53 protein-coding genes, 4 tRNA genes and 1 riboswitch are annotated in these 57,671 nt (G+C 36.5%); of the genes, 34 read left to right on the top strand and 23 right to left on the bottom strand.

Annotated features, from left to right (window positions below; translation table 11 throughout):
* The first annotated feature begins 7 nt into the window (after positions 1–7).
* From DEU39_RS15495 to DEU39_RS15565, 15 genes are all read left to right on the top strand, one after another.
* On the top strand, positions 8–904 hold the full coding sequence (locus DEU39_RS15495) for a cation diffusion facilitator family transporter (protein ID WP_120232556.1): 897 nt from the start codon (positions 8–10) through the stop codon (positions 902–904).
* 17 nt (positions 905–921) lie between these two features.
* Entirely contained in the window at positions 922–1,341 is a 420-nt protein-coding gene (locus DEU39_RS15500) for a Fur family transcriptional regulator (protein ID WP_002983024.1), read from the top strand.
* Positions 1,342–1,719: 378 nt separating this feature from the next.
* Positions 1,720–3,369, top strand: a complete 1,650-nt coding sequence (locus tag DEU39_RS15505; RefSeq protein WP_410493220.1) for a heavy metal translocating P-type ATPase — start codon at positions 1,720–1,722, stop codon at positions 3,367–3,369.
* Between the two features lie 405 nt (positions 3,370–3,774).
* A complete protein-coding gene (locus tag DEU39_RS15510; RefSeq protein WP_062673489.1) occupies positions 3,775–4,137 on the top strand; it encodes a hypothetical protein in 363 nt (120 codons plus the stop codon).
* A gap of 211 nt (positions 4,138–4,348) precedes the next feature.
* Positions 4,349–4,624 carry a YHS domain-containing protein gene (locus DEU39_RS24445; protein ID WP_062673491.1) on the top strand — a complete coding sequence of 92 codons (276 nt, stop codon included), beginning with the start codon at positions 4,349–4,351 and terminating at the stop codon, positions 4,622–4,624.
* Positions 4,611–5,288: an SCO family protein gene (locus DEU39_RS15520; RefSeq protein WP_120232654.1), complete on the top strand. Its 678-nt coding sequence runs from the start codon at positions 4,611–4,613 to the stop codon at positions 5,286–5,288. The genes DEU39_RS24445 and DEU39_RS15520 overlap by 14 nt, the downstream gene beginning before the upstream one ends.
* A 182-nt stretch (positions 5,289–5,470) precedes the next feature.
* The gene (locus DEU39_RS15525; RefSeq protein WP_120232558.1) at positions 5,471–6,145 is read left to right on the top strand and encodes a superoxide dismutase; all 675 of its coding nucleotides are present in this window, start codon (positions 5,471–5,473) and stop codon (positions 6,143–6,145) included.
* Between the two features lie 4 nt (positions 6,146–6,149).
* Entirely contained in the window at positions 6,150–6,518 is a 369-nt protein-coding gene (locus DEU39_RS15530; RefSeq protein ID WP_065119602.1) for a hypothetical protein, read from the top strand.
* Positions 6,519–6,718: 200 nt separating this feature from the next.
* On the top strand, positions 6,719–7,549 hold the full coding sequence (locus DEU39_RS15535; RefSeq protein ID WP_120232559.1) for an MbnP family protein: 831 nt from the start codon (positions 6,719–6,721) through the stop codon (positions 7,547–7,549).
* Positions 7,542–8,591: a cytochrome-c peroxidase gene (locus DEU39_RS15540; protein ID WP_120232560.1), complete on the top strand. Its 1,050-nt coding sequence runs from the start codon at positions 7,542–7,544 to the stop codon at positions 8,589–8,591. Before DEU39_RS15535 ends, DEU39_RS15540 begins: the two co-directional genes overlap by 8 nt.
* Positions 8,592–8,603: 12 nt before the next feature.
* A complete protein-coding gene (locus DEU39_RS15545) occupies positions 8,604–9,551 on the top strand; it encodes a transporter (RefSeq protein ID WP_120232561.1) in 948 nt (315 codons plus the stop codon).
* A gap of 91 nt (positions 9,552–9,642) precedes the next feature.
* Positions 9,643–9,828: riboswitch (cobalamin riboswitch) on the top strand.
* A gap of 109 nt (positions 9,829–9,937) precedes the next feature.
* On the top strand, positions 9,938–11,971 hold the full coding sequence (locus DEU39_RS15550) for a TonB-dependent receptor plug domain-containing protein (protein WP_120232562.1): 2,034 nt from the start codon (positions 9,938–9,940) through the stop codon (positions 11,969–11,971).
* Positions 11,968–13,101 carry a YncE family protein gene (locus tag DEU39_RS15555; protein ID WP_120232563.1) on the top strand — a complete coding sequence of 378 codons (1,134 nt, stop codon included), beginning with the start codon at positions 11,968–11,970 and terminating at the stop codon, positions 13,099–13,101. The genes DEU39_RS15550 and DEU39_RS15555 overlap by 4 nt, the downstream gene beginning before the upstream one ends.
* Positions 13,102–13,115: 14 nt before the next feature.
* Entirely contained in the window at positions 13,116–14,309 is a 1,194-nt protein-coding gene (locus DEU39_RS15560) for a cell surface protein (protein ID WP_120232564.1), read from the top strand.
* A gap of 28 nt (positions 14,310–14,337) precedes the next feature.
* Positions 14,338–16,596, top strand: a complete 2,259-nt coding sequence (locus DEU39_RS15565; RefSeq protein WP_120232565.1) for a DUF5074 domain-containing protein — start codon at positions 14,338–14,340, stop codon at positions 16,594–16,596.
* Positions 16,597–16,761: 165 nt separating this feature from the next.
* Here DEU39_RS15565 and DEU39_RS15570 read toward each other — a convergent pair whose 3' ends face one another.
* The 10 genes from DEU39_RS15570 to DEU39_RS15620 all read right to left on the bottom strand — a co-directional run bounded on the left by DEU39_RS15570 (position 16,762) and on the right by DEU39_RS15620 (position 24,216).
* Positions 16,762–17,550, bottom strand: a complete 789-nt coding sequence (locus DEU39_RS15570) for a T9SS type A sorting domain-containing protein (protein WP_082798770.1) — start codon at positions 17,548–17,550, stop codon at positions 16,762–16,764.
* A 224-nt stretch (positions 17,551–17,774) separates the two neighbouring features.
* The gene (locus tag DEU39_RS15575) at positions 17,775–18,548 is read right to left on the bottom strand and encodes a T9SS type A sorting domain-containing protein (RefSeq protein WP_120232566.1); all 774 of its coding nucleotides are present in this window, start codon (positions 18,546–18,548) and stop codon (positions 17,775–17,777) included.
* 297 nt (positions 18,549–18,845) lie between these two features.
* Positions 18,846–18,917 (bottom strand) — tRNA-Glu (locus tag DEU39_RS15580).
* Between the two features lie 64 nt (positions 18,918–18,981).
* A tRNA-Glu gene (locus DEU39_RS15585) sits at positions 18,982–19,053 on the bottom strand.
* Between the two features lie 82 nt (positions 19,054–19,135).
* Positions 19,136–19,207: transfer RNA gene (locus DEU39_RS15590), tRNA-Glu, on the bottom strand.
* A 10-nt stretch (positions 19,208–19,217) separates the two neighbouring features.
* Entirely contained in the window at positions 19,218–19,472 is a 255-nt protein-coding gene (rpsT, locus tag DEU39_RS15595) for a 30S ribosomal protein S20 (protein ID WP_002983073.1), read from the bottom strand.
* 66 nt (positions 19,473–19,538) lie between these two features.
* A complete protein-coding gene (locus tag DEU39_RS15600; protein WP_034694584.1) occupies positions 19,539–19,859 on the bottom strand; it encodes a hypothetical protein in 321 nt (106 codons plus the stop codon).
* Between the two features lie 447 nt (positions 19,860–20,306).
* Entirely contained in the window at positions 20,307–22,358 is a 2,052-nt protein-coding gene (locus DEU39_RS15610) for a DNA/RNA non-specific endonuclease (RefSeq protein WP_120232567.1), read from the bottom strand.
* A 436-nt stretch (positions 22,359–22,794) separates the two neighbouring features.
* Positions 22,795–22,869 (bottom strand) — tRNA-Glu (locus DEU39_RS15615).
* Between the two features lie 60 nt (positions 22,870–22,929).
* Positions 22,930–24,216: an N-acetylmuramoyl-L-alanine amidase gene (locus DEU39_RS15620; protein ID WP_183037428.1), complete on the bottom strand. Its 1,287-nt coding sequence runs from the start codon at positions 24,214–24,216 to the stop codon at positions 22,930–22,932.
* Positions 24,217–24,269: 53 nt separating this feature from the next.
* Here DEU39_RS15620 and DEU39_RS15625 point away from each other — a divergent pair, with 53 nt between their 5' ends.
* The 3 genes from DEU39_RS15625 (at position 24,270) to DEU39_RS15635 (ending at position 27,835) form a co-directional block, all read left to right on the top strand.
* Complete coding sequence (locus DEU39_RS15625) at positions 24,270–26,855, top strand: putative LPS assembly protein LptD (RefSeq protein WP_062673519.1); 2,586 nt, start codon at positions 24,270–24,272, stop codon at positions 26,853–26,855.
* A gap of 144 nt (positions 26,856–26,999) precedes the next feature.
* Positions 27,000–27,380: a RidA family protein gene (locus DEU39_RS15630; protein ID WP_034694591.1), complete on the top strand. Its 381-nt coding sequence runs from the start codon at positions 27,000–27,002 to the stop codon at positions 27,378–27,380.
* A complete protein-coding gene (locus tag DEU39_RS15635) occupies positions 27,380–27,835 on the top strand; it encodes a hypothetical protein (protein WP_120232568.1) in 456 nt (151 codons plus the stop codon). The genes DEU39_RS15630 and DEU39_RS15635 overlap by 1 nt, the downstream gene beginning before the upstream one ends.
* Positions 27,836–27,900: 65 nt before the next feature.
* Here the strand turns inward: DEU39_RS15635 and DEU39_RS15640 are convergent, their stop codons facing one another.
* Positions 27,901–28,470 (bottom strand): GNAT family N-acetyltransferase, encoded by a 570-nt coding sequence (locus DEU39_RS15640; RefSeq protein WP_120232569.1) that lies wholly within the window; start codon positions 28,468–28,470, stop codon positions 27,901–27,903.
* Between the two features lie 165 nt (positions 28,471–28,635).
* The gene (locus DEU39_RS15645; protein WP_062673528.1) at positions 28,636–30,162 is read right to left on the bottom strand and encodes a trypsin-like peptidase domain-containing protein; all 1,527 of its coding nucleotides are present in this window, start codon (positions 30,160–30,162) and stop codon (positions 28,636–28,638) included.
* Between the two features lie 340 nt (positions 30,163–30,502).
* Here DEU39_RS15645 and DEU39_RS15650 point away from each other — a divergent pair, with 340 nt between their 5' ends.
* Genes DEU39_RS15650 through DEU39_RS15665 form a run of 4 tightly spaced genes read left to right on the top strand, consistent with a single transcriptional unit; the run spans position 30,503 to position 33,978 of the window.
* Complete coding sequence (locus DEU39_RS15650) at positions 30,503–31,864, top strand: rhodanese-related sulfurtransferase (protein WP_120232570.1); 1,362 nt, start codon at positions 30,503–30,505, stop codon at positions 31,862–31,864.
* Positions 31,865–31,922: 58 nt separating this feature from the next.
* Positions 31,923–33,167 carry a peptidase U32 family protein gene (locus DEU39_RS15655; protein ID WP_120232571.1) on the top strand — a complete coding sequence of 415 codons (1,245 nt, stop codon included), beginning with the start codon at positions 31,923–31,925 and terminating at the stop codon, positions 33,165–33,167.
* Complete coding sequence (locus DEU39_RS15660) at positions 33,167–33,397, top strand: ferredoxin (protein WP_062673534.1); 231 nt, start codon at positions 33,167–33,169, stop codon at positions 33,395–33,397. The genes DEU39_RS15655 and DEU39_RS15660 overlap by 1 nt, the downstream gene beginning before the upstream one ends.
* A gap of 5 nt (positions 33,398–33,402) precedes the next feature.
* Positions 33,403–33,978 (top strand): 5-formyltetrahydrofolate cyclo-ligase, encoded by a 576-nt coding sequence (locus DEU39_RS15665; protein ID WP_120232572.1) that lies wholly within the window; start codon positions 33,403–33,405, stop codon positions 33,976–33,978.
* Here DEU39_RS15665 and DEU39_RS15670 read toward each other — a convergent pair.
* Positions 33,927–34,508 (bottom strand): hypothetical protein, encoded by a 582-nt coding sequence (locus DEU39_RS15670; protein WP_062673539.1) that lies wholly within the window; start codon positions 34,506–34,508, stop codon positions 33,927–33,929. The two genes, DEU39_RS15665 and DEU39_RS15670, sit on opposite strands and share 52 nt — an antisense overlap.
* Positions 34,492–35,673: a hypothetical protein gene (locus DEU39_RS15675; RefSeq protein ID WP_120232573.1), complete on the bottom strand. Its 1,182-nt coding sequence runs from the start codon at positions 35,671–35,673 to the stop codon at positions 34,492–34,494. The genes DEU39_RS15670 and DEU39_RS15675 overlap by 17 nt, the downstream gene beginning before the upstream one ends.
* Positions 35,674–35,856: 183 nt before the next feature.
* On the opposite strand from DEU39_RS15675, the gene DEU39_RS15680 reads away from it, so the two are divergent.
* On the top strand, positions 35,857–36,186 hold the full coding sequence (locus DEU39_RS15680) for a hypothetical protein (protein ID WP_034694620.1): 330 nt from the start codon (positions 35,857–35,859) through the stop codon (positions 36,184–36,186).
* A 122-nt stretch (positions 36,187–36,308) separates the two neighbouring features.
* On the opposite strand, the gene DEU39_RS15685 is transcribed toward DEU39_RS15680, so the two are convergent.
* The 4 genes from DEU39_RS15685 to rmuC all read right to left on the bottom strand — a co-directional run bounded on the left by DEU39_RS15685 (position 36,309) and on the right by rmuC (position 40,335).
* Positions 36,309–37,076, bottom strand: a complete 768-nt coding sequence (locus DEU39_RS15685; RefSeq protein WP_120232574.1) for a TrmH family RNA methyltransferase — start codon at positions 37,074–37,076, stop codon at positions 36,309–36,311.
* A gap of 20 nt (positions 37,077–37,096) precedes the next feature.
* Positions 37,097–37,888 (bottom strand): CPBP family intramembrane glutamic endopeptidase, encoded by a 792-nt coding sequence (locus DEU39_RS15690; RefSeq protein WP_120232575.1) that lies wholly within the window; start codon positions 37,886–37,888, stop codon positions 37,097–37,099.
* Positions 37,889–37,978: 90 nt separating this feature from the next.
* A complete protein-coding gene (locus DEU39_RS15695; RefSeq protein ID WP_120232576.1) occupies positions 37,979–38,818 on the bottom strand; it encodes a LytTR family DNA-binding domain-containing protein in 840 nt (279 codons plus the stop codon).
* 11 nt (positions 38,819–38,829) lie between these two features.
* A complete protein-coding gene (rmuC, locus tag DEU39_RS15700; protein WP_120232577.1) occupies positions 38,830–40,335 on the bottom strand; it encodes a DNA recombination protein RmuC in 1,506 nt (501 codons plus the stop codon).
* 220 nt (positions 40,336–40,555) lie between these two features.
* Here rmuC and DEU39_RS15705 point away from each other — a divergent pair, with 220 nt between their 5' ends.
* The 5 genes from DEU39_RS15705 to DEU39_RS15725 all read left to right on the top strand — a co-directional run bounded on the left by DEU39_RS15705 (position 40,556) and on the right by DEU39_RS15725 (position 48,235).
* A complete protein-coding gene (locus tag DEU39_RS15705) occupies positions 40,556–41,230 on the top strand; it encodes a response regulator transcription factor (protein WP_062673551.1) in 675 nt (224 codons plus the stop codon).
* 2 nt (positions 41,231–41,232) lie between these two features.
* Positions 41,233–42,597, top strand: coding sequence for a sensor histidine kinase (locus DEU39_RS15710; protein ID WP_120232578.1), 1,365 nt, complete (start codon positions 41,233–41,235; stop codon positions 42,595–42,597).
* A 146-nt stretch (positions 42,598–42,743) separates the two neighbouring features.
* Positions 42,744–44,018, top strand: coding sequence for a TolC family protein (locus tag DEU39_RS15715; RefSeq protein ID WP_120232579.1), 1,275 nt, complete (start codon positions 42,744–42,746; stop codon positions 44,016–44,018).
* 3 nt (positions 44,019–44,021) lie between these two features.
* On the top strand, positions 44,022–45,137 hold the full coding sequence (locus DEU39_RS15720) for an efflux RND transporter periplasmic adaptor subunit (protein ID WP_062673564.1): 1,116 nt from the start codon (positions 44,022–44,024) through the stop codon (positions 45,135–45,137).
* Complete coding sequence (locus tag DEU39_RS15725) at positions 45,137–48,235, top strand: efflux RND transporter permease subunit (RefSeq protein WP_120232580.1); 3,099 nt, start codon at positions 45,137–45,139, stop codon at positions 48,233–48,235. Before DEU39_RS15720 ends, DEU39_RS15725 begins: the two co-directional genes overlap by 1 nt.
* Before the next feature lie 59 nt (positions 48,236–48,294).
* On the opposite strand, the gene DEU39_RS15730 is transcribed toward DEU39_RS15725, so the two are convergent.
* Both DEU39_RS15730 and DEU39_RS15735 read right to left on the bottom strand, forming a co-directional pair.
* Positions 48,295–49,050, bottom strand: coding sequence for a DUF5995 family protein (locus DEU39_RS15730; protein WP_120232581.1), 756 nt, complete (start codon positions 49,048–49,050; stop codon positions 48,295–48,297).
* A gap of 72 nt (positions 49,051–49,122) precedes the next feature.
* Entirely contained in the window at positions 49,123–49,377 is a 255-nt protein-coding gene (locus DEU39_RS15735) for a hypothetical protein (protein WP_062673570.1), read from the bottom strand.
* A gap of 318 nt (positions 49,378–49,695) precedes the next feature.
* On the opposite strand from DEU39_RS15735, the gene DEU39_RS15740 reads away from it, so the two are divergent.
* The gene (locus DEU39_RS15740) at positions 49,696–51,096 is read left to right on the top strand and encodes an MAC/perforin domain-containing protein (RefSeq protein WP_062673572.1); all 1,401 of its coding nucleotides are present in this window, start codon (positions 49,696–49,698) and stop codon (positions 51,094–51,096) included.
* Between the two features lie 190 nt (positions 51,097–51,286).
* Positions 51,287–51,454 (top strand): bacteriocin-like protein, encoded by a 168-nt coding sequence (locus DEU39_RS24450; protein WP_157885768.1) that lies wholly within the window; start codon positions 51,287–51,289, stop codon positions 51,452–51,454.
* A 34-nt stretch (positions 51,455–51,488) separates the two neighbouring features.
* On the opposite strand, the gene DEU39_RS15745 is transcribed toward DEU39_RS24450, so the two are convergent.
* The 3 genes from DEU39_RS15745 to DEU39_RS15755 all read right to left on the bottom strand — a co-directional run bounded on the left by DEU39_RS15745 (position 51,489) and on the right by DEU39_RS15755 (position 53,837).
* Complete coding sequence (locus tag DEU39_RS15745) at positions 51,489–51,959, bottom strand: YciI family protein (RefSeq protein WP_120232582.1); 471 nt, start codon at positions 51,957–51,959, stop codon at positions 51,489–51,491.
* A gap of 127 nt (positions 51,960–52,086) precedes the next feature.
* Complete coding sequence (gene pncB / locus DEU39_RS15750; RefSeq protein WP_062673575.1) at positions 52,087–53,265, bottom strand: nicotinate phosphoribosyltransferase; 1,179 nt, start codon at positions 53,263–53,265, stop codon at positions 52,087–52,089.
* Positions 53,266–53,360: 95 nt separating this feature from the next.
* Positions 53,361–53,837: a Dps family protein gene (locus DEU39_RS15755; RefSeq protein ID WP_062673577.1), complete on the bottom strand. Its 477-nt coding sequence runs from the start codon at positions 53,835–53,837 to the stop codon at positions 53,361–53,363.
* A gap of 434 nt (positions 53,838–54,271) precedes the next feature.
* On the opposite strand from DEU39_RS15755, the gene rpsL reads away from it, so the two are divergent.
* The 4 genes from rpsL to rpsJ are packed head-to-tail and all read left to right on the top strand — an operon-like array spanning position 54,272 to position 57,631.
* A complete protein-coding gene (gene rpsL, locus DEU39_RS15760; RefSeq protein WP_002983146.1) occupies positions 54,272–54,685 on the top strand; it encodes a 30S ribosomal protein S12 in 414 nt (137 codons plus the stop codon).
* Between the two features lie 23 nt (positions 54,686–54,708).
* A complete protein-coding gene (rpsG, locus tag DEU39_RS15765; protein WP_062673583.1) occupies positions 54,709–55,185 on the top strand; it encodes a 30S ribosomal protein S7 in 477 nt (158 codons plus the stop codon).
* Positions 55,186–55,191: 6 nt separating this feature from the next.
* On the top strand, positions 55,192–57,309 hold the full coding sequence (gene fusA, locus DEU39_RS15770) for an elongation factor G (RefSeq protein WP_120232583.1): 2,118 nt from the start codon (positions 55,192–55,194) through the stop codon (positions 57,307–57,309).
* 16 nt (positions 57,310–57,325) lie between these two features.
* The gene (gene rpsJ / locus DEU39_RS15775; RefSeq protein WP_002661363.1) at positions 57,326–57,631 is read left to right on the top strand and encodes a 30S ribosomal protein S10; all 306 of its coding nucleotides are present in this window, start codon (positions 57,326–57,328) and stop codon (positions 57,629–57,631) included.
* Positions 57,632–57,671: the final 40 nt, after the last annotated feature.

Here is a 57,671-nt window from a genome sequence, read left to right on the forward strand (position 1 = left end):
ACACAATATGGAAAGTAAACCAACACAAACCGTTTCTGCAGGAAGCAGACATAAAAAGAACCTTCTGATTGTTCTCTGCCTTAGCGGAACCTATCTCATTGCTGAGGTAATAGGAGGAATCATTACCAACAGTCTTGCATTGTTGGCTGATGCAGCTCATATGCTGACCGACGTGGTAGGATTATTGCTGGCATATATTGCCATTAAAATAGGAGAAAGAAAAGCAGATCCTTCCAGAACATATGGTTATTATCGGACAGAAATATTAGCAGCCGTAATCAATGCAGTGGTGTTATTGGCCATTTCGATCTATGTTTTGTTTGAAGCCTATCAGCGTTTTCAGAATCCGCCGGAAGTACAAAGTAAATCAATGCTGATTGTAGCCGGAATCGGATTGATCGTTAATATTGTCGGAATGATGATTCTCAGAAAAGATTCAGAAGGTAGTCTCAATATGAAAGGTGCATACTTTGAAGTACTTTCAGACATGCTTACTTCAGTAGGAGTAATGATAGCCGGAGTAATTATGCTGACAACAGGCTGGTATTATGCCGACCCGTTAATCTCAGCTGCCATCGGATTATTAATCTTTCCAAGAACATGGAGGCTGTTGAAAGAAGCCATTAATGTTTTGCTGGAAGGAACACCTAAAGATGTGGATATTCATGCACTTCGCCAATCATTGGAGAGCACTCCCGGAGTGAAAGATGTTCATGATCTGCATGTCTGGTCGCTAACATCCAGTGTCAATGCGATGAGCGCGCATGTTGTAAAAGAGAATGGATATTCCCAGAATCAATTATTAAAAACATTGACAGATACTACGGTTAGTAACTTTAAAATCAGTCATACCACTTTTCAGATTGAAGAAGAAGGCTATGAAGAAACTGAAGCCCATCTGTAACCATTTAAAAGCTTACAATGAAAAAAGATATAGAACACAAACTCATTGATAAAAATACCAAACCCACCAGTATGAGGATTTTGGTATATGATTTTTTAAGTTCTCAGGAAGCTGCTTTATCCCTTTCTGAAATAGAAAATCATTTTGATAATGCTGATAGAATTACCATCTACAGAACCTTGAAAACCTTTGAAGAAAAAGGAATTGTTCACAGCATTCAGGAAAATACAACCACAAAATACAAACTCTGCGAAGACGATTGTGATGAAAAAACACACAAAGACTGGCATCTGCATTTTTACTGTAAAATATGCAAGCAGACTACCTGCAAAGAAGATATTTCTTTCCCTGAAAATATCCAGACCAATTTCAGGATTGACGAAATAAGACTCTTTGCCAAAGGAATCTGCGAAAACTGTCTTGAAAGTTTGCAATAGCATTGCATCAGTCTCATCTTTACATTTGTATAAAAATATTCAGTTATGGAAAAATGCTGTAGTACAACCCCGGAAAAACCAGATACAAAAGGACACAAACATAACCATGCAGAAGGAGACGGACATGACCATGACGGACATGATCACTCTCATGACTCCGGAGGTCAGACGGTCTTTCAGATGTTTGTGCCGGCCATTATATCCTTTATCATCTTATTATTGGGAATTGCCTTTGATAACTATATAAAACCTGCATGGTTTACAGGCTGGGTACGGTTAGTATGGTTCCTGGCAGCTTATATTCCTGTAGGATTTCCGGTATTGAAAGATGCTTATAAAAGTATCATTAAGGGAGATGTGTTTTCAGAATTCTTTCTGATGAGCATTGCAACCATTGGTGCTTTTGCCATCGGAGAATATCCTGAAGGAGTAGCAGTAATGCTTTTTTATGCGGTAGGAGAAGTATTTCAGTCTATGGCGGTTACCAGAGCCAAAGGAAATATAAAAGCATTATTGGATCAGCGTCCTGATGAGGTAACGGTTATGGAAAATAATCAGCCCAAGACTATGAAGGCTAAAGAAGCTAAAATTGGAGACGTCATACAGCTGAAACCCGGTGAAAAACTGGCGCTGGATGGGGAATTGCTTTCAGATTCGGCTTCATTCAACACGGCAGCTTTAACGGGAGAAAGTAAACCCGATACCAAAAATAAAGGAGAAATAGTCCTTGCCGGAATGATCAATATGAACAGTATTGCTCTGGTAAAAGTAAATACCGCATATGAAGACAGTAAACTGAGTAAAATCCTGGAATTGGTTCAGAATGCTACGGCCCAAAAAGCCCCTACAGAATTGTTCATCAGAAAATTTGCGAAAGTATACACGCCCATCGTGGTATTTCTTGCCGTTGGAATTTGTTTACTGCCCTATTTCTTTGTGAGCGATTATCAGTTTAGAGACTGGCTGTACAGAGCATTGATATTCCTTGTGATTTCCTGTCCTTGTGCCCTTGTTATTTCCATTCCATTAGGATATTTCGGAGGAATTGGTGCTGCTAGCCGAAACGGAATCTTATTCAAAGGAAGTAATTTCCTGGACAGTATTGCAGAGATTCAGAATGTGGTAATGGATAAAACAGGAACCATGACGGAAGGCGTATTCAAAGTTCAGGAAGTAAGTATGAGCCCTGAATTTAATAAAGAAGAAATTCTTCAGCTGGTTAATGTTCTTGAAAGTAAAAGTACCCATCCGGTGGCAACAGCAATTCACAATTATGTTGGAGAAATCAATCACAGCATTCCTTTGGAAAATGTAGAAGAGATAGCTGGTCACGGATTGAAAGCGATTATTAACGGAAAAGAACTTCTGGTTGGGAACTTTAAGCTGATGGATAAGTTCAACATTCGTTATGATCTTAACCACTCCAATATTGTATATACGGTAATTGCGGTGGCTTATGATAAAAAGTTTGCAGGTTATATCACTATTGCAGACAGCATCAAAGAAGATGCTAAGGAAACCGTAGACAAGCTGCATAAAATGAATGTGAAGGCAACAATGCTGAGCGGTGATAAAAGTACCGTTGTGAAATATGTAGCAGATCAACTGGGTATCGACAATGCATTCGGGGACCTGTTACCTGAAGATAAAGTAAACAAGGTTAAAGAAATTAAAGCCAGAAACCAGACGGTAGCTTTCGTAGGAGACGGAGTGAATGATGCGCCTGTAGTGGCTTTAAGCGATGTAGGAATTGCGATGGGAGGCTTGGGAAGTGATGCCACCATTGAAACTGCAGATGTAGTAATTCAGGATGATAAACCAAGTAAGATCCCAATGGCCATCAATATCGGAAAACAAACTAAAAAGATCGTTTGGCAGAATATTGTCCTTGCCTTTGCTGTAAAAGCTGTTGTTCTCATCCTGGGAGCCGGTGGATTAGCAACCATGTGGGAAGCTGTGTTTGCCGATGTAGGAGTAGCATTGCTGGCTATTTTAAATGCGGTGAGAATCCAAAGAATGAAATTTTAACAAGCAAATAATAAACACAACTCAATTATATTCAATAAAAGCTCTGCTGAATCTCAGTAGGGCTTTTGTTTTTAAACTTTATCGGAGATAAAATCCTTGCGTCTTAAAACAGTAAGCATTTTAAAAAGAACTTGAGACTTGGCGATTTCCAACAAAACAAAGAATATAAAAAAGCTCTGCCAAAAACATCAGCAAAGCTTTTATCAACAAGATTAAATTGTATATAAAGAACTAAATTTTTATTTAGGTCTAAAGTCTTACTCAAAGTTCGGGATAAAATTATTCCGGTGACAGGCACAGTTTTGTGATTTTTATAGGTAACAGTAGATAAGCATAATGACATTCATCATAAATCTGTTATAAAACAGTTTTGAAGTAGTATATTTGTAACAGAGAACAAAATCGTTGAGGTTATTCATTTCCATATTCATCATTTTTACCGTTGCATTACGTCCTGTTTTGCCATTGGTAAATTATGCCGTGAATTATGATTATATTGTGAAAAACCTTTGTGAGAAGAGAAATGTACCACAGTCAACCTGTAAAGGAAAATGCTACGTGGAAAAAGAGCTGGCTAAAACAGAAAAACAGTCCAATAGCTCCCAAACCATAAAGATTGCTGGATTAGATGTTTTTATTTCTCACGATATCCTTTCCTTCTCCGCTCATTTGAATTCGGAATCACTTTCTGAAATTCCCGATTCAAGTTATTTTAATTCTCATTCTTCAGAATACTTTTCAAGGATTTTCCATCCTCCGTTGGTTTAATTTTTATTATAAACTATATTTTTAGTTTGTAAGATGGAAGTTTATAAAGCTTTCATTAGTAAACCATTAAAGATGCATTCTATAATTCAAATGAACCATTGTAAGCAATAAGAAATACATCAGTTCTTCTTGAGAATTGTTGTGCTTTTTTCAGACTTGTATATGGTATCATAACTTTATTTAACATTATTAATTTCAATTTAACATTAAAATGAAATCTCCTATAATTTTGACTGCCTTGCTGTCAGTATCATTACTGTCGTGTGCCAAGGAAACTCCTCAGGTAAAGCATGCAAGCCACATGGACTCCTCGGGGAAGAAAATAGAAAATGTACAGGTAGTGAACGAAGAAGATCCTGTCTGCCACATGAAAACTGCCGGATCTATAAAAGATACTGCTGTGTATAAAAATAAAACGTACGGTTTTTGCAGTGTCTCCTGCAAAGGTGAATTCAAAAAAAGTCCTGAAAGATATGCCCAAAAATAAAAAGACCAAAAATAAAAGTAAAGTGATCATACCCATTGCGGTATTTGCATTGCTTTTCCTGGGAATAGGTGTGGGAATGGGGTATTTTAAAAAGAACCTTTATACTGTGATGAAAGTTCCGGACTTTGAACTGACAGATCAGAACAGTAAAAAAGTTACCAATAAAGATATGCTGGGAAAAGTATATCTCGTAGAATTTTTCTTCAGCAAATGTCCTACGATATGCCCGGTGATGAATACCAATATGAAGGCCATCCAAAACCAGATTAATGATCCCAACTTCGGCATTATCTCCATCAGTATTGATCCGGAAAATGATACGCCTGAAGCTTTGAAAGAACATGCGCAAAGAATTGGTGCAAAATCTCCGAACTGGCATTTCCTGACCGGAGACCGTACCTATATTGGAAAACTTGCGGATCAGTTTAATATCTACGTAGGTGATAAAGAAGATGAAGGAGAAAGCCTGAACCACAGCGGAATGATTGCGCTGGTAGATCAGGAAGGAAATATCCGTTGCAGATACAACAAGGAAAATATGCCTATTCTGTATTACTCAGGACTGAATTATGGAGATCCGGAAGGTAAAACACCAATGCTGACAGGAAAATATCACCCGGACAGAGAAATTCTGATTGAGGATATTAAAAAATTATTGAAATAGAGAGGAAGGGAGCCGGAAGCTGGAAGTTATTCCAGACGATGAAGCTCTAGCAGTTTTTTGAGATGGCTGTAAAAGGAAATAGAAGTTGAAGAAGTTAGGCTATAACATCAATTACTTCCAGCATCGATCACCCATCCTCCCGCTTAAAAAGAAAACATTGTTCAACCATAAACAAAAAAATTATGAAGATTTTGAAAATAGCTGCTCTAACTGCAGTTTTCGCGGCCCAATTTACAATGGCTCAGTTTAAGCAGACGCCTCTCCCTTATGCTTATAATGCTTTGGAAGGAAATATTGATGCCCAAACGATGGAAATTCATTATTCAAAACATGGAGCAGCGTATGCTGCTAACTTGAATAAAGCTATTGCTGGAACTCCACAGGAAAAAGAAACTTTGTTTCAGATTCTTTCCAATGTTTCAAAATTGCCTGCTGCTGTAAGAAATAACGCAGGAGGACACTACAACCACGAATTGTTCTGGACGGTTCTTACACCTCAGAAAAATACACAGCCTTCAGCAAAATTAGCAAAAGCTATCACTGAAACTTTCGGAAGTATGGATGCTTTTAAGGAAAAAATGTCTAAGGCAGGTGCAGACCGTTTTGGTTCAGGATGGGCCTGGCTTTCTGTAGGGAAAGATGGAAAACTGTTTGTTTCCTCTACTCCTAATCAGGACAATCCTTTGATGGATGTTGTAGAAGAAAAAGGAACTCCAATCTTCGGAATTGATGTATGGGAGCATGCTTATTATTTAAAATATCAGAATAAAAGAGCAGATTATCTTACCGCGATCTGGAATGTTACCAACTGGAAAGAAATCAGCAGAAGATATGATGAAGCGATAAGCAAGAAATAATCTGATGAAAATATTGTACAGCATACTTTTTACCTTCTATATGGTGCTAAGACCTTTAGTGCCCGTGGTAGAGTATGCTGTAAATTATGATTATATCGTTAAAGTTCTCTGTATCAATAAAACCAGACCGGAGGTTCACTGTAACGGAAAATGTTACCTGAGTAAAGAGCTCGCCAAAGCCAATGATTCAGAATCTTCACCTTTTCAAAAAATAAAAAACTCAGGACAGAAAATTCTTGATACCTATATTCTTCCTGAAACTACAACGGTCAACACTACGGAAAGACGTCAGTTTTTCAGTTTCAATTTCACTTACGAAACAGCTTATTCTTTTCTGTTTCTTACCCATATTTTCAAACCACCGGTTTTTTAAGTTAAACTATCACTATTCAACCAAAAAAGTCACAAAAGCTTACTCAATTAAAAATCAAAGATTTTTAAAAAGTTTAAGTGCTCTTCTGAACATAATACGTATCACTTAATAAACTTAAGTGTAAGAACTTTTGTGCTTTTTGTGGTAAAAAAACAATGCTGTTACAGCCATTCAAATTAATTTAACTTAAAAAATCAACAATGAAAATTTCTCAATTTTTATCGCTATTCTTTATTGCCTTTACTGTATTCTCTTTTACAGCCTGCGAAAGCAGCAGGGATGATGAGAACTCACAGGATACTACGCCTGGAAAACTTCAGATCAAATTTGAAAACGGATTTAACAATGTAGGAGATATCGTATTGAATCAAACGGTTCAGACTTCTTCCAATGGTCAGAAACATAATTTTTCTGCTTTGAAATACGTCATCAGTAATATTGCATTGATAGACGAAAACGGAAACGAATTTAAATACAACGAAAATAATCCTGACAAAGGAGCTTTTATCGTAGATCAGGCAGATGCGGTAGCCGGAATTGTTTATCTTAATCTGGATGGCGTTCCGAAAAACAATTACAAAAAAATAAGATTTGGATTAGGTGTGAGTCAAAAAGCGTATTTGCTGGGACAGGACGGACAGGCTGAATTCTGGACAAAAGCCAAGCAGAAGGGAATGTCCTGGTCATGGGCTGCCGGTTATGTATTTGTAAAACTGGAAGGGAAATACGGTACAGATTCTCCTTCAAAAGAATTTATGAATCACACAGGAAATATGGGAAATACTGCAGCCAACAATACTCCTGATCTTTATCGCGAAATTACACTGAATCTTCCGACAACAGCAAGGGTAACGGCAAAAATTCGTCCTTCTGTCCATATTCTGGCAGACCTGAACCAATTTTTGAGCGGAGATAGGACACTTACACTTAGCACAGCCAATGATATGCTGATGGGTTCAAACCAGCACCTGGTAGATGTTACCAACAATCTTACAAAAATGTTTAAAGTAGACCACGTTCACAATGATTAATTTTTTTGTTAAAACGATACTGGTTCTGCTTGTATTTGTATTGAGTTGCATTTCATGTTCTGATGAGGTGATTCAGCCATTGGAAAAAGATGAAGCCTACAATCTTGAGTTTCCTTCTTATTTTCCGGAAATGACTTTTGATACATCCATTAATCCGGTGACCAAAAATGGAGTGGAGCTAGGACGAAAATTATTCTATGAAGGTAGACTTTCAAGAAATAATACCATTTCATGCGGTTTTTGCCATATTCAGGAAAATGCTTTTACCCATCATGGTCATACGGTGAGCCATGGGGTAGACGACAGAATCGGAATCAGGAATGCACCGCCCATTCAGAATATGGCTTTTTTGAAAAGATATATGTGGGACGGAGTGATTCACAATCTGAATGAGCAGCCTATCAGCCCGATTACTGACGTCAATGAAATGGACAGCTCCATACCGGAAGCTATTTCGAAAATAAAAGATGACCATAAGTATAAAAAACTGTTCAGAGAAGCTTATGGAGACGAAACCATTACCGGAGAAAGAATTTTAAAAGCATTATCACAGTTTATGGCTTCTTTAATTTCTGCAGATTCAAAATATGACAGATTCAGACAGGGAAAAGAACAATTGACTTCAATAGAATCCCAGGGAATGACTTTGTTCGGGCAGAAATGTGCTTCCTGTCATAGCGGAGAGCTGTTTACGGATGAGAGTTTCAGAAATACCGGAATGTATTACAATACAGAATTCAAGGATGCAGGAAGATACAGAGTGAGCCTGAATCAGGTAGATTGGATGAAATTCCGTGTTCCGAGTCTGAGAAATGTAGAATATACCGCACCTTATATGCATGACGGAAGGTTTTATACATTAGATGCGGTTCTTAATTTCTATTCGGATCAGGTAGAAGATAATGTCAATCTTGATCCTCAACTTAAACAGAATGGTCACATAGGAATTGCCATGAACAGTCAGGAAAAACAATCCATCATTGCGTTCCTGAAAACATTATCAGATAAAAGTTTTATATCCAATCCAAAATTTGCAGAATAATTTATAAAAAACATGAAGAAGATTATATTGATAGTAAGTTTGATCGTGTTTAGTCAGTATCAGGCAAAAACCATCAGAGACAGTGCTTATGTTGCTCCCGAAACGCTTAACAGATTCGATTTTGATGATGATTGTGATGCCTGTGGCTGTGCAGCAGGAAATGGATCTTCCGGCTTTGAATCTTTGCTGAATCCACAGTTTATCGGAATCAAATACTTTGCACAGCATTACAAAGCCAAGGAAAACTTATTTGTAAAAGACCTCACGCAGGATCAGTATTTCAATACGTTGCAGCTGTGGGGGAAGATTCCACTGACTAAAAAACTAAGTGTTTATGCAAGTCTGCCCTTCCATTTCCATGAAAAGAAAACGATGCAGGGAGATATCAGAATCAATGGAATAGGAGATTTAAACCTGATGGGAATTTACCAGCTGATGAGCTCTAAAGATAATTTCCATCATCTGAGCGGAGGTTTGGGCTTGAAAATTCCACTCGGGAAGTTTGATGAAAAAGGGGCATCCGGTGTCAACCCAAGCTTTCAGCTGGGAACCGGAAGCTGGGATTATCAGGCCGCTTTGAATTATAAGTTTCAGAAAAATAAAGTAGCTGTACTGGTCAATACAGATTACACCATTAAAACAGAGAACAGGAAAAATTACCGTTTTGGAAACCAATGGAACTATGCAGCAACAGGTTTTTATCAGGTTGCAGGAAATGAAAAGTCCATTTTTTCTGTAAAAACAGGGGTTCAGGGTGAAGTCTACGCTCAGAACAAACAGTTTGATGAGGCACTGCCGAATACTGCTGGTAGTGCTTTGTACGGAAAACTGGGATTTGAAGCCTCTTACAAAAAGCTGAGCCTGGGAAGTGAAATCATGCTTCCCATGTACACGCATCTGGCGGGAGGAGATATTGAAGCTCAATCAAGATTCAGTATTTTTCTGAATATTGGAATTTAAAGCGACACCCCCAATAAATGATGTTAAAGCTCCTTCGGGAGCTTTAATTGTTTATAAATCATGATTTTAGTTGGGGATTAGGAATAATTATTTATCTTTGCCGGAATTTGGTGAGCCGTAAAAAGCTCTTAAAAGGGAATCCGGTGAAAATCCGGGACAGACCCGCTGCTGTAAGCTCCGCACCAAAGTTTTTGAAGAATATATCCACTGTTTTTTAATGGGAAGGATTTCAAAAATGGAGTAAGTCAGAAGACCTGCCAGAAAAATAATCGTTTGACGCTTTCGTGGAATAAAGCTTAGGACATCAATGATTCTGTGCAGTGACTGCTGTGCTTTGTCGTTGTATTCTTATATCCATTAGCGTCTTCATTACCCTAAATGAGCTAATGGCGGCAAAACTAACTACTTCTGCAATTCATAAAGCTGTTTTCACACTACTGGTGATCACATCTCAACTTTTGTCTTCCCAAACCAGGAAGAAAGACAGTCTTCAGGAAGAGACCATTAAAGGAATCAATCTTTACAAAAAGAATTTTAAAGAAATCCTTCCTGCACAAACCCTACAGGGCGAGCAGCTGGAAAGACTGAACAGCCATTCCGTTGCAGATGCTTTACGATATTTTTCTGGTGTTCAGATCAAAGATTATGGAGGATTGGGTGGTTTGAAAACCATTAATATCCGAAGTATGGGAAGCCAGCATGTAGGGGTTTTCTATGATGGAATTCAACTGGGGAATGCCCAAAACGGACTGGTAGACTTGGGAAGATATTCTTTGGACGATCTGGAAGAAATATCATTGTACAATGGTCAGAAAAGTGAGATCTTCCAGCCAGCAAAGGACTTCGGCTCTTCAGGATCTATCTATTTACAGCCTAAAACTCCTGTATTTAAAGGGAATAGGAAAACCAATCTTGTTATAAGAGCAAAAAGTGCATCTATTGATCTTTTTAATCCTTCATTCCGATTGGAACAGAAGATTTCAGACATGGTTTCTGCCAGCTTCAGTGGAGAGTTTATGCAGAGTGACGGAATTTACAGATTTCGGTATGCGAAAAAATATCCAGACGGGCAGCAGGCCTATGATACCATTGCAAAGAGACAGGATTCAGATATTCAGGCAAAACGTTTTGAAACTTCTTTAAACGGAACTTTAAATAACGGAAGCTGGAATATCCGTGGCTACGGTTATATTTCAAACCGCGGAATGCCGGCTCCTATTGTGAACGGACGTTTCGGAGGAAGAGGAGCGAGACTTTCCGATGAGAATTATTTTGTACAGGCCAATCTGAGAAAAAAGCTGTTTCCGAAATTTGAAACGCAGCTGAAAGCAAAATTTGCTTACGATTATACTCATTTCATGGATACGGTTCGTTCGCAGTCTATTATTTATACCGATAATACTTACATCCAAAGGGAACTTTATCTTTCTTCATCCAATATTTATTCAATTACTCCCAATTGGGATGTCAGCCTGAGTGGAGATTTTCAATACAATAATCTGGATGCTAATCTGGATAACTTTTCTTATCCTACCCGTTACACTACATTGGTAGCATTGGCAACAACCTATCAGTGGAACAGATTCAAAATCCTGGGAAGCCTTTTAGGAACTTTTACTTTTGAAGAAGTAAGAAAAAATAAAAGGCCCGGAGATGCCAGAGAGTGGACACCTGCCGTATTTATGAGCTATCAGCCGGAAATCATTCCGGAACTTACTCTAAGAGCTTTCTATAAAAGAATTTTCCGACTTCCAACCTTCAATGATCTGTATTATACCAACATCGGAAATACCTACCTGAAACCGGAATTCACCAATCAGTATGATCTAGGATTTACCTATCAGAAGAATTATACCAACCGTCTCTTTAAAACCTTTTACGCTAAAGTAGACGGCTACTACAACAAAGTACAGGATAAGATTGTAGCTGCACCTAACGGAAGCATGTTCCGCTGGCTGATGATGAACCTTGGAATGGTTGAAATCATAGGAGCTGATGTGAATGTACAGACTGAATTTCAGCTGGGAAAAGTAACTCTTAGACCATTGCTTTCCTACACTTACCAAAGTGCCAGAGATATGAGTGATCAGGAAGATACTTTCTACCGCAATCAGATTCCTTATACACCATGGCACAGCGGATCTTTCAGCCTGATGGCAGATTATAAAGACTGGAGTTTCAATTACAGTGCCATGTACGTAGGAGAAAGATATGATGTGAATCAGGACAATATTCAATACAATTACGTACAGCCCTGGTATACTCATGATCTGTCTGTTCAGAAAAAATTCAACTGGGCGAATCATCAGTTTAAAGTAAGCCTTGAAATGAATAATATTTTCAATCAATACTATGATGTGGTCATTAATTATCCGATGCCCGGAAGAAACTTTAAACTTATTCTAAACTTCACCCTATGAGAAAACTAAACTTTTATTTTTTATTTCTTGTATTAGCTTTTCTTACTTCATGCCGTACAGATGAAATTATTGTCCGTCAGGAAGTGGTAGAAGGGCTTCCTTCAGAAAATACAGCAATAAAAGGCTTCTATATGCTCAATGAAGGGAACATGGGGAGTAATAAATGTACCCTTGATTTTTTTGATTACACCAAAGGAACCTATTACCGGAATATCTACGCAGAAATCAATCCCAATGTCGTAAAAGAGTTGGGGGATGTAGGAAATGATATCAAAGTTTATGGAAGCAAGCTCTATATCGTTGTCAATGTTTCCAATAAAATTGAAGTTCTTGATGCCAAAACGGCCAAACGTATTACCTCTATTCCATTACAAAACTGCCGATACCTTGCTTTCAAAAACGGAAAAGCTTATGCCAGCAGCTACGCCGGACCTGTAGCGATTAACCCGAAAGCACCGAAGGGGAAAGTAGTGGAAATTGATACGGCTTCTCTTTCCATCCAGCGTGAGGTAGTGGTAGGATATCAGCCGGAAGAAATGGAAATTGTGGGTAATCAGTTGTTTGTTGCCAATTCCGGAGGATATAAAGCTCCCGATTATGACAATACTGTTTCGGTAATTGATCTGAATACTTTTACCGAACTCAAAAAAATAAATGTTGCCATCAATCTTCATCACATTAAAAAAGATAATTACGGTGATCTCTATGTAACCTCAAGAGGAGATTATTATAATGTTCCTTCCAGTCTTTATCTCATAGATGCAGCCACGGGAACAGTCAAGAAAGATTTTCATCTCTCCGTGAGTGAAATGACAATCGTAAATGATAAACTCTATTTCTATGGAAATGAATTCAATTACAACACCCACAGCTATAAAAAGACATTTGGAATCATTGATGTAAAAACAGAACAGATCATTGCCAACAGAATTTTTGACAAAGAATATGAAGATGCCATTAAAACCCCTTACGGCATTGCCGTAAATCCCATCACAGAAGATATCTACATGACAGATGCCAGAAATTATGTATCCATGGGATTTTTGTATTGCTTTGATAAAAACGGACACTTTAAATGGAAAACGGAAGGGGGAAATATCCCTGCCCACTTCGCTTTTTTATACAAATAACCAAACTTTAAAAAATGAACAGAAATAGCTTTACTTATTTGAAAATCGGATTTCTATCCTGCTTCCTTGTAGGAGTGATAGCCTGTAAACATGATGATGAAAATGAATTTACATTTAATGGACTTGATGATTCCTATACCATTGAACGTTTAAAGGTTTTGAGTATTCCTACCAATGCTTCAGGATCGGTTACATGGAGTATTAATGACTCTATTATCTCTCAGAATTCAGAACTTGAATTCATCAGTCCTACTGCAGATGCTTATCCTTTGACTTTGAAGATTAACAATAAAGGAAACGAGCAGGTTTTTCATTCTAAAATAATCGTTACCAAAGAAAAAACACCTTACAGTAAATATATTTCTAAAGTATTGGAGTTCCGTCCTGCCGTAGGGCAGTTCATGAACGAAATTCCGGAATATCTACCAGGAAATACTACCGCGAATATGCTTCAGAAAGCCAACGAATCGTTGGTAGGAGGTAATTCCACCATGATCAGTCTTGGTGGCTATGGCGGATATGTAGTGTTTGGTTTTGATCATACGATTCCTAATCTGAATGGACGTGATTTTAAAGTACTGGGAAATGCATTCTTTGGAAATGATGCTGCGGATCAACGTTCAGGATCTTGTGAACCGGGAATTATTATGGTGGCCTACGACAGAAATAAAAATGGAAAACCGGATAATGATGAATGGTATGAAATTGCTGGCAGTGAATATTTCAAAAATGCTACAGTGAAAGACTACAGCATAACCTATCATAAACCTAACGAAAATAAAACACCTGTACCCGGAACTGAATTCTGGCAGACCGACGTGGAATATATAAAATGGAGTGACAATCTGGGGAATCAGGGCTTTAAAACAAAAAATACGTTCCATGCGCAAAGCTATTATCCTTTATGGTTTACCGAAAGTTCTTACGGGTTTTCTGGAACAAGACTGGCAAATAATTTCTACGATCAGAACGGGGACGGATCCTATTGGGTAGGAAAATCATATGAGTTCGGATATGCAGACAATGCTCCGAATAATGATGAAGCCTCCAATATCGATATTTCCTGGGCGGTAGACAGAAGTGGGAAATACGTGAAACTTCCGGGAGTAGACTTTATGAAAATATATACGGGAGTTAATCAGGAAGCAGGATGGCTGGGAGAAGTTTCTACAGAAGTGGCAGGAGCTTACGATTTACATTTCAAATAATAATACAATCTATTTAAATTAATAAAAAATGAAAAAGTTTTATCTTTTTATGATGCTTTTTCTGTTCGCATGCGTATCGAATGCACAGATAAAAGTTCAGGGTGTACCCAGAAATGATATTTCAGGGATCAGCAAGCTTAATACCACTACCATTAGTTTTTCTGATATTCAGTATTGGGTAGGATCAGGAACCAATCAGGCTGCTTTTGTAGTACAGTGGAATGACAGTAAGAATCCTGATGCCATGGTTTGGGGATTCAAATGGAACGGGAATGCTACTGGAGAAGATATGCTGAAAGCTATTGCTAAAGCAGATCATAGATTATACACTTTGTTGTATCAGGGAACACAGTTTGGATCAGCAGTTGGAGGAATTGGATTTGATCTGAACGGTCAGGGAACTAATGCACTGATCAAAAGCGGAAATACCACTTATCCTTTATATCCGGTAAATGGTTTTGTGAATACAACTGCTTATGATTTTGATAGCTACACGATTGTAGATGCGGCTAATGATCACTGGCAGTCCGGATGGACGGTTAACGGGTATTGGTCATATTGGGTAAAGAATCCTGCAGATGCTGATTTCGGGTATTCCAGTGTTGGAGCTTCTTCACGTGTATTGGAAAACGGTTCCTGGGATGTCTGGAATTTCAACGTAGGATTTAATCAAACTCCGGTTTCTTCCACTATTACTCCTGTTTCTCCGTATGTTGCTTCCAATAACTTTACCAATGGATATTTCATGGTAAATGAAGAATGGTACGGACACACCAACGGTTCCGTAAACTTCATTGATAATAACGGTCAGATTAATTACCGTGTCTACAGTAATGCAAACAATAATCAGGCTTTCGGTGCAACTACACAATACGGAACGATCTATGGTGATAAATTCTATTTCGTTTCAAAACAAGCTGCTGATGGAGGAGATACTCAATATACTCCTGGAGGTAGATTGGTCGTAGCCAATGCGCAGACCATGCAGAAACTTGCCGGTTTCAATAATATCGGAGGTGGTGATGGTAGATCATTTGTCGGAGTAAATGAACATAAAGGATATATCGGAACTTCCACTGGAATTGTTACTTTTAATATTGATAATTTACAGGTAGGTTCTCTAATTACCGGTACAGGTGGAAACGGGCAGATCGGAAATATGATCCGTACTTCACAATATGTTTTTGCTGTGAAGCAAGGAGTAGGAATTTTAGTGATTAATCCTAATACTGATACGATTGTGAGTACTGTTGCCGGAGGTTTCTATTCAGTTGCTCAGGCTAAAGACGGAAGCGTATGGGGAATTCAGGATCAGAAGCTGATCAGCATCAATCCTACCACTTTTGCAACACAAGCTTACAATATCCCAACTACAAAGTATATCGGAGACTGGGGCGCATGGAATGCCGGAAGATTCACAGCAAGTAATAAAGAGAATGCTTTATACTGGATCAATTCAATAAGCAGCTGGAGCTCAGGAACACAGATCGTAAGATTCGATGTAACAACGAAAACATTTAATGAAAATTTTGCTGCCATTCCTGGACAAACAGGTCAGTTTAAACAAATTCCGTACGGAGCAGCTCTTCGTGTAAACCCTGTTACCGGAGAATTGGTTCTGAATACCACAGAAAGCGGATATGGTGCACACTACCAGAAAAACTGGATTCATACGTATGATATGACCGGTTCGCTTATCAATACAAAAACACTTAATGACTATTATTGGTTCCCTTCATTGACGGTATTTACCAACAATTCAGTTCCTGTTGTTAGTAGTGTTTTCCCTTCACAGGTTACTGCCGGAAACACAACAACAATTGATCTGAAAGCAATCGTTTCTGATGCTGATAATTTGGCTGTGTCAGTAGTAAAGTCAATCAAATCAAACAGCAATCCTACAACAGTTTCTGCTGTAATTAATGATAATGATGAGCTGGTTTTGACGCCGCTTGTTTCAGGCACATCTGACATTGTGATCAGTTTTAACTCAAATGGTAAGCTTGTGGAAAAAACACTTACAGTAAACAGTACAGCTTCCACTTTGGCAACCGCTGAGGTGAAGAAACTTGAATTTGGTATTTATCCAAATCCGGTTACTGATATTCTTACTATTAAAACCCAGGAGAAAATCCAAAATGTTTCTATTTATGATGCATCAGGAAGAATTGTTAATGCTCAGTTGAACAACGGACAGATCAATGTAAGCGCACTTCCAAAAGGTATTTATATTTTAAAAGCTACGACGGATAAAGCCGTTTATCAGCAAAAATTAATTAAAAACTAATAAGAGTTTAGATCGTAATCTTGTTAAATAAACCTCTGGTCAATGTTGATCAGAGGTTTTTATTTGTCCTTCAGTATGATTTTATATGGGATAGGTTCATTAATGGGATATAAAAACCCGGCAAGCTTGGAAAGCTTGCCGGGTTCGTTCTCTTATGTATCTTTTTTATTTGATAATCACTTTTTTAGAGTATGTTTTTCCTTCTTTTGTCTGAAGTTTCATAATATATACTCCCTGTGGTTGTTTGGTTTCAAAAGAATTGGATGTCAGTTTAGAACGGAATACTTCTTTTCCTGAAGTATTGGTAAGAGTAACCTCTGAACCTTCAGCAGAAACATTTTTATCCAGAGTAAACTGTCCATCCTTGCTATGAGCCATGAAATTGATGAAAGGATCTTTGTATTGGTAAGCATAGTATACTCTAAGCTCTCCACCAATATTCAATAATCCTGAGTTAACATTAATTTTGATACGGTCAAAAGGAATGTTCATGGTCATCTCAATTTCACCTTTGCTAGGATCGCCCGCTCCAAGATTGATCAGTTTTGTAGCAAGACTTGTGTAATCATTATTGGAAACATCTCCATTAAATGTTTCAATAGATACTCCGCCCAATAGCTGTGCAGATAGAGGAGTTCCATTTGAACCTATCGCAAGAACAAGTTTATTGGTATTGTTCGCAATATTGGTTGTAGGGAAAATCAATGTCTGTTCTGTTCTTGCAAGAAGACCCACTGAAACCTGTAAAGTAGAGTAGTCATTCTCGTTGCTTCCTACAGCATTTTGAGGATTTAATACACCACAACCCAGGCATACTCCAAGAACCTGATTGGTTTGGCTGCTTGCATAAGTTTTTACAATTTGTGCAGAAGACATTGCGCTTGTTAAAAATAGGAATGATGCCAGGATTGCAGCTTTCATTGTGCGTTGGCCAAATAATAAATAAGTTTTCATATGTAGAAAAATTTTGGGTTTTAGCTTTTTTGTAAATTTATAAATAAAATGATTATGTTGATTATTTTATTTCATAATTATGTGATTTGTTAATAATTTATTGATATTTGTAATTATGGATTTAATTTTATTTACTAATTACAGGTTGTATTTGTCTGAGAATGAATTAAAAAAATACGGCAGCTTTAAAAGTCTACCGTATTTCTTGTATCGCTTATTGAATATTATTTGATTAAAATTTTTCTGGAATACGTTTTCCCTTCTTTGGTTTGTATATTCATAATATAAACACCCTCCGGTTGTTTTGACTCAAATGTATTTGATCTCAATGTGGAACGGAATACTTCTTTTCCCGAAGTGTTGAACAAAGTAATTTCTGAACCGTCTAGAGGAACATTCCCGCCAAGAATAATCTGGCCGTTTCGACTATGAGCCATAATGTTCATTAAGGGATCCTGGTAAGCGTAATAGATTCTGAAGCCACCACCAAGGCTGAGAACGCCACCTGTTAATCCGATTCTTATCCCATCATAAGGTTTTGTAGGTTTGAATTCTACCGTACCTCTGTTAGGAGTTGCACCCAGTTTAAGAAGACTTACATCAATTGTTCTTCGGTCGTCATTAGAAGTGCCTCCATTCATGGTTTCAAGCGTTACTCCGCTTAATAACTGTACTGATAATGGGATATTATCTGTTCCGATTCCTACTACCAGCCTAGTATCTGATCTCAGATCTGGGAAAATCAACGTTTGCTGGATTCCTCCCAATAGTACTGTGCCCAATACCATTGTTGAATAGTCGTCTTCATTGTCTCCTACTGCATTAAGCGGATTATCTATACGACATCCAAGGCAGGCTACACCGAATACCCCTGAGCTTTGTGCATGGGCATAAATTCTGTTTTGTGCCAATGACATGGCGCTGGCAGAAAATAAAAATAAAGCCATCAATCCGGCTTTTAAAGAAGAAGAACTTCCCGAAAATAAATTGAATTTCATGTTATATATTTTAGAATGAATAGTTTTATTCAAATTTAAGGATTAATGAAAGAAGTATGAAATAATATTTCCATTATTGGTGATATTTTTAATAAAATTTAATATACTTCACTGGCTGTGATGAATGACATAAGAAGTTTTGTCGGTGAGATATGTTGACTGAAAAAAACGTTTTCGCTCGATAGAGTAGCTGTAATAACTATAGAAAGCTTAAACCTGTTGATTCTTTTGGGAAGAATTTGCTGAAATAGTAATGTATATAGAAACGAAAAAAGGACTTTCGAAAAAGTCCTTTTGTAGCCCGTAGGGGAATCGAACCCCTCTTACCAGAATGAAAATCTGAGGTCCTAACCGATAGACGAACGGGCCCTCTATCTTCCATTACCGAAGTAATGTGTTAGCTTTTTGTTTTTATAAGTATCAACTCTTATTGTAGCCCGTAGGGGAATCGAACCCCTCTTACCAGAATGAAAATCTGAGGTCCTAACCGATAGACGAACGGGCCGGTTAGATTTATTTAAATATAGCTTTTTCTACAGTGATCTTTATAAAACCACCGTTGTTACAGTGGTCTTATAAGATGTAAGTAGCCCGTAGGGGAATCGAACCCCTCTTACCAGAATGAAAATCTGAGGTCCTAACCGATAGACGAACGGGCCAGCTATATTGTTACGCTAATTTATTAACGTGCTTTGTTAATTTGCTTTTCAAGTTAGCTGCTTTGTTTTTGTGGATAATGTTTTTCTTAGCTAATTTATCCAATAAAGCGATAACTTTTGGCAATTGTTCTGTAGCAGCAGCTTTGTTCTCTTCATTTCTTAAAGCTTTTAAAGCTGTTCTAGCAGTCTTGTGGTAATATCTGTTACGAAGTCTTCTAGTTTCGTTTTGTCTGATTCTCTTTAGTGCTGATTTATGATTTGCCATATCGTTTAAATGTGAGTGCAAAACTATAAACTTTTTTTTAAACTACCAAATTTATTTTTAAAAATTTTAATTTTCTTCTGATAGGTACTTTCTCAGTTTATTTATTGCTTGTTCTATTTTTAAATTTTCTTGTTCTTTCTCTATTTTTTTGATCGTATTTCCCAGCATGATCAGTGCATTATTCCATTCTCCAGTGGTATTGGTGAAAGTAAGTTCGTCAATTGTTACTTCAAAAGCAACCCTTTCTCCAGTCCTGTAAAGTCTGAAACTGATTTTATCATCTCTGCCTGTAATCCCGCCTTCATTGATTTGTAAATCATAACTTTTTGGGTTAGAGTGGATTTTCTTAAAAAGCAATTTCGCTTCTTGTATTTTTAAATCCGGCATGATATAAAATTTGATAGTCTGTAGAAAACTACAAACAATGATTTATCAATAATATTTTTCATCAGTGTTACCATATTGGTAGAACCAACTATGGATAAATTTTTTGCAAATATAATGCTTTTGTGACATATAACATAAATGGAATGCTTTTTTCAAATAAAAGTCCCGGTCTTTTCAGGATAATGACAGTAATTATCAGACTTTCAGTGTTCTGAAATTTTGGTGTTCCTTCATGAATATAAGTATCAAAATTTGAAAAGTTTTTCATCGCTATTAATGATTATAAATATTTCTGAACGAAGGCTTGGTGTTGAAAATCAATACCCTGAAATTTATTTTAAATAATAAAGAAGGGCAATTAATTGTCCTTCTTTATTGTTCTCCAAAAAAGTTTGATGTTCAAAATTTTCACATTAAAAGTAGCTTTTTTAAGCCATTAAAGGGAATTTATAATTTTATATCATCTTTCCCTGTAATTTCAATAATTTGTAGAGTCTCGCGCAGATCAACTCTGTTTAAAGGATCAAATTCATTGTAATCATTAAAAGCAATACCCGTAAGATCTGCAATTTTTTGTAATGGAACCTGATAAGTCTTAAATTGCCCAAAACCATCTTCTCTGATTCCTTCTTTATTCCTAAAATCTTCAATGTTATCTGGTTGTTTTAACATATAACCACTTACGGAAGGTGTTCCATCTGCTTTTATCATCACGGCCACTTTCCAAAATTGTAATGGCAGCAAAACACCTCTGTATGGAATGTCATCTTCACTAAATACAGGACCTGTAAAAACAGAAACTTTAATATCTTCCCGTCCAGCACTATCCAATATATAGTTTTCAAGACTTAACCAGGTCTTTTGGTTCAGGTCTTTATGTTGCGGAGTAGAATTTGAAAAATGAAAAGTATCATCATTTGCAGCAGCTGCATTTGGCCCCCAAACAGGATCCAATCTCCTAACCATATGTCCGCGATCCAGATCATTATCTGCATACACGGCTGGACCTGTTTGATATTTCTCGTCCATTCTTGGATCAATTATCCATTTTGTATTTTCTCTTTTTATAGGATCAAGTCTATTCCCATCGATATTGACTGCTGTCATCATACATAGCTTTCGGCTCTTATGGATGGCTATCGAAAAATTAAAATAATGCAGAAGACTTGTATTGGTCTCTGTAGGGTTTAATAATGGTGCTAAATTTTTACTTTGAGATTTTAATAAGTCCTCGATGTCAATTTTGAAATTATCTGAGCTTACAAAGTTTGCGTCATATCCGTTTCTGCCCTTGTAATTTGGGTTTGTTGCTTTTTCTATAAAGAAAGATTGCTCCTTAGCATCCTGGTTAGTGGGAATACTGTCTGTTGTATTTTGTAAAGCCAAGTTGTCTGCAAGACCTATACCTATTGTAATTTCAACTGGTACGTTAAGTGTAATTTTGTTGCTCATTTCATTTAATTTTTTATTGTCAGATAGAGGTTGATGGAGATTTTGTTCTGTTAAGATCTGTACATCAGAATTTGAATTTGAATTATTGAATATTTCTTCAACCAGATTATTGGGGAATTTTGCCCGTATACTGTTTATGTTGTTTTTAACATTTTGCAGAATGGAACTAATTCTGACGCCTTCATTGGCAATCCAGTCTATAAGATTCTCATCCATGTTTTCTTGAAATACGGTTCCGTCCTTACATAAATAATTACCTTGCTCGTCCTTTCGGGGGACTCCGCTATGATGCAGTGCAACAACCTGCCACTGATCATTATAAACAGGTGCGCCGGAAGAGCCCGGTGCCGTGTCTGTAAAATAGGTTATAAAGTCTTCTGTTTTAGCAATTAACTGGTTTTCCCTAATAGCAATCTGTTTATATTGTCCTGAAGGATGTTGTATAATTGACACGTATTCTGAAACGAGTGCTTTATTCGGGTCTTCACTAAGCTTTAAAAATCCAAAATGATAGAGCGGTTTAATCTTGCTTTTAGAATCGGGATTTACATAGACAATTGTAAAGTCTAATCTTTCATTTGTATAAAAGAATTTACTCACATTAAAAGTGAATATCTGGCTTACTGTAGGTTCGCCAAACTGGTCGTATTGAAAATTGAATTCAGCCAGACTATTTTGGGCATCGTGCTCGTTGGCAAATACATGATTGTTTGTGAGCAAGAGATTGGGAGATATTAAAAAACCAGTTCCAAAACCTATGTTATCACCACTTATATTCTTTATGTGAATTCTGCATACAGGATTTGATGCTAAAAAACCCAATTGTAAATAATTTATACTCATTAAATCATTTTTCTTCAAGATTCTTTCCCTTGCAAGATTGAAAGGTTCAAAGCGATTTGAAACAAGATGATCTAATCTTTCGTTAATAATAACTTTCTCACTTAACCATGTTGGTGATTCAATTGCTGCTTTAGCATGAGGAAGACTCAATTTTGAAAATCTTTTTTCAGTCTCTGCTATGAATTTTAGATTGGATAGTTTCATATGTTTTTAATTAGTTTTTACGACTGTATATATGAATGTCAATTCTCTACTCCTATACTTTAATTTGATGCTCAATTTTTTACAACGGTGTTCAGTTTGTACAATACTTAGATTATGCATGAGTACAAATTTCAGTTATAATCAGAATCATTTCAATTACCCTTTTTCGTGATTTTGAGATTGAGTTTTATTTGCTCAAAATGGTTCTTGAAATGAGAAATGTAATATTGGGCCATCAAAGTTTGACTTTGTGGATATTGGAAAAAAATGAAACTATTGCCCTAAAGAATCTTTAAAAGGGATGAAGAAAGATTATGGAATTCGCCCCGTACGAAGTGTGTACAAGAGTCCTTTTAAAACTTGTGGAGATTCCGTTGAATTTTGGAATAAAAAAATCCCTGAACATTGCATTGATCAGGGATTGAGTGATGTAGTTTGGTAGCCTATAGGGGAATCGAACCCCTGTTGCAAGAATGAAAATCTTGAGTCCTGACCACTAGACGAATAGGCCGAATTTTGAGGTTGCAAAAGTAGGAATTAACTTTTAAACTTCAAAATTATTTTTTTTGATTTATTTGTAGACCTTTTGTATCACGGTGTTTTTGATACCTTTAGCTTCAAGTTCCTTTTGAAGTTTTACAGCATCTTCCAATGTGTATACTTTTCCGTAGGTGTAGTAAAATACACCATTGTCCTTATTTCGTTCCACATCTTTTAAATTCTGAAGAATATAAGAATTACCATTCAGTTTATCACCTGCATATACTTCAATCGTATAATATCCCATGCTGATTCTCTGATTCGGCATAAATCCTACAGCAAATGCATTTCTGAAACCTGCATCTTTCGCTGTTTTAAGATTAATATCTTTTACCGAAGCCATATTGGTTACAGCATAGTAATATTTGTACTGCCCGTTTTCTTTAAGCGTAAGAATATAGTTCAGGCCTTTCAGGGCAGGATCATTTTCATTGTATTTCGTAGGAGAACTCATTAATAGAATTCTGAAATCATTTTTCAAAGGAACCTCTGCAGGTTTTTCTGGCTCTGGCTTTCTTGTTGCAATAGAACCGCCGGATTTTCTGTCAATCGCCTTTTTATAATCAATAATAGCATTGTAGATACTTTCTGCAATTTCAGTCTGTCCTTTGTCTGAGGCGATGTAGTGGCTTTCCTCAGGGTGATTGATGAACCCTGTTTCTATCAGTACAGATGGCATGGCATTCATACGGAGAACGTGAAGGTTTTTCTGAAATACACCTCTTGATGATCTTTTATCTTTATTCACAAAATTATCTTCTACCAATCCTCCCAAAAGAAGACTTGATTCGAGATATTTACTTTGCTGAAGTTTCAGAGCAATTAATGACTCCGGTGAGTCCGGATTATAGGAACCAAAGATCTGCTTATCTTTTTCATCCAGGAAGATCACGTCATTTTCTCTTTTGGCTACTTCAAGATTTTCGTTATTCTGGTTAGGTCCCTGTACATAAGTTTCGGTACCGTAGGCGGTAGGTCTTTGGGAAGAATTACAGTGAATGGATACAAAAAGATCTGCTTTGCTCCTGTTAGCCAGATTGGTTCTGTCAGACAGAGAAGGGTATTCGTCAATTTTACGGGTATATATTACTTTGAAATCTCTGTTTTTCTCTAACATGGCACCTACTTTTAAGGTAATGGCAAGTGTAATGTCTTTTTCTGCGACTCTTCCAATGTCGGAATAGGTCCTGTTGGCTCCATGATCACTTCCTCCGTGTCCCGCATCCAGAACGATAGTAAACTTCTTTTGAGAGAAAATAAAGTTGCTGGTTATGATAAGGAGAAATGATAAAATTATTTTAAAATTTTGTTTGTGCATCTTACAGTTATAAAAATTATATTAATTTTGGGCCTTAATTATATAGTATAAAATTGGCCAAAACCGTCTTCAAAAATATATTACAAATTTTAATTATCCTAATTTTTAACAATTTTTTAGCACAGAAAACTCCTGAAAAATTGCCTAAAAATGCGGTTAATGATACTATTTCCAAAAAGGATACCATAGTTGTAAAAAAAGAACCTTTAAATGATGTTCTTCGTACAAAAGCAGATGATCAGAGAAGAGATGTCCCTAAAAAGATGACATTCCTGAACAAAAATGCTCAGGTAAAATACCAGGATATGCAGATTGATGCAGATTATATCTCTATTGATGATAACAAAAATCTGATCTATGCGCGAGGAAAACAGGATTCTTTAGGGAAAATTGTAGAACCTGTAATTACGACGCAGGCCGGGAAAAAATACGAAACCAACGAATTTAGCTATAATACAAAAACAAAACAGGCCATTGCCTTCAATGCAAGAACAGAAGAAAGTGAAGGCGTAATTATAGCTCAGAAGACTAAAAAATATAATGATTCCGTATTTGCAATGAGAAAAGCAGATTATACAACGGATGATTATTTTATCAAGAAAAAAGATACGGCAGCGGATTATTTTATGAGAGCTTATAATATTAAGCTGATTAAAACCAAAACAAAATCCCAGATCGTTACGGGTCCTATTCAGATGTTTATTGAGCAGGTGCCTACACCACTTTACCTTCCATTTGCTATTTTACCGTTTTCAGATAAAAGAGCTGCAGGTATTCTGATCCCGAGTTTCGGGGAAAGGGAAGATGTAGGTTTCTTCCTGAACGGGATAGGATATTACCAACCCATTGGAGAGCACTTCGACCTTAAAGTTTTAGCAGATATTTATACAAAAGGAAGCTGGAACTTACGTCCTCAGGTGAATTACCAGAAAAAATACCGTTACTCAGGAAACTTTACTGCAGATATTGGTACCATGGTAAGAGGAATTAAAGGTTTGGATGATTATACTAAAAACAGTACCTACAGAATCAACTGGACACACTCGCAGGATTCTAAAGCCAATCCTTTCCTTACATTCAGTGCTTCTGTAGATATTGTAAGTACCAAGTTCTATAATAACCCGTTGAATAACAATTACATTTTCAACCAAAATGTATTGAATACCCAGCAGAACTCTACGGTAACCCTTACCAAAAGATTCCTGAAACTGCCGATGACGATTACAGGAACGGCTTCCTATTCCCAGAACTTTGCCACAGGATTGGCAGATCTTCGTCTTCCACAGATGAACGTGGCCATCAATCAGTTCTATTTATTTAAATCAAAAACAGGAATCAGACAAGGGCTTCTTGAAAATATTACGGTAAATACCGGCTTCAACCTTACCAATTTCGTAAACACTCAGGAGAATGAGTTGTTTAAAAAAGAAATGTGGGATAAAATGCAGACAGGACTTAAAAACAATATCGCATTAGCAACCAATACAACATTGGCAAAATATTTCACTTTCAGTTTAAGTGCCAATATCGACAATGCTTTAACAACAAAAACGTTGAACAGATATTATGATCCGGTAAAAAATGTAACGGTTGACGAAATCAATAAAAACTTTACAGGATACTCTACTTTCTCTACTTCTGCCAGTCTTCAGACCACACTTTTCGGAATGATGAAATTCAAAAAAGGATCTACGGTAGAAGCGGTGAGACATATGATGACTCCAAGTTTGAGCTTTACTTATTCACCAGACTTTTCAAGTCCTAACTTCGGATATTACAGAAACTATTATAATGCAAACGGAGCGTTGACGCCATATTCTATTTTTGAAAAAGGAATTATCGGAAGCCCGTCAAGTGGAATGCAGGGAGCTTTAGGTTTCAATATTGGTAACAATATTGAGATGAAAGTAAAGTCTAAGAGTGATTCTACAGGGGTAAAGAAAATCAAAATTTTTGAATCTTTAAATCTTGCAGGAAGCTACAACTTTGCCGCTAAAGATCATCCCTGGTCTGTATTTTCAATCAACGGACAATCTTCATTTTTCAATAATAAACTGACAGTAAATACCAGCCTTGCACTGGAACCTTATAAAATTGAGTTCTTACCAGGACAGGATACAGGAATCAGAACTGAGCAGTTCGGACACTTCAGTGTACAGGGGTTCAACGTTCAGTTATCTTATCCTTTAAGCAGCGAGATCTTTGGAGAAAAAACAGATTATGCTAAAAAGTATTCCTCGAAGGGAGAAGTCCGAAATGAAAATTACTATTTTGATGATGATCATTATGCTCATTTTGATCAGGCATGGACTTTAAATATCAGTGCCAATTATGCGTACTCTAAAGGCTTGAGCAGGTTTGGTAATAAAATTGCATCCCTAGGTTTGGATGGAAGTATCAAGCTAACTCCTTACTGGAATATCAACGGAAGTACGCATTATGACATGGTGACTAAAGAATTGGCATATACAAGAATTGGTTTTTCAAGAGATCAGCGAAGTTTTACCATCAATTTCAACTGGGTTCCGTTTGGTCAGTATAAAGTGTATGACTTCTTTATCGGTATCAAAGCCAATATTTTAAGTGATGCATTGAAGTACAAAGACAGAAGCTTTACCCAGCCTAATGCACCTTTCTAATATCAGATTGGCATTTGACAATATAAATTTTATATTTGCAAGCAAAATAAATTCTAATGAAAATCACTGTTGGCAGAATTCAAATACCAACGAATATTGCAGATAGTGATTGCATATAACCATAGAAAAAAATAAATATCCGTTATGAAACAAATAATCAACACAGTTAATGCACCTGCAGCTATCGGACCTTATTCACAAGCTAATATGGCCAACGGAGTTTTGTATATCTCCGGACAGATTCCTGTAGATCCTGCAACTGGTAAATTGGTAGAAGGTATTGAAAAGGAAACGCACCAGGTAATGAAAAACCTTGAAGCGATTCTTACTGAAGCCGGCATGACTTTCAAAAATGTTGTAAAAGCTACCATCTTCCTTAAGAGTATGGATGATTTTGCTGTAATGAATGATATCTATGCATCTTACTTAGATTCAGAAAGCTATCCAGCTCGTGAAACAGTACAGGTTTCATGTTTGCCTAAAAATGTGGATATCGAAATTTCTATGATTGCACATCAGGATTAATGAACTTTATAAGAAATACAATTGCGGTTCTGATAGGTCTTGGTATTACAGGACTTATTATTACTCTTGGTATAAGGGCTTTTCCGCAATGGGTAACTTTTGAGGCTTTTGCTCCGTTTGAGCATTGGCAAAGGTTTCTTTTCAGCATGAAAGATGATAAGGCGTTTTTCGGCTTCCTTTTGTTTATTTCCGGATTAGGGACTACCGTCGGAGGAGTGGCAACCGCTATCATTGTTAAATATGCTAAAGTAGCCTATGCTATTCTGATTGGCTTTATTATGCTTTTTATTGCCATGTTGGATGTTATTATTTTTCCCTATCATCCTACGTTTTATAAGATCTCCATTTTTCTTACGTTCTTTCCGTTTTCCTGGATTGGAGGTAAGATTGTAGAAGTGATCTATGAAAGAAATAAAAAGAAAAGTATCGCTGACAAAATGAATAAGTCTAAATAAATAATAAAAAAAACGCTGCAGATTCTGCAGCGTTTTTTGTTGAAAAGAGTTAGTAGATTTCCATATTAAACATATTTCAAAAAATAAAGGGGATAATCCAGCTCAAAGGTTTCATGGAAAATGGTAAATCCATTTTGTTGATAGAAGGTTCTGTTTTCTAATGTTGTTGTTTCAACATATATGAGTTCGTTCTCATATTTACTCATAGATTCTTTTAAAAGTTTTGTTCCAATTCCTTTTCCCTGTTCACCAGGAACTACAGCCATTAACCATAAATGAACAAATTTTTCTTCCGGATGAAATTTTGCTAAGAGTTTTTCTCGTTGTAAAACTTTAAAGATATTTTCAATTCCAATACAATTGAACAGCAATTTTATTTCAAGCCAGATTTTTTTTAAACTGATCGGGAATTTGTCTAAGTATAAAATGCACGCTTTGTGATCGTCGCTGAGAAATATACTTCCATTTAGTATTGATAGATCAAATTGAAATTCCATTAATGCTTTCAATCTCTTATATCTGTTGCCAGAATTCTTTATGACAAAATTGATAGAATTAGGAATAAGAACATTTATGAAAGCCTGGCATAAAATAGTAACGACTTTTTCTCTATCCTCATAGGTAGCTTTTTTCATGCATTTTTGTTTTTTCAAATATATAAAAAATAGAAGTGTGTTAATCAGAGTTTTATATGGTTTGTGTTAGTTTCTGCATTGAGCTTAGTTAACTTATTTTTTTCATAAAAAACCATTCTTAAGCAAGAATGGTTAAATTTTTAATGTGAAATCAAAGAAATTCAATTAAGGCATTTTGAATCCTTTGGTATAAATTCTTCCGTAATCATCCACGAATTTCACCTGTACATTCCCCTGATATTTCTCAAGGATCTTTTCTACGTCTTTCTGTGAATTGACAGGTTTACCATTGACTTCAATGATGATGTAGTTATCTACAATTCCGATTTTAGCCATTTCGCTGCCCTCAGATACGTTTTTAGCAACTACACCACTGTTCAGTCCGTATTCTGTTTTGAAACGCTCTGTAAGAGGGTCAAATTCAGCTCCGATTTTTTCAGTTACGGTAAGATCTGCTTTTGTTCTGGTAGAAGTACCTCCTTTTTGGTCTCTCAGTGTGACAGTAGTAGTGCCTTCTTTACCATTTCTTGAATACGTTACCTGAACTTTATCACCAGGACGTTTGCTTCCGATAGACATGGAAAGATCGGCAAAATCTGTGATGTCGTAGTTGTCTACTTTAGTGATTACATCTCCTTTTTTCAATCCTGCATCTTCAGCACCGCTGTTTTCACCAAATCCTGTAACATAAATTCCTGAACCTACTTTCAGATTTGTTTTAAACTGCTTGTTGTAAGATGCTACTAACTGATCATTTGAAAGATCTAAAGACTGAACTCCAAGGAATCCTCTCTGTACAATTCCGAATTTCTTGATATCCTCAACAATTTTTCTCGCCAGGTTAGAAGGAACGGCAAATCCGTATCCCTGGTAATATCCTGTGGTAGACTGAATCGCAGAATTGATCCCGATAAGTTCTCCATTGGTATTTACCAAAGCACCTCCTGAGTTACCCGGGTTAATAGCAGCATCCGTCTGGATGAAGCTTTCAATAGGATTAGCAGCTTTTCCCTGGCTTCCCAGGATTCCGATACCTCTTCCTTTAGCAGAAACAATACCTGCTGTTACCGTAGAGTTTAATCCTAATGGATTTCCTACTGCAAGAACCCATTGTCCTACATCAATATTGTCAGAATTCGCAAAATTCAGATAAGGAAGCCCTTTTTCTTCAATCTTTAATAAAGAGATATCTGTATTAGGGTCTGTTCCTACCAATGTTGCGATATATGATTTCTTGTTGCTTAGTACAACTTCCAGCTTATTGGCACCTGCTACCACGTGGTTGTTGGAAATGATATAACCGTCCGGAGAGATGATTACCCCTGAACCCATTCCCGATGGCATATTATCAGGAACCTGCTGCTTTTGTCTCTGCTGGCCTCTTCCACCGAAAGGATCTCCGAAGAAAAAGTCAAACAAATCCTGCTCTGAAGCTCTGCTTGATGTTCTGCTTTGATAATTTTTAATAGTTACTACAGCGGGAACGGTTGTTTTAGCCGCCTTTACAAAATCATCACCTACTGCTCCCGTATTCATTCCTGCGAATGAAGTATTGGGTGCTGCTGTTGTGAAATAAGATTGATCTCCATTGTTGGAGCCGTGTCCGAAATATTGTAAAGCTCCAACGGTAGTAGCTCCGGAAAGGACTCCAACTACTGCAAATGGTAATAGTTTTTTTAAAGTACTCTTCATTGTATATCTTTCTTGTTTATTAATTAATTTTCTTTTTATGTTTTTGAGTAAACAAATTTAATGTTAAATAAGTAAGCAATTAGTATGCTATGTTTCAATTTTAACTAAAATTTAACGGCTATTATATGATTTTGTGCCTTATGTCATAATTGTTAATGCCACAGTTAACAAAACTTAAAAAAAAATTAAAGAAAATATGGCAGACTTATCATACATAGTGATCTGATTTTCATTGCTGGCAGGTTACTGATTATTGTTCGTGATTGGTGTCATAAATATACTTAATTCTAAAATGATTATCTTTGCAAAAATTTTTATTCTCACTTAAAACGTTTATAGCATGCAACTGTATAACACCTTAAGCGCAGAAGAAAGAGCTCAACTTATTGATGAAGCCGGTAAAGACCGTCTTACTTTGTCTTTCTATGCGTATGCCAAAATCGAAGACCCAAAAAAATTTCGCGACGAATTATTTATAGCCTGGAATGCCCTTGATGCTCTTGGCCGTATTTATGTTGCTACAGAAGGAATTAATGCTCAGATGAGTGTTCCTGCAGATCAGTTTGAGGCTTTTCGTGATACGCTCGAAGTTTATGACTTCATGAAAGGAATCCGTTTGAATGTAGCGGTAGACCAGGACAATTACTCATTTTTAAAATTAACCATAAAAGTCAGAAACAAAATTGTTGCTGACGGTTTGAATGACGAAACTTTTGATGTGACCAATAAAGGAATTCACTTAAAAGCTCAGGAATTCAATAATATGCTGGAAGATCCCAATACCATTGTTGTAGATTTCAGAAATCACTACGAAAGTGAAGTAGGGCATTTTGAAGGTGCCATTACTCCGGATGTGGAAAATTTCAGAGAAAGTTTACCCATCATCAATGAACAGCTACAGGATTTTAAAGAAGATAAAAACCTGTTGATGTACTGTACCGGAGGAATCCGTTGTGAAAAAGCCAGTGCTTACTTCAAACACCAAGGTTTCAAAAATGTTTATCAATTGGAAGGAGGTATCATTGAATATACACGACAGATCAAAGAAGAAGGAATAAAAAGTAAATTCATTGGTAAAAACTTTGTATTTGACCACCGACTGGGGGAGAGAATTACAGATGATATTATTGCACAATGCCACCAGTGTGGAAAACCTTGTGATAATCATACCAATTGTGCCAATGATGCCTGTCATTTGTTGTTTATCCAATGCGACGACTGTAAAGCTGCGATGGAAAACTGCTGTTCTACGGAATGTCTGGAGACCATTCATTTGCCGTGGGATGAACAGGTGAAACTGAGAAAGGGATTACAGGTTGGAAATAAAGTATTCAGAAAAGGAAAATCAGATGCCCTGAAATTTAAAAACTCAGGAGATTTAACTGATAAGCCTTTAGCAAAAGCTGAGACAAAAAATATCCGTCAGAAGATTGCTGTTAAAAAAGAATTGATTGGAAAGGCAGAACATTACTACTCAAAATCAAAGATTGCACAGTTTTTAATTGAACATAAGGATTTATCAGTGGGTGATAAAGTATTGATCTCAGGTCCTACAACGGGAGAGCAGGAAGTCACCATTACTGAAATCTATGCTAACGGAGGGCCTTGTGAAACGGCAAACATTGGAGATCAGATTACTTTTGCGCTGCCATTCAGAGTTCGTTTGTCTGATAAATTGTACAGAATTGTGCAAAATGCATAATTCATAGCTGTCAATACAATTATTTCTGTTTTAACAACTTAATAATTCCAGACTTACAATGACAACAAGCGGAAAAATAGAACTGATGTCTCCTGCAGGAGATTTCATATCACTTCAGGCGGCTATAGATAACGGTGCAGACTCTGTCTATTTTGGAGTTGAGCAGCTCAACATGCGTGCAAGAGCAACAATGAACTTCACCATTGATGACCTGCCGGAAATCGCCAGAAGATGTGCTGAAAAAGGAGTAAGAACGTATCTGACCCTTAACACCATCATCTATGATCATGATCTTTCTATCGTCAGAACACTTTTAGATAAAGCGAAGGAGGCCGGTCTTACAGCAGTGATTGCAATGGACCAGGCTGTAATTTCTTATGCAAGGCAAATTGGTATGGAGGTGCATATTTCCACCCAGATTAATATAACCAATATTGAAACCGTAAAATTCTATGCTCTTTTTGCTGATACCATGGTGATGAGCCGTGAATTAAGTATCAGCCAGATCAAAAAAATCTGTACTCAGATTGAAAAAGATCAGGTAAAAGGACCTTCCGGTAATCTTGTTGAAGTGGAGATTTTCGGGCATGGTGCCTTATGTATGGCAATATCCGGGAAATGTTATCTGAGCCTGCATTCCCATAATTCTTCAGCAAACAGAGGTGCCTGCAAACAGAACTGCCGGAAAAAATATACTGTGATTGATCAGGAGTCAGGTTTTGAAATTGAACTTGATAACGAATATATGATGTCTCCCAAAGACCTTTGTACGATTGGTTTCCTGAATCAGATTGTGGATGCCGGTGTGAAAGTCTTGAAGATAGAAGGAAGAGGAAGGGCTCCTGAGTATGTAGCAACAGTTACAAAATGTTATAGAGAAGCAATTGACAGTATTGCCGAGGGAACGTTTTCTCAGGAAAAAGTGGATGAATGGATGAAAGTTCTGGAGACCGTATACAACAGAGGCTTCTGGAGTGGTTATTATCTTGGTCAGGAGCTGGGTGACTGGTCTTCAAACTCCGGTTCCAGTGCAACACAAAAGAAAGTCTATATTGGAAAAGGAAGGCATTTCTACCCGAAATCCAATATCGCAGAATTTGTGGTTGAGGCCTATGATATTTCTGTAGGAGACAGTGTCCTTATACAGGGACCCACTACAGGATCACAGGAAATGGTCATTGAAAGTATGATCGTTGATCAGAAGACAGGAGCAGACAAGGCAACAAAGTCTGATGTGATTACTTTCCCTACGAAGTTCCGTGTACGGCCAAGTGACAAATTATATAAAATTGTTAAAGCGTAATGGTCATTGCTACACTTCAGAGAGATAAATGTATTGGTTGTAATTACTGTGTCGAATTTGCTCCGGAATATTTTAGAATGTCTAAAAAAGATGGTAAATCAGTATTGCTTAAGACGATTGATAAAAAAGGCTTCTACACGTTAAAAACACCAGACCACGAAGCGTTTGAATATTTGGAGAGAGCCGCCAACGCCTGTCCTGTGAAAATTATTTCTGTAAGAATTACTTGATCATTATGCTGAAAGCTGAGCTTAGAAAAAAATATACCCAAAAAAGGAAAGCCTTGTCTCCAGATGAGGCTTTTCTGTTATCTGAGAAGATTTTTGAAAATTTCATTCAATATTTTAAGCCAAAAGAATCAGAAAAAGTACACGTTTTTATCCCGATTCCGGCAAGGAAAGAAATTGATACCCAAATCTTCATTCAATATTTTTTAGCGCACAACATCCGTGTTTATGTTCCTAAAATTGTTGGGGATAAGCTTATTAATATTGAGATTTCTGAAGATACTGTTTTTGAAACCAACAATTGGGGGATCTCAGAACCTGTTTCCAATGAAGATTCCGGCGAAAAATACTTTCATTATGTGATTACGCCTTTGTTGTATTGCGACAAAAAAGGGAATAGAGTAGGCTATGGTAAAGGATTTTATGATAGCTTGTTTCAAAGTATATCTGAGGAGACCAAAAAAATCGGAGTCAATTACTTTGACCCCGATGAATATGTGGATGATGTCTGGGAAAAGGATATTCCCCTGGACTATTTGGTTACTGCTACTGAAGTGCTGTCTTTCTTAAGCGGTTTGGAATAAAAATCTAAAAAGTAAAATTTAAATTCTTTTTTAAGTTTGGAAGTAGAAAGCAGAATATACTGTGCATTCTTTTCAAAGCTCCCTAAAGACTTATTTTTATTATCAAAGTATTCCACATTGAACTTGGCGTAGTCCAGCGTATCTTTTTTATAAAACTCTTTATAGACATTCAGGTTGCTCACTTTAGCTGTTTTTGCTTTCATGCTGTCCAGTTCTTTCAGCAGCCTTTTAAACGTCAGAGAATCCGGTTTGTGGAAATAGCTTTCCATTTGTGAATAAATCACGGTATCTATTTCTGTATTTCTGTTTCCGCTGAGATATAAGGTAGACAGATCAAGAAGCTCCTGAACTTTCTGCTTGGTGATGGAATTAATCGCCTGCATACTATCCATCTGTACGGCAGGATAGCTTTTTTCATTGTTGCTGTTTCGTAGTTTATCGAGGTCGCTCACCTCTGATGTTTTATTATTACATGCAATAAATAAAGTCAGAAGCACGGTGAAAATTAAAAAATTACTTATTCTTTTCATCTGTGGTAGCAATTTTAAATTTGATGGATACAATTTTACCTTTGGTATCCTTTTTCATTTCTATTACATTCAGGTTTTTCAGAGAGGTCGTTGGAGTCGTTACCAGCGTGATATACTTCTGCTTATCCAGTCTTTCAATGCCATAAGTATCATTATCATATACCTGGTAGATCACGGCATTTGTGCTGATTAGGTTTTCCAGCTGGTTTCTCTTCTGCTTAATGAGTGCAACCTGTTCGTCAGGATTCCCTCCTTTGATATCTTTGATAGAGAAATAATAGACAGCCATCTTATAATCATCCGGCTTTAGTTCTATTTTTTCTTCTTCAGGGGCATTTTCAAGATTTCTGTTCACTTCCAGAGGCTCATAGAAAGGAGCACTGATTCGCATTTTTAAATTTTTATCCTTGGTAGAATAATAAAAACATTCGCCTGGTTTTATTTTATACATCAACGGAGATTCATTTTCCTTCACTACCATTATTTCTAAAGTATTGATCACAGAAACACCTCTGTCCTTATCAATGAAACAATATTTGTAAGTTTTTGAAAAAAGTACATCTTTAAAACCTAAAAGACCGGTAATCGTAATCAAAACTGAAGTGACAAGTGCCCAGGCATTCTTTTTGAAGAAATTTTTCTTAGGCGGAACAGCTGAAATTTCTATCTCATTTGTTATTGTTTTGTTTTGTGTAATTTGTTGATTTTCAGTATTCGATTTTTGTAAATCAGTATTTTCTGGGGTCCTGATTTCAACTTTTTTAGGTTGAAGTTCAATTTTTGGAAGTTCAGGAGCTTCAGAAACTGTTTTTTCAAGTTCTTCGAGATCTTCGTCTTCAAAATTTTCATTTTCCTGAAGTAATTCACCCGCAAAAAGATGCTGTTTCTTGAAATCGTACCATGAGTTGTAACCCGCATAAATGCTCAATAAATTGAGCATGTCTATTCTTGGTAGTTTAGTAACCGGTGAAGTTTTAAAATAAGTGTAAAATGACTTTTCACTGATGTTTCCTTTCGCTTTTTTTCGAAGGTCTTCCTGAAAATATATAATATCTATACCCTTCCACTTGGATATGTCATCCTGCGAAGGGGTATATTCTTTTAAGTATTGACCCTGAACATCCTTTTTTAGCTGTTCAAAGTGTAATAGATCTAAATCTGTCAATTTTTCAAAAAATAATTAAATTGTTGATTATCAGCTATGTTTTTTTGTAAAACTATTTTACAAAGGTATTACAATTATTTTTCATAGACAAATTTTCTAACTGCTCTACCTTTGTCTTGTTCAAATAACAGAACAGAAGAAAATTTTATAAAACAATATTAACAAAATTAAATTTAATTTATTATGAAAAAGTCATTATTCGTAGCTGCTATCGCTGCAATCTCTCTAGTTGCTTGTAAAAAAACTGAAGCTACTGCTACTGAAGGTACAACTGATTCTGCTGCTGCTACTGTAGCTGATTCTGCTGCTGTAGTTTCTGATTCAGCTGCTAAAGTTGTTGATTCTGCTGCAACTACTGCTGTAGAAGCTACTAAAGATGCTGCTGCTGCTACTACTGCTGCTGGTGCTGAAGTTGCTAAAGATGCTGCTAAAGGTGCTGCTGACGCTGCTAAAGGAGCTGCTGATGCTGCTAAAGGAGCTGCTGATGCTGCTAAAGATGCTGCTAAGAAATAATTCTAGCATACGCTTAACAATAAAAGAACCGTTTCACCCAGTGAAACGGTTTTTTTATGCTTAGTCATAGCGAGCTAAAGGCGAAGCAATCTCTTTCATATCAAAATCAGATCAGGAATAGCTTATCCCTTCTTCTGTTTCAAAGATTCATAGCAGGTAATAGCTACTGCATTACTCAGGTTTAAAGAATCAATACTTCCTGCCATCGGAATTAAAGTATTTTTTCCTTTTCCAATCCAGAAATCACTCAATCCGGAATGTTCCGTCCCGAATAATACGGCAGAACGCTGTCTGAAATCTCTCTTATAAATGTCTTCAGCACTTTCATCCATCAGCGTAGTGTAGATGTTGAAACTGTTTTTCTGCAGGAATTTCAAGGTTTCTTCATTTTCAGCCTGATAGACTTCCATTCCAAAAAGGCAGCCAACACTGGATCTGATTACATTAGGGTTGTAGAAATCAGTTTTTCCGTCAGCAACAATCAGTGCATCCACTCCAAAAGCTTCACAGCTTCTTAAAATAGCACCAAGATTTCCCGGTTTTTCTACACCTTCAACAATAATTACCGTAGAATCTTTTTTAGGAACAAATGATGAAAGTGAATTTTCTTTGGTATGGTAAATGCCGATAATTCCTTCGGAACTTCCTCTGTAAGCGATTTTTTCATATACCTTCTCACTTACATAATGGATTTTTCCATCGGGAAGAGTTCCTTTAAAGATATTTTCAGAGATAAAGAATTCCAGCGGCTCAAAATCATACTGTATGGCTCTTTCATTTTCCTGCTGTCCTTCTACTACAAAAACTTTTGATTTTTTACGAAACCTGTTGTCAGTAAGAAGCTTAGTGACATTTTTTATTTTATCGTTTTGAAAACTTTCTATCAACATGCTGCAAAATTATGCAAAATTTATGATTGAACTTCTCTGGTTTTAATAAAAAGGTTTTTCCAAGTCATCTCCATTGGAATTTTATTTTTTCTATTATAATAGATAATGACTAAGATCAAGACGACAATGGATAACAATTTATAGAGGTTTCCATAGAAATTTCCGGAAACGTTTTCCGAAATATTAAAAATTTCCCAGTACAAATTCATAAAAAAATGAAGGAAAATGGCGGTCCATAAGTTATACTCTGATTCAAAATATGCCCAGGCAAAGAATATTGACCCTAAAAATGTAATGGTAAATATTTCGGTAAGTTCTATTAAGTTTTGGCTTTGATACAAATGTACCTGTGCAAAAAGTAAAGATCCTGATAATGCGGATGATAAAAATCCAAGTCGTGTAAATCTGTATAGTATTCCAATAAGAAAAGCTCTGAAAATAATTTCTTCAAAAAATGCTGATGAAAGAGTATTGATAAACAAGGATTCAAAATTTATTTTTGAGATTGTTTTAAAATGAATCAGGTATCCAATGAGCATAGGAGTAGTTCCGGTAAGTGCTAACAGAAATCCTTTGATAATGGGTTTGTTTAATGAGAACAGATCAAGGATATTTCTTTGAGGTAACAGAATTTTTAACGTGACTATCAATGGAATTAATGTTACCGAATAAGCAATTATATGGGCTATTGCTTTACTGTGAAACAGATCTTTTGAGAAAGTCTGTATGGTTTTAAAAAAGAGAAAATCGAAGAAATAATAGGCTGTAAACCCTAGAATAAAGATGGAAAAGAAGCGGATGTTTTTACTCATGTCTGTTAATTTTGAGAAAAAATGTAGCTTTAAATCAATGCTTTCAAGTTAATGTGATCAATGACAAAGAATAGTGACGAATGACAAAAATTATGAATGCTGCTGTTGCAATTGAGGAATAACTGAAGGAATAAAACTTCTTGAAACAGGAATTTCAAAATCGATTTCGGGAAGAACTAATTTATAACCCTGAGCATTTCCTTTGAGTTTCTTTACCTTTCCAAGATTGACAATATAAGAACGGTGGCATTTTTTGACAGAACTTGTTTCGATTTGTTGTAAAACATTGGTTAAACTTATTCTGATCAATGCTTTTTTTAAGCTGTTGTTTTCTAAAAAGTAAAATGTACAATAGTTTTCCATAGACTGAACGCAAAGAAAATCTTTTTTATTCATGACAAGCTCGGTATTCTGGGCTGATATTTTTAACAGATTTTGTCGTTGTGCAGGAGGCGAAACGGGAAGGTGTTGAGAAATGTCGTGGGCTTTCTTTTCATGAATAGTCTTTAAATAGATATACCGTGATAAAATATAGATGATAGAAATAGGAATTCCGATAGCCAAAGTATACAGGAACATATAAAAGTAATTGACTATATCCAGTTTTACATGGCTCAAGAATAATGAATTGTAAAAGTAGGATAGAATAGAACCCGTACATAGAATGAAAGTTATTTTTAAGAGTTCCGAACCAATATTCCAGTTGCTGAAACGGGAAGTTATAAGATTAGCCATTAAAAATGCAGTTCCAAAGATTATGCAATAGGGAAAAAGTAATACAAATTTATAGGGATGCTGAAAGTTTTCCGTACCAAAAGGCTGAAAAATAATCAGAAACAAATAAACAGCAGCTCCTGCTCCCAGTGAAGAAACAAAAATTTCTTTGAAAGATTCGGATTTGGGGTATGGATGTGCTGTAAATGAAAACATAAAATCCAGATTTAGCTTTCAGATGTTTCAATAAAATTGCCGTTGTCAATAAGACTTTGTGGCAGCTCTTTTTTATTTTTAATTCCTAATGATTTTAATTTCTGAGTCTGGATCACCAGGTTGTCATTTCCGGTATGAAGCTGTTTGTAGGCATCATTGAATACATTTTTCGCCTGATCCAGATTTCTGCCTACTTTTTCCAGGTTTTCTACAAAACCTACGAATTTGTCATAAAGTCTGGCTCCTCGATCAGCAATTTCAATAGAATTTCGGTTTTGATATTCGCGTTTCCAAAGATCGGCAATCAGCTTAAGAGAAGTGATCAGATTGCTTGGATTAAGCAGAAGGATTCTTCTTTCATAGGCATAGTTCCAAAGATTCTGGTCTGCCTGCATTGCCGCAATATAAGCCGGTTCACTTGGAATAAACATCATCACGAAATCCAGTGATTTTCCATAGTCATCGTATGCTTTTTGACTGAGTTGATTAATATGATTCTTGATAGATCCGAGGTGCTGGCTCAGTTTTATGGCGTAAACATCAGCATCAGTTTCGTCAACCAATTCTGTGAAAGCAGTCAGAGATACTTTAGAATCAATGATGACATTTCTTTCATCCGGGTATTTTACAACAGCATCAGGACGCATTTTCTTTCCGGAGAATTCAGAAAATAAAGCTTTATTGTCTTCATCGCGCAATTCATGTTCGAGAAAATATTCTCTTCCTTTTACCAATCCTGATTTTTCAAGAATACTTTCCAGAATCATCTCGCCCCAGTTTCCCTGAGTTTTGCTTTCTCCTTTAAGGGCACGGGTCAGTTTTTTGGCATCTTCGGAAATCTGCTGGTTCAGTTCTGCCAGTTCTTTCACCTTTTCTGCAAGGGAGAAACGTTCTTTATTTTCCTTTTCGTAAGCTTCGTTGACTCTATTTTTTAAATCCGCGATTTTCTCCTGAAAAGGTTCAAGGATATTTTTTAAGTTATTTTGATTTAAGGTAGTAAACTTTTCAGTTTTTTCTTCTAAAATTTTATTGGCAAGATTTTCAAACTGAAGTTTAGAATCTTCCTGAATTTTAACAATTTCTTCTTTCTGGGTGTCAAGAGATTGTTGAAGACCTTCATTTTTGGCAGAAAGTTCAGAGTTTTTAGCATAAAGAGTCTGTTTTTCAAGAATGTGAGTTTCTATCTGAGAAGTCTGTCTCTGATTGATTTGTTTTAACTCCTGAAACTGAAGATTTAAGGATGAATATTCGGCAGAGATTTTAGAAAATTCATTTTTAAGGTCATCCAATAGATCCTGCTGCAGCATATTGGCTTCTTTCTCTTTACTGATGATTTGATTAAGCTCCTGAATTTTCTGGTTTGAATTTTCAAGATCAGATTGGGTTTTAATGGATAAAGTGTTCAGTGCATCATAAGAACTTCTTGAAACCATTGACGATTTCAGTACAAAATATAGTATAACAGCGCCCAGTACACCACCGGCAATCAATCCAATAATTAAATATATCATCTCCATCTTCCAAAATTATGAAAAAAGGTCGGAAGCTGGAAGCGGGATGTTGGAAGTTCCTTTTGGACAGATAAGAACTGACTTTTTTTACAATTAAATTCAATGTTTTTTAAAGGGAAATAAAATGGAAACAATCGCTTTATAAAATTCCATTACCTCTCGCTTCCGGCCCCCAGCTTTCTTTCTGAATTAGAATACCTATATTTATGGGAAATTTCAGAGACTTATGAATATTTTGCTGGTAGAAGATGATCAAAGAATCAGTAATTTCCTGATAAAAGGCCTTTCCGAGGCTGGCTATAATACAACCCTGGCAGATTCCGGGGAAAAGGCACGCGAACTTCTTCATACCTATGATTTTGATATTATTTTAATGGACATCATGCTTCCCGGACTGGATGGAATGCAGCTTACCCAGATCATCAGATTTAAAGGAAACTATACTCCGATTTTGGTTTTAAGTGCCCTGAACAGTCCTGATGATAAAATCAAAATGCTCGATATGGGTGCTGATGATTATTTATCCAAACCCTTCCATTTTGAAGAATTGATTTCAAGGATTAAAGCTTTAACCAGAAGAAATAAAATGAGCTACCAAAAGGAGGATCAATATTTATCATGCGGAAATATTGTGATTGATACAGATCTTCATAAAGTAACTCAGAATGATAAGGAAATAGAATTTTCCCCTACGGAATACAAACTGTTTACTTTTCTGATGGAGAATAAAAATAAAGTGTTGAGCAGAACCCAGATTTTACATAAGGTATGGGGAATTGATTTCGATAATACAACGAATGTAGTAGATGTTTATATTTCCTATGTCCGTAATAAGATTGATGAGACAGAACAGAAAATTATTCATACCGTAAAAGGAACCGGATATTTGATCAAAGACTGAAGATGACGCTAAGAAGTAGATTTACCCTTATTTCAAGCCTCTCATTTGGCATCGTTTCTATCATCACATCTGCGGTGATATTTTTTGCCTATTATGACAGTACCAAGATTTTCTATTTTGAAAAGCTCAGAAATACGGCTCTTATCTCTGCTATTTATTATCTTGAAAAGGATGAACTCCCGAAAGACCGACATGCCCAGATTAAAAAAGAATACAATCATCTGATTCAGAATAACAGGGTAGCGGTTTATAATCAGAATAATGAAGTTACCTTTGGACATAACCTGAACGATAAGAATATAAAGCTTTCCCATTTGCAGGCTGTCCGAAAAAACAAAGGAATACAGTTTATGTCTGATAATCAATTCTACTACGGAATTTTTTATCCTGATAACCAAGGTGACTTTGTGGTTTTTGTGAAGTCTTCCAACGATTCTTTCCAGTCGCAGATTCTGAGGCTTGCTATTATCATGCTTTCCGTATTGTTGATCGGGCTTCTCGCAATCTATTTTCTGAGCAGATACCTTTCTAAAGTAGTTTATAAACCTATTTCCAATGTAGTAGAACGGATCAATAAAGTAGAGTATAATAACATTTCTACGGCAATTATTACTTCTACCAATACCAATGACGAGATTGAAGATTTGATAAAGTCCTATAATAAACTGTTGGGCAGAATCTCTGAAAATGTACTCTTGCAGCAGAACTTTATCAATTATGTTTCCCATGAATTCAAAACACCTTTAGCAGCGATTTCTGGAAATCTGGAGGTGTTTGCCCAAAAAGACCGTACACCGGAAGAATACAGGGAAGTGGCTAAAGAGTCATTGGAAAATGTATATGAGATTGAAAATATTCTCAACAATCTTTTGCTGATGTCCGGAATGACCAAACTGGAATCATCTCACAAACTCATGAGAGTGGATGAGCTGATCTGGAAGATTTATGCAAAACTGGAACCCAAAGCAAAAGAAAACCATTCATCTATCAAAATACAGCTTCAGGTAACAAAACCTGCTTTACTGGAATTCCCGGGAAACGAAACACTTCTCTACCTGGCGTTATATAATATTGTAGAAAATGCCATCAAATATTCCTATGACAAACCTATAGTGATCACATTATCTGAAATGAACAGTCAGTTGTACATTGAGGTCAGAGATGAAGGAAGAGGAATTCCGGCTGATGATCTTGTGAAAATATCTGAGACTTTCTACAGAGGAAAAAATGTAGATACTGTAAAAGGCAGCGGAATTGGTTTATCGCTTTCAAAAAGTATTTTTGACCATCATCATATAGTGATGAAAATTGATTCTACGGTCAATGTGGGAACCAATGTTCTCCTGGAATTTCCTGCCCATTCGTAATCGTGTTATTTGTGAAAAGATTTTTGTTTTTCGTGTTTAAAAAAAGTTCTAATCAAACTCTAATGTTGAACTAACCGAATTTTAATTTTCTTTACAATTCCCTCTAATCTTAGACAAATAGCTTTGTGGTCTTAAAATAAGAGACTTTGAAGAAGCTATTTTTTACCCTATTTTATATTCATTGTTTCAGTTTCTTTTCAGCACAGATTTCAGATACCCTGAAAGTTGGAAGAAAGGAAGCTGAAACTATCTTTTTGGCTAAAAACCTTGACCTTATTGCTCAGAAGCTTGAAATTTCACAAGCAGAAGCAAGAGCTGTTCAGGCTAAATACTGGCCTAACCCTACATTGAGTATCAGTGAAGTCAATCTATGGAGAACTTATGACATAGAAGAACAGCCGGCATTGATCGGAAACTGGGGAAAAAATACTCAGATTTCTGCGGAAATAGAACAGGTGATTCAGACTGCGGGTAAAAGACGAAAAAATATTGAGCTCCAGAAAATAGAAGTGGAAGGAGAGAAGTATGAGTTACAGGAAGTTTTACGTGAACTTAAAAAAACACTCAGAAATACCATTACCGAAATTCTTTACAATCAGGAACAGCAAAAAATCTATCAAGGGCAAATTACTTCCATTGAGAAATTAACGAAATCCTACAATAATCAATTAAACCTCGGGAATATCAGTAAAGCTGAATATGTCCGCTTAAAAGCACAGGAAATTGAATTCAAGAAGAAGCTGATTTCATTAAAACAGGAAATCGAAGATCAGCAGGTAGAGCTTAAAGCCTTATTGATGCTGCCTTCTCAATCTTACCTGGTGATAACAGATTCATTTGTGATGCCTGAAAAACAACTTTCTGAGTTGGAAGTGAGCCAATGGATAGACAAGGCAAAAGAAAACCGCCCCGATATTATGATCTCGAAAAATAAAGAGAAACATGCTGCAAAAAACCTGGAACTTCAAAATGCCATGAAAACTCCTGACGTTGCTGTTTCTATAGGATACGACCGTGGAGGAAATATCATGAAAGACTTTATAGGATTAGGGGTTTCTATGGATCTTTCCATTTTCGACCGTAATAAAGGGAATATCCAGGAAGCAAGGCTTGAGATTGAGAAAAGCAAACTGGAGACCCGTAAAAATATACTGAAATCTGAGAATGAAATTGTCTCTGTTTTCAGAAATTATATCAGAACACAGCAGGTTTCAGAAGAGATTGATGGCAATTACGAATCTACTCTGGACGGTTTGTTAGTAAGCCACGAGAAAAATTTCAGACTAAGAAATATCAGTATGCTTGAGTATATGGATTTTCTGGATACCTACATCGGAAATAAAATGATCATCCTGGATACTAAAAAAGAATTGAACCACTACTACGAAAACCTGCAGTATGTTGTAGGACAAGATTTATAAGATATGAACAAAAATATTACTAAATACACCGCTGCAGCTTATTTGTCTGCCCTCATCATTTTTACAGGCTGTGCCGGAAAACAGGAAAATAAAGAAGCTGAAAAAAGTTATTGCATCAGTAAAGAACTTAAAAAAGATATTAAACTGGCCAAAGCAGAACTGCTTCCCATAGAAGAAAGTATTACGCTTACCGGGGAAGTGGAAAGCAATTCTGATAAAACGGTTCCTTTTGTAAGTCTTGTAGACGGAGTCGTGATGGATACCTATTTCTCACTTGGTGATTATGTAAAAAAAGGACAAACGTTGGCAAGCGTAAAGAGTACAGCTGTGAATGAAATGCAGGATGATACTCAAACTTTACAGGCTCAGCTGGCCGTTGCGAAAAGAAAGTTGTCTTCTGTAGAAGCCATGTATAAAGATGACATTGCCTCTCAGAAGGATTTGCAGGAAGCACGTTCCGAAGTAGCCATCTTGCAATCCAATATTTCTAAAACACAGAAAAATATGCAGCTGTATTCCGCAGGAGGAAGCACGATTCAGATAAAAGCTCCGGCAGATGGATATGTGATTTCAAAGAATATTTCCAAAGGAATGCCTGTTACTGCGGGAGGAGATCAACTGTTTACCATTTCCAATCTGGATAAAGTATGGGTAATGGCCAATGTGTATGCTACCAACATGAGGCATGTTTATGTGGATCAGCCGGTAGTGGTAAAAACGCTTGCCTATCCTGATGACAGTTTCTCCGGAAAGATCAATACGATTTCCCAGGTTTTCAATGAAAACGAAAGGGTACTCAAAGCCAAAATCATCATGGATAATAATGGAATGAAACTGAGACCGGGAATGTCTGCAGATGTTGTATTACCAGTTAATTCACAAAACAAAAGCGCACTGGCTATTCCAGCAAAGGCTTTAATCTTTGATAATAACCAAAGCTATGTAGTGGTTTATAAGAAAGACTGTGAACTGGAGATCAGACCCGTAACAGAGATTGCTTCCAACAGCCAGTATATTTATGTAGAAGGAAATTTAAAACCAGGTGAAAACGTCATTGCTTCCAACGGACTATTGATTTATGAGAACCTGAAAAACCAATTAAATAATTCCACGAAGTAATGCGAAAATTTGTACAGAATATAGTTTCCTTCTCATTAAAAAACTCACTGATTGTTCTTTTGGGAACTTTTCTTTTGCTGGCCGGAGGAATCTATTCCTATATGCATACACCTATTGAAGCATTTCCGGATGTTACCAATACAAGGGTACGAGTTATTACCCAATGGCCGGGGAGAAGTGCTGAGGAAATTGAAAAATTCGTCACCTTACCCATTTCCAAAGAAATGAATGCTATCCCGAATAAAACTTCGGTACGTTCTATTTCTTTATTCGGATTGTCTGTGGTGACAGTTATTTTTGATGATCATGTGAATGATTTTTATGCCCAGCAGTATGCTTCCAATAAACTGGGAAATGTAGAGCTGCCTACCGGAGCAGAATATAGTATTGAGCCTCCTTCAGGAGCTACCGGTGAAATTTACAGATATATTATCAAGAGTAAACTGCCGATCAAAGAAGTAACCGCTATTCAGGATTGGGTAGTGGAAAGAGAATTGCTTGCCGTCCCTGGTGTGGCAGATGTGGTAAGCTTTGGTGGAGAAGAAAAAATCTATGAAATAAAAATTAATCCTACGGAATTACACAATTACGACCTTTCCCCCCTGGATGTGTATGAAGCGGTTTCGAAGAGTAATATCAATGTAGGAGGAGATGTAGTGGCAAAAGGTGATCAGGCTTATGTAGTGCGGGGGATCGGTCTTTTGGAGAAAAAAGAAGATATAGAGAATATTCAGATCGAGGTCAAAGGTTCTACCCCTATTTTGGTGAAACACGTAGCGGAAGTAAAAGTTTCTGCAAAACCTAGATTAGGGCAGGTAGGATACAACAAAGACAATGATGTTGTAGAAGGAATTGTGATCATGCTTCGAGGGGAAAACCCAAGTGAAGTCATTGCAAGACTGAAAGACAGAATAGAAGAACTGAATGGGGGAGAATTGCCAGGTGATGTTCAGATTGTTCCCATCATTGACCGTACAGAACTTGTAAATACAACGGTTCATACCGTGTCCAAAAACCTCATTGAAGGAGTTATTCTCGTTTCCATTATTGTGTTTATTTTCCTTTACAACTGGAGAACAACCTTTATTGTAGCATCAGTTATTCCTCTGGCTTTCCTGTTTGCTATTATTATGTTGAAAATTCAGGGTCTGCCGGCCAACCTGATTTCCATGGGAGCACTGGACTTTGGGCTGCTTTTGGAAGGAACACTGGTTATTGTCGAACACGTCTTTGTCGCCCTTGAACTTAAAGCGAAAAAGATTGGACTGCGGAGATTTAACAAAATTTCAAAACTGGGAATCATCAAGAAAAGCGCAGGAAGTGTAGCAAGTTATATTTTCTTTGCCCTGTTGATTCTGATCGTTGCCCTGATGCCGATTTTCTCTTTCCAGAAAGTTGAAGGAAAAATGTTCTCACCATTAGCATTTACTCTTGGGTATGCATTATTAGGATCATTGATTTTAAGTTTGACCTACGTTCCGGCAATGTGTAAACTGCTATTGACAAAAAATATTGAAGAGAAAGAAAACTTTATTTCAAGATTCTTCAGAGTTAATATCTACAGAATCTACGAGTTCAGTGACCGCCACAAAAAAGGATTCATTGTTGGTTTCGTTGCTTTGCTTGCCGTGTGTGGATGGAGATTTTTCAATTATGGATCTGAGTTTTTGCCCAAACTGAATGAAGGTGCAATTTATGTAAGAGCGACCCTTCCCAACAGTGTCAATCTGGATGAATCTGTAAGGTTAACTAAAGAGATGAAGGAGATTCTCATGAAGTATGATGAAGTAAAATTTGTCATGACCCAGACAGGTCGTCCTAATGATGGAACCGATCCCACCGGGTTCTTTAATATTGAATTTAATATTCAGCTGAAACCTGAAGACGAATGGAAGAAAAAAATATCCAAAGAAGAACTTCTTGAAGAAATGAGAATCTCCCTTGAGAAATTTCCGGGTATCAATTTTGGATTCAGCCAGCCGATACAGGATAATGTGGAAGAATATGTAGCAGGAGTAAAAGCTCCGTTGGTCATTAAAATTTTTGGAAATGACTTATTTGAGCTGGAAAATTACGCCAATAAAGTAGCTAATTCGATCAGAACAGTTCCGGGAATATCGGACGTCAATGTTTTCAAAAATATCGGACTTCCGGAATTGAGAATACAGCTTCACGATTCCAAAATGGCAAAATATGGTGTCTCCACAGCAGATGCACAGGCCGTCATCGAAATGACCATCGGAGGGCAGGCCGCTACCAAGTTTTATGAACAGGAGAGAATGTTTGACGTAATGCTCAGGTTTGAAAAAGATTACAGAGATACGCCTGAAAAAATGGGAAATATTTTGATCCCGACTCAGGACAATAAAAAAGTACCGCTGAAAGAAATTGCAACCATTGATTATCATACCGGACCATCATTTATTTACCGTGAAGGAAACAGCAGATATATCGGAGTCGGATTTAATATTGAAGGACGCGATCTGGGAAGTACCATTAAAGAAGCCAAAGCGAAAGTAGATCAAGAAGTGAAGCTTCCGAAAAAGCATAAAATGACTTGGGCCGGAGAATTTGAAAGTAAAGAAAGAGCCGCAAAACAGCTGGCTATGGTAGTACCGATTTCTTTAGTTCTTATTCTGATGCTGTTGTACTTTAATTTCGGAAATATAAAAGATACGCTGATTTCATCCATTACACTCGCATTTGCATTTATCGGAGGATTCTTATCCCTTTGGTTTACGGGAACCATCTTCGGAATTTCAGCGGGAATCGGTTTCATTATCCTTTTTGGAGTGGCAACCATAGACGGTATTGTTCTGATCGGGGTAATGAAAGAAAACCTACAAAACAGGATGTCCCTCAAAGAATCCATAGCTCAGGGAGTGAAAAGCAGAATCCGTCCGGTGGTGATGATTGCCCTGATGGGTTCTATGGGACTTCTTCCGGCAGCTATGTCAAACGGAATGGGATCAGAAATTCAGAAGCCTTTAGCCATTATGATTGTAGGTGGATTGATCGTCTGTATGCTGCTGTCATTTACAATTCTACCTATCATTTTCCATTATGCCTACCGTAAAAAGCATAAGGAAGCAATATAGTTTCTTTTATTTTGTTCATTATGAGGCCGGGATCCGTGAGGAAGATCCCGGCCTTTTTATTAGGAGTTTTTTGTAGATTCTAAAATCTCAATATTTTTTACCACATCACTGCTTTCACATTTTTTTAATTCTTTTAAAAGAGCAGGAGTGAGGATCTTCGGATTCAGAATTTGGGTGGCAACTTTAGCGGCTGCGTAATCAACAATACCGATCACAGATTCTCTTAGGAAATTTGGAGTGTTGGAAGCGATAACTGCTGTTGCCCAGGAAGTATCTCTTGCTTTGGATATGGCAAAGTCAAGGACAGCATTATCTTTTCCATTCGAAAGTTTGTCCACAAGATCCACAGGATAACATATTTTGTTTAAAGAATCCTGTACGTTCTGATTAATGGAAGCAATGACAGTATTAATGTTCTCAAAATCCTTTTTCAAGGGGTTTATTTTCCGGTAAGGCATTATGGTGGCTGCAGAAATACCCAGATCCAGATTGATATGTGCATTCATCCCAAGAAATATATGCTGTAATATCAAAAGATTCCTGTTTTTAGCAGCTTCAAAAGCGATGTACCATGAGTTGGTGCATCTTTTATTTTTACTGTAGCTTTCCCACGCCTGAAGAAATCTTTGTGCAAACGCAATATCAAGCAATGTCATTCTGGGATTATCTTCAAATTTTTTCTGCTGAATTCCTTTCAGAACCTGTGCGGTCATGATTCTGTAGGTACAGGCAAAATATCCTGCCGGACTCTTGTTTTCTTTACACCAGATAATAATTTCATCCAGTTTTTTCAGAACTTCCTCAATGGTTTTCATGATAGTTTTTTGTTATTTAAAGATACTAAAAAAGTGAGCCGCAAAGCTCACTTTATGTATGGTTCATTCTGATTATGGGGTGATGATAACCGGATCGGTGATGATAATCGGATCTGGAAAAGGTTCAAGAATCAGTGGCTTGCACATGGCAGCCGGTTGGCAGGTTCCTCCCATGCATATAAAATTGGTCATAGTGGTAGTGCCGTCAGGACATCTGATCATGCCTTCACCATGGCATCCGCCCGGACATTCTGCCGGATACAGGGTTCCTCCAAATACATCTTTCAGTTCTGTTCTCGAAAGTTTTGTGATGCTTAATTTTTTCATGAGTTTAATTTTTAATTATGGTATTGGTTTGTTGTAACCCGCTCAACATTAATAGAGTGAGTTGAGTTGCTGATTAGCTAAAATAATTAAATTAATTCATTGATAAAAGTAATATGTTTTGAATTTTTCATTTTATTTCATAGGTAATCATTTGAAATAAAACAGATTGTGTCTTAAATGATGTACTTATTTCTATATCAAGAGATATAAATTATTGTTGTTTTCTATTGTTAATTGTTTATTAATTCCCTTATTCATGATTTATTTCATTCTGGTTTTGAATGCAAAGAATTAAGTTTGTGCACTTAAAATAAAAATATGAAAAAACTAAGTTTCTTTTTTACCAGTATTGTTTTGCTGTTTTTAACATCTTGCTCTACTGAAGAATTTGAAAATTCTAACCAAAATGAAAACTCAAAAAAAAGCTCAGGGAGAAATTTTGCTAAATTTGCTGGTGATGGCGCTTATGATATCTTAGGATATGGTTATAACGCAACAGGAGAATATGCAAATTCGAACTCCTCAGGATATCAGGTAATTGATCTTGAAAAGTTCAAAAACGAACAGGCCGGAAGATTGATTACTGATAATGTCTTTTCTCAGGAATATCTTGAAGAATATGGTGAAAATGCAGAAGCGTATTCAAAAATGGTATCTACGAAAGTAGGAGCAACAGCAGGATTCTCTTTATTTAAAAAGCTCATTTCGGTTACTTTTAGTTCTTCTGTGAGCAACACGACGACCAATAAATTTGATGCTAAATATATTTATGGAAGCTATAACCTTTTAATTAAACAAAGAAGATTCAGATTTAATGCTACCCCTGCTTTACTATCAGATTATTTGACTCCGGAGTTTTCCAGTGATCTACAGAACAACAGCCCTGCACAGATTGTAAACGATTATGGAACCCATGTTGCGGTAGATATTTATACCGGTGCTAAGCTAGATGTAATGTTTCAATCCGAAACAACGAATCAAAGCCGTGAAAAAGCTGCCAGAGTAGGGGTTAAAGTAGGTGTAAAAAGTATTTTTGATGCCAATGTTGATAATGACGTAGATACTTCAGAATCCAATAAAAACTTTTCAAGAAAACTATCCTTTAAAACAAGAGGAGGAGATCCGTCTAAGAGTTTGGTAGGAGAGTTAAACCTTGATCAGGCGAATCCTAAAATTAATATTTCCAGCTGGCAGAACAGTTCAACACCAACGAATGCGGTATTGGTAGAATTTGGAAGCAATGGTTTGATCCCTCTTTATGAATTTATTAAAGATCCAGTAAAGAAAGCTCAATTGAAAGCTTATATCGATCAATATTTAATTGATAATCAGGTGAAATTAGATTATACCAATACGGCAAACCTTGTCAATGGTAATTTTGTTAGAAATCCTGCGACCAACCAGATCTTTTTTATGTTTGAAAACAAACTGAGATATATCCAAAGCCCTATGACCCTTTATGGATTATTTAATATTACCAGTGGTGAAATCGCTACGGTGAGCCCAAGCAATTTATCTACAGTGGAACGTGGAGCAGATTTAACACCTGATAATGATCTCAAACAGGATAATTATACCAATAAGATTTATATGAGAGAAGGTAATACTTTAAGATATATTCCAAATATTGGTATTTATAATAAATATAGATTTAATAACAATGCAGTTAAAAAAATAAATGGTACTAGTGGTTATACAATAGGTAGCGATATTTTTTAATTTAAAATTATAACTGTAAAAAGAGACTGTCACACCAGACAGTCTCTTTTTATTTCTCAAATGTTTGCGGATAATTATTTAAATGTAGGATTAAAAAATAAATTGTATATTTATTTCCAGGTAAAGAGAAATAATAAAGAGGAATCCGAAAATCTTCAAGAGTAGGAAATCAAATTAAACTAAATTAATCATGAAAAATTTAAAAAGCTTAAACAGAAAAGAGTTAAAGACTGTTTTAGGAGGTGCAGCATTAGCCTGTGAAGCACCTGTAGATGGGGGATGTCCGGCAGGGTACACATTCTGCAGCAACCCTTATTGCTGTTATCCACCAAGAAAACCATTTATCTGTTTCGATTAAAAAAAAATCCCTCAACTGAGGGATTTCTTATTTATTAAGGATTTTCTTTTGCAATTTCATCATGATGTTTAAGATACAAAGGCAGCGCTGCAGAACCATACCAAGGGAAAATTTCATAGCTGAATACACCAGCCTGAACTGCAGGATCTGTTTTTACCCACTGCTCGGCTTCTTCCGTAGATTTGGTGTTGAAAATAAACATACCGCGGTAGTTTTCCTTATTCTTTTCAAGAAAAGGTCCGGCAACAACAATTTTGCCTTCATTGGCCAGTTTACCGATATTAGACATATGCCCTTTCATAAGTTCACCCATTTTAGCTTTGTCTTCAATTTTAGTAGTACCTGTTGTCAGCATAACAATCGTATAAGGTTTCATCCCATATTTGTCAGCTCCTAAAGAAGTGGCCAATTCCTGATTATATTTAGATTTTTCTGCTTTCTTTTCCTGAGCAAAAGAAAATGCTGAAAGAAAGAGACCTGCAAGTAGTAGTATTCTTGATTTCATCTTGTTTTTATTTTGATAAATATAATAAATCCTCACAGATTTCCGAAAACTGAATTTCAAATGTCACTATGAAACAAAAAAACCTCGATGATTTCGAGGCTTATATCTAATTGTTCTGATGAGGTTACTAATTTTTTATTCTTAAAAATTCTTTCGCCAGTTCGATCATCTTTGGATCTCCGGTATATTTACCATGCTCATCGGAAAGTTTTACTGTAGGAATCCATTCTTTATTGGGGGCCTGTACACCAATAAGTTTCATTACAATATTCATGGGCTTCAATCCCACATCATTGGTAAGGTTGGTGCCGATTCCGAATGAGATACCAATTTTTCCTCTGCAATAATTGGTAATTTCCTCTACTTTTTCAAGATTTAATGCATCTGAAAAAATAATATATTTAAACATAGGATTGATCCCATTTCTTTGATAGTGGGCAATGGTTTTATCTGCAAATTCCAGAGCATCTCCACTGTCATGACGAACGCCATCGAAAAGCTTTGCAAATTTTTTGTCGAACTGCTGGAAAAATACATCTGTGGTATAAGTATCAGATAAAGCTACTCCAAGATCTCCCCTGTAAACATCTACCCAGTGTTCCAGCGCCAATTCATTGGCCATCTTGAATCCATATTCAGCTGCGTGGAACATAAACCACTCGTGAGCATGCGTTCCGATAGGTTTTACTCCATATTTCATGGCAAAATGAACGTTGGAACTTCCGATAAATGTAGATTCTTTTTTCTGGGTTAAAGCTTCCATTACAAGATTCTGTACCTTGTAAGAGTGTCTTCTTCTCGTTCCGAATTCTGCAAACGTTACTCCAAGTCTACCCAAGGAGTCAGCCTTTTCGATTGTTTTGCTCATCACCACATCGTTGGAATCTCTTTCCATGTGGTTCATCTCGTAATGAAGTTCACTGATCAATGCCAGCAGTGGAACTTCCCAAAGAATCGTTCTGTACCAAAGCCCTTCAACAATGACAGAAAGATCACCTCCTTCCTGATGGATTTTTACTTCAGATGGGTCATAATGATAACCTTCTAAAAAATCAAGATAGGGCAAATCTATATAAGGACATGTTCTTGCCATGAACTTTTTTTCATCTTTTGTAAGTTTAAGTTCAGCCATTTTATTGACAGCTTCTCTTAAAGCAGCGTCAAACCCTTCCGGAAAGTGGTGTTTTCCCCTGTTGATAAATTCGTATTTTACGATAGAACTCGGGAATAGCTTTACCACAGCATTCTGCATGGTTATTTTATAGAAATCATTATCAAGGATAGAGTTTAATCTGACGTCGCTCATAATATGTGTAATTTTAACGCAAATATAAAAATAAAAAATAAAATCGCCTAAATGTAAGGCGATTTTTTTAAAATATTTCCATGCTTTTGATGGAGTTATTTTCCAAGATAGGAATTGTACATCCAAACTTCTTTCTCCTGCTCGGTGATATAGTCGCTCATTTGCGAATTGGTACCTTCATCTCCCGCTTTATCTGTAATATCTAAAAGTTCTCTCTGCAGATCAATTACCACTTTGAATGAACTTAGAATCTGTTCAACACTTTTGGTACCGTCCGTTACTTCTTTGCTTTCCTTAATGGTTGCTACCTTTAAGTAATCTGAATAGTTATGTGCAGGTGTAGCTCCTAACGTAAGGATTCTTTCTGCAATCTCATCAATCTTTAAGACCAGGCTATTGTATAATTCCTCAAACTTTGGGTGAAGGGTGAAAAACTGATCACCTTTAATATTCCAGTGAGAACCTCTTGTGTTCTGGTAGAATACTGAATAGTTAGCTAATAGTACATTTAATTTTTCTGAGATGTTTTTACAATCGGCTTCTTTAAGACCGATAATACTTGCGTTTTTCATATGTATATATTTATTTTTAAAATGTGATACAATCACCACTTCGGTTCAGTAGAGTATGAAGCTTTTTTATGATGACTGATTTGTTTATCATTTGTATATCCCAAATTTACGAAATATCGTGCCGAACTCCACTGATTATTAATAGATCATAACTATAAGAAAGTTTTTAAATATAGTTTGGATATATCTTGTAAGGAATTATGATTCTACTATGGATGAAAATTTTATAAATTCATAATTATTTAATACACATTTTTTAAACTTGAAAAAAGATTCTTTTCTATCTCTTTTCCTCGTATATATTATATTTCTTTGAATGTTATATCGAAACGTCTTCTATTTTCGATGTAAGTATTTGATTTTAATTTTTATATAAGTATTTGTAGATTAAAAAAATATTACTATTTTTGCACCCTAAAATAAAAAGCAATTAAATGCCTACTATTCAACAATTAGTAAGAAAAGGAAGAGCCACGCTTGCCAAGAAGAGCAAATCGGCTGCCCTAGATTCTTGTCCACAAAGACGTGGTGTATGTACGAGAGTATATACAACTACACCTAAGAAACCAAACTCTGCACTTAGAAAAGTTGCAAGGGTAAGACTTTCTAACGGTAAAGAAGTTAACGCCTATATCCCGGGCGAAGGACACAATCTTCAGGAGCACTCGATAGTATTGGTTAGAGGCGGAAGGGTGAAAGACCTACCGGGAGTACGTTACCACATCGTAAGAGGTGCATTAGACACAGCTGGTGTAAATGGAAGAACACAGAGAAGATCTAAGTACGGAGCTAAGAGACCTAAACCAGGACAAGCAGCTGCTGCTCCTGCAAAAGGAAAGAAAAAATAATCATTAAATAAGGTACAAAAGCAATGAGAAAGACAAAAGCGAAAAAAAGACCGTTGTTACCAGATCCGAAATTTAATGATCAATTGGTAACGAGATTCGTAAACAACTTAATGCTTGACGGTAAGAAGTCAATCGCATTTAAAATTTTCTATGATGCATTAGATATCGTAGAAACTAAAAAAGGAGATAACGAAAAAACTGCACTTGAAATCTGGAAAGATGCACTTACAAATGTAATGCCTCACGTAGAAGTACGTTCTAGAAGAGTAGGTGGAGCTAATTTCCAGATCCCTATGCCAATCAGAGCTGATAGAAAGATTTCTATGGCAATGAAATGGTTAATCAAGTATTCTAAAGCTAGAAATGATAAGTCTATGGCTTTGAAATTAGCTAACGAAGTTGTAGCTGCTTCAAGAGAAGAAGGTGCTGCTTTCAAAAAGAAATCTGATACTCACAAAATGGCGGAAGCTAACAAGGCTTTCTCACACTTCAAATTCTAATCTGAAATGGGAAGAGATCTTAAATTTACAAGAAATATTGGTATCGCTGCTCACATTGATGCAGGTAAGACTACCACTACAGAAAGGATTCTATTCTATACAGGGGTAAACCACAAAATTGGAGAGGTTCACGATGGTGCTTCTACAATGGACTGGATGGAGCAGGAAGCAGAAAGAGGTATTACTATTACTTCTGCAGCTACCACTTGTTCTTGGAACTTTCCAACAGATCAAGGAAAAGCTTTACCAGAAACTAAACCTTACCACTTCAACATCATTGATACACCGGGACACGTTGACTTCACAGTAGAGGTAAACAGATCTTTAAGAGTATTGGATGGATTGGTATTCTTATTCTCTGCAGTAGATGGAGTAGAGCCTCAGTCTGAAACAAACTGGAGACTTGCTGACAACTACAAAGTTGCAAGAATGGGATTCGTAAACAAAATGGACAGACAAGGTGCTGACTTCCTTAACGTGGTAAACCAGGTTAAAGAAATGTTAGGATCTAACGCAGTTCCAATCGTTTTACCAATCGGTGCTGAAGAAGATTTCAAAGGAGTTGTTGACTTAATTAAAAACAGAGCGATCATCTGGGATGAAGCAGGACAAGGAGCTACTTTCGAAGTAGTGCCAATTCCTGAAGATATGAAAGATGAAGTTCTTGAATATAGAGAAAAACTAGTAGAAGCTGTTTCTGAGTATGACGAAACTTTGATGGAGAAATTCTTCGAAGATCCGGATTCAATTACAGAAGAAGAAATCAATGCTGCATTGAGAGCTGCTACTATCGATTTATCTATTATCCCAATGACTTGTGGTTCTTCATTCAAGAATAAAGGAGTACAGTTTATGTTGGATGCAGTATGTAAATACTTGCCTTCTCCATTGGATAAAGATGATATCAAAGGTACTGATCCGAGAACAGACGCTGAAATTACAAGAAAACCATCTGTAGATGAGCCTTTCGCAGCTTTAGCATTTAAGATTGCTACTGACCCGTTCGTGGGAAGATTAGCATTCTTCAGAGCTTACTCTGGAAGACTTGATGCAGGTTCTTACATCTTGAACTCTCGTTCAGGAGATAAAGAAAGAATCTCAAGAATCTATCAGATGCACGCTAACAAGCAAAACCCGGTAGAATATATTGAAGCTGGTGATATTGGTGCAGCGGTAGGATTCAAGTCTATCAAAACTGGTGATACGATGTGTGATGAGAAAAACCCAATCGTTCTTGAATCGATGGTTTTCCCTGATCCGGTAATTGGTATCGCTGTAGAGCCTAAAACTAAAGCTGACCAGGATAAAATGGGTAACGCTTTAGCTAAATTGGCTGAAGAAGATCCTACGTTTACTGTTAGAACTGACGAAGCTTCTGGACAAACGATCATCTCTGGTATGGGTGAGCTTCACTTAGATATCATTGTTGACCGTATGAAGAGAGAGTTCAAGGTTGAAGTAAACCAGGGACAACCTCAGGTAGAGTACAAAGAAAACTTAACAAAAGTTGCTCAACACAGAGAAGTTTACAAAAAACAATCTGGTGGTAAAGGTAAATTTGCTGACATTGTATTTGAACTAGGACCTGCAGACGAAGGTAAAGTTGGTTTAGAATTCATCAATGAGATCAAAGGTGGTAACGTTCCTAGAGAATTTGTTCCTGCAATTGAAAAAGGATTTAAAGCTGCAATGAAGAACGGTCCTTTGGCTGGTTTCGAAGTTGAAGGTATTAAAGTTACTCTTAAAGATGGATCTTTCCACGCGGTGGATTCTGATGCTCTTTCATTTGAAATGGCTGCTAAATTAGGATTTAAAGAAGCGGGACGTGCTGCTAAGCCAGTAATTATGGAGCCTATTATGAAGCTGGAAGTTGTAACTCCGGAAGAATATATGGGTAACATCATTGGTGACCTTAACAAGAGAAGAGGTACTATCAGTGGTCAGGAAGAGAAAAATGGAGCTGTTGTAATCAAAGGTTCTGTTCCACTTTCTGAAATGTTTGGATATGTAACTACTCTAAGAACACTTTCATCAGGAAGAGCTACTTCTTCTATGGAATTAGAGAAGTACCAGGCTACTCCACAAAACGTTGCTGAAGAAATCATAGCTAAAGCAAAAGGTTAATTTTTAAATTAAAGAAATGTCACAAAGAATCAGAATAAAACTAAAATCTTACGATTACAACTTGGTAGACAAGTCTGCTGAGAAAATCGTAAAAACGGTAAAGGCTACTGGTGCTGTTGTAAACGGTCCTATTCCATTACCAACGAATAAGAGAATCTTCACAGTGTTGAGATCTCCGCACGTAAACAAGAAAGCAAGAGAGCAGTTCCAATTATCAGCTCACAAGAGACTAATGGATATCTACTCTTCTTCTTCTAAGACTGTTGATGCTCTAATGAAATTAGAACTTCCTTCAGGTGTAGACGTTGAAATTAAAGTGTGATAAATGCATACTTTGCAATGATTATACAATCCGTTCCTTT

The sequence above is a fragment of the Chryseobacterium sp. AG363 genome (assembly GCF_003610675.1).
Lineage (GTDB): Bacteria > Bacteroidota > Bacteroidia > Flavobacteriales > Weeksellaceae > Chryseobacterium > Chryseobacterium cucumeris.

What these genes read in the sequence shown, in the direction of transcription:
- DEU39_RS15495 (WP_120232556.1), top strand. Translation starts at nt 8, where the DNA reads ATGGAAAGTAAACCAACACAAACCGTTTCTGCAGGAAGCAGACATAAA.
- DEU39_RS15500 (WP_002983024.1), top strand. Translation starts at nt 922, where the DNA reads ATGAAAAAAGATATAGAACACAAACTCATTGATAAAAATACCAAACCC.
- DEU39_RS15505 (WP_410493220.1), top strand. Translation starts at nt 1,720, where the DNA reads ATGAGCATTGCAACCATTGGTGCTTTTGCCATCGGAGAATATCCTGAA.
- DEU39_RS24445 (WP_062673491.1), top strand. Translation starts at nt 4,349, where the DNA reads ATGAAATCTCCTATAATTTTGACTGCCTTGCTGTCAGTATCATTACTG.
- DEU39_RS15520 (WP_120232654.1), top strand. Translation starts at nt 4,611, where the DNA reads ATGCCCAAAAATAAAAAGACCAAAAATAAAAGTAAAGTGATCATACCC.
- DEU39_RS15525 (WP_120232558.1), top strand. Translation starts at nt 5,471, where the DNA reads ATGAAGATTTTGAAAATAGCTGCTCTAACTGCAGTTTTCGCGGCCCAA.
- DEU39_RS15530 (WP_065119602.1), top strand. Translation starts at nt 6,150, where the DNA reads ATGAAAATATTGTACAGCATACTTTTTACCTTCTATATGGTGCTAAGA.
- DEU39_RS15535 (WP_120232559.1), top strand. Translation starts at nt 6,719, where the DNA reads ATGAAAATTTCTCAATTTTTATCGCTATTCTTTATTGCCTTTACTGTA.
- DEU39_RS15540 (WP_120232560.1), top strand. Translation starts at nt 7,542, where the DNA reads ATGATTAATTTTTTTGTTAAAACGATACTGGTTCTGCTTGTATTTGTA.
- DEU39_RS15545 (WP_120232561.1), top strand. Translation starts at nt 8,604, where the DNA reads ATGAAGAAGATTATATTGATAGTAAGTTTGATCGTGTTTAGTCAGTAT.
- DEU39_RS15550 (WP_120232562.1), top strand. Translation starts at nt 9,938, where the DNA reads ATGGCGGCAAAACTAACTACTTCTGCAATTCATAAAGCTGTTTTCACA.
- DEU39_RS15555 (WP_120232563.1), top strand. Translation starts at nt 11,968, where the DNA reads ATGAGAAAACTAAACTTTTATTTTTTATTTCTTGTATTAGCTTTTCTT.
- DEU39_RS15560 (WP_120232564.1), top strand. Translation starts at nt 13,116, where the DNA reads ATGAACAGAAATAGCTTTACTTATTTGAAAATCGGATTTCTATCCTGC.
- DEU39_RS15565 (WP_120232565.1), top strand. Translation starts at nt 14,338, where the DNA reads ATGAAAAAGTTTTATCTTTTTATGATGCTTTTTCTGTTCGCATGCGTA.
- DEU39_RS15570 (WP_082798770.1), bottom strand. Translation starts at nt 17,550, where the DNA reads ATGAAAACTTATTTATTATTTGGCCAACGCACAATGAAAGCTGCAATC.
- DEU39_RS15575 (WP_120232566.1), bottom strand. Translation starts at nt 18,548, where the DNA reads ATGAAATTCAATTTATTTTCGGGAAGTTCTTCTTCTTTAAAAGCCGGA.
- rpsT (WP_002983073.1), bottom strand. Translation starts at nt 19,472, where the DNA reads ATGGCAAATCATAAATCAGCACTAAAGAGAATCAGACAAAACGAAACT.
- DEU39_RS15600 (WP_034694584.1), bottom strand. Translation starts at nt 19,859, where the DNA reads ATGCCGGATTTAAAAATACAAGAAGCGAAATTGCTTTTTAAGAAAATC.
- DEU39_RS15610 (WP_120232567.1), bottom strand. Translation starts at nt 22,358, where the DNA reads ATGAAACTATCCAATCTAAAATTCATAGCAGAGACTGAAAAAAGATTT.
- DEU39_RS15620 (WP_183037428.1), bottom strand. Translation starts at nt 24,216, where the DNA reads ATGCACAAACAAAATTTTAAAATAATTTTATCATTTCTCCTTATCATA.
- DEU39_RS15630 (WP_034694591.1), top strand. Translation starts at nt 27,000, where the DNA reads ATGAAACAAATAATCAACACAGTTAATGCACCTGCAGCTATCGGACCT.
- DEU39_RS15635 (WP_120232568.1), top strand. Translation starts at nt 27,380, where the DNA reads ATGAACTTTATAAGAAATACAATTGCGGTTCTGATAGGTCTTGGTATT.
- DEU39_RS15640 (WP_120232569.1), bottom strand. Translation starts at nt 28,470, where the DNA reads ATGAAAAAAGCTACCTATGAGGATAGAGAAAAAGTCGTTACTATTTTA.
- DEU39_RS15645 (WP_062673528.1), bottom strand. Translation starts at nt 30,162, where the DNA reads ATGAAGAGTACTTTAAAAAAACTATTACCATTTGCAGTAGTTGGAGTC.
- DEU39_RS15650 (WP_120232570.1), top strand. Translation starts at nt 30,503, where the DNA reads ATGCAACTGTATAACACCTTAAGCGCAGAAGAAAGAGCTCAACTTATT.
- DEU39_RS15655 (WP_120232571.1), top strand. Translation starts at nt 31,923, where the DNA reads ATGACAACAAGCGGAAAAATAGAACTGATGTCTCCTGCAGGAGATTTC.
- DEU39_RS15660 (WP_062673534.1), top strand. Translation starts at nt 33,167, where the DNA reads ATGGTCATTGCTACACTTCAGAGAGATAAATGTATTGGTTGTAATTAC.
- DEU39_RS15665 (WP_120232572.1), top strand. Translation starts at nt 33,403, where the DNA reads ATGCTGAAAGCTGAGCTTAGAAAAAAATATACCCAAAAAAGGAAAGCC.
- DEU39_RS15670 (WP_062673539.1), bottom strand. Translation starts at nt 34,508, where the DNA reads ATGAAAAGAATAAGTAATTTTTTAATTTTCACCGTGCTTCTGACTTTA.
- DEU39_RS15680 (WP_034694620.1), top strand. Translation starts at nt 35,857, where the DNA reads ATGAAAAAGTCATTATTCGTAGCTGCTATCGCTGCAATCTCTCTAGTT.
- DEU39_RS15685 (WP_120232574.1), bottom strand. Translation starts at nt 37,076, where the DNA reads ATGTTGATAGAAAGTTTTCAAAACGATAAAATAAAAAATGTCACTAAG.
- DEU39_RS15690 (WP_120232575.1), bottom strand. Translation starts at nt 37,888, where the DNA reads ATGAGTAAAAACATCCGCTTCTTTTCCATCTTTATTCTAGGGTTTACA.
- DEU39_RS15695 (WP_120232576.1), bottom strand. Translation starts at nt 38,818, where the DNA reads ATGTTTTCATTTACAGCACATCCATACCCCAAATCCGAATCTTTCAAA.
- rmuC (WP_120232577.1), bottom strand. Translation starts at nt 40,335, where the DNA reads ATGGAGATGATATATTTAATTATTGGATTGATTGCCGGTGGTGTACTG.
- DEU39_RS15705 (WP_062673551.1), top strand. Translation starts at nt 40,556, where the DNA reads ATGAATATTTTGCTGGTAGAAGATGATCAAAGAATCAGTAATTTCCTG.
- DEU39_RS15710 (WP_120232578.1), top strand. Translation starts at nt 41,233, where the DNA reads ATGACGCTAAGAAGTAGATTTACCCTTATTTCAAGCCTCTCATTTGGC.
- DEU39_RS15720 (WP_062673564.1), top strand. Translation starts at nt 44,022, where the DNA reads ATGAACAAAAATATTACTAAATACACCGCTGCAGCTTATTTGTCTGCC.
- DEU39_RS15725 (WP_120232580.1), top strand. Translation starts at nt 45,137, where the DNA reads ATGCGAAAATTTGTACAGAATATAGTTTCCTTCTCATTAAAAAACTCA.
- DEU39_RS15730 (WP_120232581.1), bottom strand. Translation starts at nt 49,050, where the DNA reads ATGAAAACCATTGAGGAAGTTCTGAAAAAACTGGATGAAATTATTATC.
- DEU39_RS15735 (WP_062673570.1), bottom strand. Translation starts at nt 49,377, where the DNA reads ATGAAAAAATTAAGCATCACAAAACTTTCGAGAACAGAACTGAAAGAT.
- DEU39_RS15740 (WP_062673572.1), top strand. Translation starts at nt 49,696, where the DNA reads ATGAAAAAACTAAGTTTCTTTTTTACCAGTATTGTTTTGCTGTTTTTA.
- DEU39_RS24450 (WP_157885768.1), top strand. Translation starts at nt 51,287, where the DNA reads ATGAAAAATTTAAAAAGCTTAAACAGAAAAGAGTTAAAGACTGTTTTA.
- DEU39_RS15745 (WP_120232582.1), bottom strand. Translation starts at nt 51,959, where the DNA reads ATGAAATCAAGAATACTACTACTTGCAGGTCTCTTTCTTTCAGCATTT.
- pncB (WP_062673575.1), bottom strand. Translation starts at nt 53,265, where the DNA reads ATGAGCGACGTCAGATTAAACTCTATCCTTGATAATGATTTCTATAAA.
- DEU39_RS15755 (WP_062673577.1), bottom strand. Translation starts at nt 53,837, where the DNA reads ATGAAAAACGCAAGTATTATCGGTCTTAAAGAAGCCGATTGTAAAAAC.
- rpsL (WP_002983146.1), top strand. Translation starts at nt 54,272, where the DNA reads ATGCCTACTATTCAACAATTAGTAAGAAAAGGAAGAGCCACGCTTGCC.
- rpsG (WP_062673583.1), top strand. Translation starts at nt 54,709, where the DNA reads ATGAGAAAGACAAAAGCGAAAAAAAGACCGTTGTTACCAGATCCGAAA.
- fusA (WP_120232583.1), top strand. Translation starts at nt 55,192, where the DNA reads ATGGGAAGAGATCTTAAATTTACAAGAAATATTGGTATCGCTGCTCAC.
- rpsJ (WP_002661363.1), top strand. Translation starts at nt 57,326, where the DNA reads ATGTCACAAAGAATCAGAATAAAACTAAAATCTTACGATTACAACTTG.